This window comes from Pseudomonas sp. FSL R10-2189, from assembly GCF_009600325.1.
Classification (GTDB): Bacteria; Pseudomonadota; Gammaproteobacteria; order Pseudomonadales; family Pseudomonadaceae; genus Aquipseudomonas; species Aquipseudomonas helleri.
Genome location: NZ_WIVZ01000022.1, coordinates 56,995 through 103,519, shown reverse-complemented (window position 1 = coordinate 103,519; position 46,525 = coordinate 56,995). Strand labels below are relative to the sequence as shown.

The following is a 46,525-nucleotide window of genomic DNA, read 5'->3' as shown; positions in this document are numbered from 1 at the left end:
TAACCAATTACATAGCCAGGTGCTTGCTGAAGTCAGGAGGGTTTAGAAATCAGCTACACCCTTAAATGCGAAGAGCCGCTTTAAATCCGTAGGCCAGACACGGTTGAATATGATCTAACGGCTGCGAGGTCGAGTTGATCACTGTATTGGAACTATTACTAACCAGCAACGCGGCACTGTTACAATCCGCTGGATGATCTCGCTGCGCCAAGAGATACCCCCCTCCATTGAATACCGACCGACTGACATCGCCCTCAACAGAAGTACAGCGAACATTATTTTTATAGAATATATCAACCCCTGATAATTCCTTAGACCGACATCGAACAAGGCGACTTAGAGCATCATAGACATAATGAACACTATTAACATCATCACCACTCATACTTTTCGCTCCTGACAATCAACATTAGAGCCAACAGCGTAGGAAACCTTTTATATCTTGAATACCCCCAAAAGTAACTGGATTTGCCTGCTCATGTAAAACCCAGAATAAATATCACCCGCTGTTAATTATTCAAATGAATAACAATGCCAAATATTACATACAGAAGTCGGCAGTCTTGCGCAGAATGCCAAGCAACTTATTGAAGACGGGGCACAGCGCGATCTGGTGTTGTCGGTGCTGCATTTGGTGGATATGGCCAGAACACAGGTTGAAAAATCCTTGAGTAGCCTCAACCCACGCTGATCTGGACATGCGCCTGTTTCGCGGCAGGCGCATTAACCTTCAGAAATAGCACGGTAAACAACCGAATCAATAGACTGCACAGCCCCCTGTAGGAGCGAGCTTGCCTCGCGATCTTTTCAACGATCAAAAGATCGCGAGGCAAGCTCGCTCCTACACGGGGTCGGGCGTTTCTGGCTCGCTACCCGACAGCACCAGCCTCTCCAATCCCAGTAGATCCGGGATTTTTGCCACGCTCTCGCCCACTTGCACCGCCGCGCGTTCGAACGGGCTGAGGGGCACGTCGACGAAGCTCAGTTGGCTGTCGAGCCGGTAAGAGCGCGGGATGCCTTGCACCACCAGGCCGATGAATTTGAGGCGCGGGTCGCCGCTCAGGGTGTTGAGGATGACGATGCGCGCGCGCTCGCCGATGACCAAGGGGCCGCCGCAAGCCGCTTCGAAGCTGATCAGCGGCAGTTCGCGGTCGCGCCAGTTGATTTGCCGGACGTGCCAGGACGGTGAGTCGATACTCGGCTCGCCACGCTGCCAGTCGATCAGTTCGGCAATCGCCACGTTGGGCAGGAGCAAGTAGCGGTCGGCCAACGGCAAGAGCAAGCAGGTCAGGCTGCCAACGCGGTGATCAAGCATGGAAGTTGCTCCAGTAGGCAATGCGTTCCAGCAACACCGACTCTTGATACGGCTTGCCCAGGTAGTCGTTGACGCCAATCGCCATCGCGCGGTTCTGGTGCTTTTGCCCGGTACGCGAGGTGATCATGATGATCGGCAGGTCTTTGAGACGCGGGCTGTTGCGCACGTGGGTGGCCACTTCAAAGCCGTCCATGCGCGGCATTTCGATGTCCAGCAGCATCAGGTCCGGGATGTGGTCTTCGAGCACGCTCATGGCGTCGACGCCGTCTTTGGCGGTAATCACGTTCATGCCATTGCGCTCCAGCAAACGGCTGGTCACCTTGCGTACGGTCACTGAGTCGTCGACTACCAAAACCAGCGGCGGGCGCACCGCCGGGGTGAAGTCCAGCACGCCGTTGGCTTCATTGATCGCCTGCTGCAAAGGCTGGCGCGCCTGGTGCGCACGCAGGTAGGCCAACAGGTCGAGGATCAGCACCACGCGGCCATCACCCAAAATGGTCGCCCCCGACACGCCTTGTACCCCGGTAAATTGCGGGCCAAGGCTTTTGACCACGATTTCACGCGAGCCCGCCAGCGCATCCACGTGCAAGGCCACCCGTTGGTCATTGCAATGCACCAGCAACACCGGCAGCGAATGGTTTTGCCCGATCAGTTGGGGTTTGCCCACGGTTTGCAGCAGCTCGCCCAAGTAACGCAGGTCGTAATCCTGGCCCGCGTAGTGGTACATGGGCGGGTCGAGCTGGTAATAGTCTTCAAGCTCGTTGGGCATCACACGCACCAGCCCTTCAACGGTGTTGAGCGCAATGGCGTATTGCTCGTCGCCGCACTGCACCATCAAGGCGCGGTTGAGTGACACGCTGAACGGCAGGCGGATTTGAAAGTGCACCCCTTGGCCCGGCACTGAGTCGATGGTCATGTTGCCGCCCAGTTGGCGCACTTCTTCATGAACCACGTCCATGCCGACGCCGCGCCCGGAAATCTGGGTGATTTTTTCAGCGGTAGAGAAGCCCGGCTGCAAGATGAACTGCAACACGTCACGGTCGCTGACCATCATTTGCGGGTCTAACAGACCGCGCAGGATGGCCTTGCGCCGCACCGCTTCGAGCGGCACCCCGGCGCCATCATCACGAATGTCGAAGACCACGTCGCCGCCTTCGTTGGACAGCTCCAGGGTAATCAACCCCTGCGCCGGCTTGCCGCTGGCCTCGCGGACGTCGGTAGGCTCAAGCCCGTGGTCCACGGCGTTGCGCAGCATGTGTTCAAGCGGCGCGACCATGCGTTCCAGTACATTGCGGTCGATTTCAGCTTCGGCGTTGATCACGCTGAACTCGACCTGCTTGCCCAATTCAGAGGCCACTTGGCGCACCACGCGTTTGAGGCGCGGCAACACCCGTTCGAACGGCACCATGCGGGTGCCCATCAGGCCTTCCTGCAGTTGGGTGTTCACCCGCCCCTGTTTCTGCAACAGGCTGTAGGCGTCCTGATTGCGCGCCGCCAGGGTGGCCTTGAGATCGAGCAAGTCCGAAGCTGACTCAAACAGTGCCCGCGACAATTGTTGCAGCTGGGAATGGCGGTCCATTTCCAGCGGGTCAAATTCGTCGTAAGCCAGGCCATCGACTTCGGCGTGCTGACGGCTGTGAATGCGGCTTTGGGTTTCGGTGTCGAGCCGACGCAACTGATCGTGCATGCGCTCAAGGGTGGTCTGCATTTCGTTGAGGGCGATCTTGCCGTCGTTGACCTGCTGCTCCAGACGCCCGCGAATCATCGAGGTTTCGCCCGCCAGGTTGACCAGGTCTTCGAGCAGCTCAGCTGGCACCTTGAGCATGTCCAGCCCCGTGCGCTCGGCTTCGGGCAGCAACCCGGCGGCGGGCTCGGGCTTGCTCACCGCCGGGCTCTGGACGGCTTGCCGGACACTGCGTTCAACCCGCTGAATATGCTCGATCAACACCTGCGGCGAAGGCACCGGCTGGCCGCTGCGCAGGGCGTCGAGCATCTGCGCCAATTGGTCATGGCTGCGTTGTAGCAAGGTAAACAATTCAGCACTGGGAGACAGAAAACCTAATGAAATGTCTTCAACCAGGGTTTCCAACTCGTGGGCAAAATCCCCGATGGCGCTGATTTCGACCATCCGCGCCCCGCCTTTAAGGGTGTGCAGGTCGCGCAGCAGGTTTTCGTCTTCAACGGTGTTTTGCGGCTCGGCCTGCCAACGCACCAAGGCCGCACCGGAGCTTTCCAGCAGGTCAAACGCCTCTTCCAGAAAGATATCCAGCAGCTCCGGGTCGATGCCGTTTTGCGGCCCGGCAGGCGTTGGCGCTGGCGTGGCGTTACCCGGTTCTACAGAGGCAGCGCTGCTGTGCCGAAGGGTACGAATGGCCTCAATCAGTTCAGTGGGTTCGTCCAGAGGCGTGTGGTGACGCAGTTGTTCGAGCATCACCAGCAGTTGCGCATGGCAGAGCTCCAGCAGGCGCGCCAACGTCGGGCTCTCGCTCAAGCGGCGATCCAGCAGCCCTTCGTATAAGTGCTCCAGCTCGTGGGCCAGGTCGCCAATCGGCACGATACCGGCCATGCGCGCGCCGCCCTTGAGCGTGTGCAAGTCTCGTTGCAGCGAGGACAACGGCGCCAGGTTGTCGGGCTCATTGATCCAGCGCCGCAACGCATGGCTGGTGCTGTCGAGGATATCCACCGCCTCTTCGATAAAGATGGCGACGATCTCATCGTCCTGCGTGTCGTCCTGCTCGGCATCCAGCTGCGCCGTGGCGGCGCCCAGTTCTGTGATGTCCAGGGTCTGGTTGCCTTCACGGCGGATCAGGCCGGTAGCGTCCGGCGCCAAGCCTTCATGCAGCAGCGCCTGTAACGCGTCGATGCGTTGCGGTTGTGGTGTGATCTCTTGCCCGGCGGCCAATTGGTCGAGCATGTTGATCAGCGCTTCCTGAGCCTCATCGGCCTCTTGAAAGAACCGCTCGCTGACCACCAGGCTGCTTTCTTCTACCGCGCCGTACAGGTCGAGCAAGGCTTCGCACAGCGCATCGACGGGCTGTAGGTCGAGCAAAAAGGCCGACTCGCCCAGGTCGGTCAGTTGGTCTAGCAGACGCTGGAGGCCGTCGCGCTCATGGGGGTGTTGCCGCCAGTGGCGCAACAGCGTTTCGGCCTCGAACAGAATGTCCATGCTCTGGCCCAAAAACTCGCTGATACGCTGCGGGTCCCGCGGGGGCGTCAACGTGCCCGAAGACGCATTCAGGGCCATGTCCAACCGTTTGCTGACCCATTGCCCGATGCGTTCTATCAAGGCCCGGGCGCCACGGATCTCGGCCAGCGGGTCGAGGTCCAGCTGCTTGAGGCCGCGATGCAGCAAGCTGTCGGCCTCAAGCAGCAAGTCAATTTCTTCGACGTCCAGCTCAAGGTGATGGGCCTTGTACTCACGCACCAGGTAATCCAGCGGCGCCGCCAGCTCGGCCATTCTGAGCACGCCCGCCATATGCGCGCTGCCTTTGAGGGTGTGCATGGCCAACTGCAAATCGTCAGTGGCGTACAGCGGCACGTGCTCGCTGGCCAGGTCCAGAAAGTGGTTGAGGCTGTTGAGGTGGGTTTGTGCTTCCTGGCGGAAGATATCCAGCAATTGCGGATCAAAACTGGCGCTCTGCTGCTCGATCTGCAGCGGCTGCGGGCGCCCCTTGGACAGGCTGTGGGCGCGGGCCGCGAGCTGGTCGACATCGTGATGCTGACGCTGGCTACGATCGGCGAATTCCTGGATCAATTGCGGCAGGAGCACCAGCGCCTCTTCCAGCAATTGATCAATCGCTGGGGACGGCGCGACTTTGCGTTCGATCACCCGGTTCAGCAAGTTCTCAACGGCCCAGGCCAGTTCCGCCAGCACCAGCGCACGCACCATGCGACCGCTGCCCTTGAGCGTATGAAAGGCTCGCCGCAGTTCGGCCAACGCGGCGCTGTCGGCCGGGTTGGCAACCCATTGCGGCAAGGCGTCGTGCAGGGCAATCAAGACTTCTTCGGTCTCTTCCAGAAAGACTTCCAGCAGTTCTTCGTCCACCGGTTCTTCGTCTACCGGCGGCGGCAACAAGCTCTGCGGGATGTGCTGCGCAGGCGGGTTCAGCGACAGCGGGCCGGCCAATACCTGCGCCAGGCTCTGCATCACCTGAGGGTCATCCGGGGTCTGCACCGCTGACCTGGCCTTGACGGGAGGCGCGTTGAGCGACTCATCGAGCACCAGCACATTGCGCTTGGCGGGCGCGTAACCCAGCGCTGTGAGGCTCTTTTCAGCGCGCTCCAGCACCTTCTCGCTGGCGGCGCCGGGGTCCAGCGCCAAACGCTCCAGGTAGTACTCGATGCTGATCAACGCATCCGCCAACTGATCAAGCTGCGCGTTGGCGGGCAGCGGGCCCGCCAACAAATGCTCTTCGACAAAATCGTGACAGCTGTTGAGCAGGCCAGCGACCCGCCGCAGCGGGATCATCGCCAGCGCGCCACGGATCTGCGTCAGCACGCCAAGCAACCGTTGCAGGTGCTGGCGGTCGTGACCGTCGGCGAGAAAATCAGTGATCAGGTCTTTGATCTCTTCAAGGCCAATACGCGCTTCTTTGATCACCAGTTGGTGAATCTGAATCAGATCAGTGGTGGGCAGGCGGCTCTCTTCCCGCGAAGACGGCTCGACATTGCCGACCATCCCGGCCAGCGTGGCTTCGACGTACAGCAAGGCGGCAGCCACATCCATCAACACGGCGTCTGTCGGCTCGCGCTGCCCTTGGGCGATGCCCTGGACCACCGCCAACTGGTCGATGATGACTTTTCGCGGCTGGCCAAAACCGAGCACTGCCAAGGTGTCGGCGATCTGGCGCAACGGCGCCATCAGGCTGCTCAACTCGGACACGTGTAAACGGTCACTGCGCACAAACAGATCGAGGCGTTCCTTGACCCGCACCAGCTCTTCGCACAACGCCGAGACCACCGAGCGCATCGCGTCACGGTCAGGCCCCGCCAGCCGCGCCCGTTCTTCGTCGACCATGGCCGCATCGGGCATGGCTTCGTCCAGCTCGTAACGGTTTTTCAGCGCAAGCATCTTGGTGGTCGGCTGTTCGGCCTTGGCGATGTAAAACAGCAAGCTGGTGAGCAGCTCATCCGGCGCAGGCTGGTTGACGCCCTCAATACCTTGCGCCAGCAAGCGATTGAGTTCTTTGTCGGACTCATTGAGCAGGCTGCGCAACGCCGGGCTATTGGCCACACGGCCGCGCAACATGCCGTCCAGCAAGGCCGAGGCGACTTTCCACAAGGCGTTGATGGGCGCGCCCTGGCACAGGCTTTCAAGTTGGCTGAAGACATTGGCCAGGCGCTCCAGATTGCCGCGCACATCTTCCTCACCCTGCAAACCGTTCAACGCGGCTTGCAGGGCGTGGCGCAGGGTCATGATCTGGCGCGGCCATTCGGCGGGGATCAAGTGCGCGAGGGCGGCTTGGTCCAGTGTCGGCAATGTCTGTAAATCGGGGCTGAACAGGCTGGTTTCTGACAGCAGGCTTTCGCCACGGGCGGTGCGTAAATCGTTGATTAACGGCAGCACCACCAGCGGCCAGTCACGCCGGGCCGTGTGAACGCGGTCCAGGTACAGCGGCAACTGGTTGAAGGCTTGCATCAACAGGCGCAGGGCTTCTTCGCTCTGGCTGACCCGGCCTTTCTGCAGGGCGACCACTAAGTGTTCGGTTTCTTCGGCCAGCAGGGCGGCGCCATAAAACTCCACCATCAGCAGGCTGCCGTGCACCTGATGAATACACGCCAGGCACTGCTCCAACGCCTCGGCAGCGGGCTGCAAGACATAGTCCTCCAGCGCCGTGCGCGCCTGTTTCAAGGTGTCGGCAATCTCGTCTTTAACCCATTCGAGGGCTACGTAGTCGCGCCGGTCAACCATAACAACTCCAGTCTGAATGTCGCACTACTGCGGCTCTCGGGGTTTTGGCGAGGCGGGCAAGGTGAAACCGGACACCGAGCGGCGCAGTTGGCTGGCCATCTTGGCCAGGTTGCCAATGCTGTCGGCGGTGGCAGTCGAGCCGGACGAGGTTTGGTTGGTGATTTGCTGAATCACGTTCATGGTCAGGGAGATCTGCGCAGCCGAGCTGGTTTGCTCTTGCGCCGCGTTGGAGATGCGCTGAATGAGGTCAGCGAGGTTTTGCGACACCCCTTCGATCTCTTCCAGCGCCACCCCCGCGTCGTGGGCCAAGCGCGCACCGCGCACCACTTCGGTGGTGGTTTGCTCCATGGAAATCACCGCTTCATTGGTGTCGGCCTGAATGGCCCGCACCAGCGTCTCGATTTGCCGGGTCGCCGCCGACGAGCGCTCAGCCAGACGCTGTACTTCGTCCGCCACCACGGCAAACCCGCGTCCGGCGTCACCGGCCATGGACGCCTGAATAGCGGCGTTCAACGCCAGAATGTTGGTCTGGTCAGCAATATCATCAATCAGGCTGACAATGTCGCCGATTTCCTGAGAAGACTCGCCCAAGCGTTTGATGCGCTTGGCCGTGTCCTGGATCTGGTCGCGAATGTTGTCCATGCCGCGAATGGTGTTGTGCACCACTTCGTTGCCTTTGTTGGCAATCGCCACCGAACGCTCCGCCACCGCCGAGGATTCAGACGCGTTGGCCGACACTTGATCAATCGATTGCGCCATATGCTGCACCGACCCGGACGCCTCGGCGATCTGCTGCGCCTGATGCTCCGAAGACTCCGCCAGTTGCATGGCCGAGGCTTGGGTTTCCTGCACGGCGGCCGCCACCTGGCCCGCCGTCAGGTTGATGGTGGCCACCAGTTCGCGCAGTTGGTCGATGGAATAGTTGATGGAGTCGGCAATCGCCCCGGTGAAGTCTTCGGTGACCGAAGCGGTCACGGTCAGGTCGCCGTCGGCCAGGTCTTCGATTTCGTCGAGCAGCCGCATGATTGCGTTCTGATTGCGCTCGTTCTTTTCAGCGGTTTCACGCAGTTGGCGATTGGTTTCGCGCACCATCACCAGCCCGATCAGGATGATTGACGCCAGCGCCAGCAAGCCCAGAACGTAGCCACCGATGATGTCCAGCGAGCGACCGTTGGCCAGGTTTTCAAAGCCGTTGGCCAGGGTTGAGGCTTCATCGAGCAGGGTCTGCGACAGGCTGAAAATGGTGTTGGCGGCTTCGCGCACGTGGAACAGTTGAGGCGAGGTTTCGAGGATTTCATCCACCGAGCCCGAGACAAACTGGAACAGCTCGGAAATCTCCAGCAGGCGGGCGCGGGCGTCCTTGTCTTCGACTTTAGGAATGCGCAGCCCGTCATTGCCTTCGAGCATGCCATTAAGCACCTGGCCGAAGCGGTTGGCATCACGACCAAACGCATCGGCCGCCTGCGCCGCCGTTTCATCGCCCGCCAGCACTGTGTTAACCGCGCCTAATATGCGCTCGGCCAGCAACGACTGGCGCTGGGCCAAGGCCACCTGGCTTGCCGGGGCGCCGCGCTGTAACAAAATTTCGACGACTTTCTCGTACTCAACCTGTAGCTGCGGCACGGTCTCGGCCAAGGTGGCTGCCACTTGATGCAGCGACAGCACAGTTTGCTCGCTGGCCAAAATCGCGTTGGTGCTGTCCAGCAACTGCTCCCAGTCGCGCTGAACCGACTGCATTTCTTTGTGTACCGCTACCGGTGCAGGCGGCAGGCCGGTGCTGGGATCACCTTTTTGCAGGTACTCCCAACGCTGGCTGAAGTCATTGCGCGCATCCCCCAGCAATTTGAACGCGGCGGCCTTGCCAGCGGCAGCTTCAGTGGCGTTTTTGGCGATGCGCTGAGACAACACGCGCAGCTCGCCCGCGTGGCTGATGTATTGCTTGTCGTAGTTGGACTGGGTGTTGAGGTAAGCAAAGTTGGCGAACAACAGCATGATGAACACGATCAGGGCGATAAAAAGCACGATGATCTGCGAACGACTGCGCGACCCTTCCAGTGGTTTAGCGGTATTGGCTGTGCTCATCAGTCAGGCCTTGGCATCCCGTAGTAAAGCAAAAGGTAAAACACGCGCCCCACTCACACCGCGACAGCCCAGAACTGGGCCGCGTGGGCCAGCACGAACGGGCTGAAAATCCACCACTCTGGCTGGCTGGCAAAGCGTCCCTGGATAAAAGGCACCAACAATAGGTTGGGCAACGTCTGCACCTGGGTGTCCAGCTCAGTTTGATCAAAGTGCTGCATGCCCAGCACCTCATCCACCTGCAAGCCGACAAACACGTCTTTGAATTCCAGCACCATGACCCGCCGTTGCTTGCGCAGGGGCGACGGCTCAAGCCCGAAAAAGCTGCACAGATCAATGATCGGCAACAATTGCCCACGCAGGTTGGCCACCCCTTTGACCCACGGTTTTACCCCTGGCAGCAAGGTAAACCGTGGCTCGTGGAGGATCTCGGCGATTTCGCCCATGGGCGCCACAAAACGATGCTCGCCCATCCGAAAGCCGATGCCGCTCCAACTGCCGGCCTGTACTTGCACCGGCGCCAGACCTGCTGCCAAAGCGCGGCAGCGTTGGTCAATCTCAAACAGCAGTTCGAAGGCGGTCAGTGAGTCAGGCATTGGCAGGCCGTCATTGAGGGCGGCTGTCAGCCAGCACGTTCTTGAGCGTCAGCCTCAGGTTATCTTCGTCCACCGGCTTGGTGATGTAAGCCTTGGCGCCCTGACGCTTTGCCCAGACCATGTCGGTTTCCTGGTCTTTGGTGGTCACCATGATGACCGGAATGTGGCTGGTTTCGGGGTCTTTGCTGAGCTGACGCGTGGCCTGAAACCCATTAAGGCCAGGCATCACGATGTCCATCAGCACCGCATCGGGTTTTTCCTGGCGGGCCAATGCCACGCCGTCTGCGCCGTTTTCAGCCTTCAGCACGACATGACCATGTTTTTCCAACATGCCGGTCAGTTTGAACATTTCGGTCGGCGAGTCATCGACGATCAGAATGCGAGCCATGGTGTTCCCCATCTAAAAGGTAATCGGCCCTCGGGGCCGAGCGTCATTGAACGTTCGGGACAATATTAAAACCCGGTACATGGGCCTTGATGGCACTCAGCAGTTCATCTCTGCTGAAGGGCTTGGTCAAAAATTGATCAGAGCCGACAATGCGTCCCTTGGCCTTGTCAAACAAACCGTCCTTGGAGGACAACATGATCACCGGGGTCATTTTGAACGCCCGGTTGTTCTTGATCAGGGCGCACGTCTGATAGCCATCCAGGCGCGGCATCATGATGTCGACAAAAATAATGTGTGGATGATGGTCAACAATCTTGGCCAGCGCATCAAAACCGTCGATGGCCGTAATGACCTCGCAGCCCACGTTTTTCAGCAAGGTTTCAGCGGTCCGGCGAATGGTTTTCGAGTCATCGATCACCATCACCTTCAAGGCGCTGGAATGCGTGTCCATATGTGCTCTACCCTCGCCACGGCGACCCGTTTTGTTACAACTGTGTCGCCTAAAACCGCAAATCCTTGAAGGACAAGGGCTGTAAGCACTGTGCGAGCCTTTTTAGCACAGTCGCGACCTGCAATCTATCGGACGGTTTTTCCTTGACCATCCACCGCAGTCAGCGCCACTCTTGCGCCAATTTTATGAGTCAGCAGATGACCTGTAGGAGCGAGCTTGCCTCGCGATCTTTTGATCTTTTTAAAGATCGCGAAGCAAGCTCACTCCTACGGTTAATCACATTTCGCCTTTTGCCCACTATTTAATCGAGGAATTTGCCATGAGCGTTCGAGTCGGGATTGTCATGGACCCCATTGCGGACATCTCCTATAAAAAGGACAGCTCGCTGGCCATGCTGCTGGCCGCACAGGCACGCGGCTGGACCCTGTTTTATATGGAGCAGCAAGACCTATACCTGACCGAAGGCAAGGCACGCGCGCGCATGAAGCCGCTGAAAGTGTTCGCCAACCCTGAAAAGTGGTTTGAGCTTGAGGCCGAGGCCGACACGGCCCTGAGCGATCTGGACGTAATCCTGATGCGCAAGGACCCGCCCTTCGACATGGAGTTTGTGTACACCACCTATCTGCTCGAACAAGCCGAGCGCGACGGTGTGCTGATCGTCAACAAGCCGCAGAGCCTGCGTGACTGCAACGAAAAGCTGTTCGCCACCCAATTCACCCAGTGCACGCCACCAACCGTGGTCAGCCGTCGCGCTGACGTGCTGCGTGAATTCGCGGCCCAGTACGGCGATGTGATCCTCAAGCCGCTGGACGGCATGGGCGGCACGTCGATCTTCCGCCACCGGGTCGGTGATCCCAACCTGTCGGTGATCCTCGAAACCCTGACTGCCAACGGCACCCAGCAAATCATGGCGCAAGGCTACTTGCCGGGCATCAAGGACGGCGACAAACGCATCCTGATGATCGACGGCGAGCCGGTACCTTATTGCCTGGCGCGGATCCCGGCACAGGGCGAAACCCGTGGCAACCTGGCCGCTGGTGGCCGTGGCGAAGCCCGCCCGCTGAGCGAAAAGGACCGTTGGATTGCAGCCCAAGTCGGCCCAACCCTGCGTGAAAAGGGCCTGTTGTTTGTAGGATTGGACGTTATCGGTGAGCACCTGACCGAAATCAACGTCACCAGCCCGACCTGCATCCGGGAAATCGACAACGCCTTTGGTACCAACATCGGCGCACTGCTGATGGACGCGATTGAGCGCAAACTCGCCGCACGCTGATCTGCGACCTCCTGAAAAAGACCAACATTGCGCTATCATGCGCAGCCTGTGAAACCCGCGATGTTGGTCTTTTTGCCATGACACTCCCCAGCGACCTGCCCCCTGAACTGCGCCACACCGGCGTGCGCGCAGCTGATCGCCTGGGTTTTGCCCTGTTTATCGCAGCCCTGCTGCATATCGCGGTGATTGTGGGCGTGGGTTTCAGCGCCAGCGAGCCCAAGCCAATCAGCAAAACACTGGAAATTACCCTCTCGACGTTCAAGAGCGAAAAAGCTCCGGAGAAAGCTGACTTTCTGGCGCAGGACAATCAGCAAGGCAGCGGCACGCTGGATAAAAAAGCCGTGCCCAAGACCACTGAAGTGGCGCCGTTCCAGGACAACACCGTCAAAAAGGTCACCCCGCCCCCGGCCGCCAAGCCGGAGCAACCCAAGGCCGCGCCCAAAGCAGCCGTGACCACCGTGGCGCCCAAACCTAAAAAAGCCCCGAGCGAGCCGCAAAAGACCAAGACTGAGGCGGCGCCCAAGGCCAATATTCCGACGTTCGACAGCTCGCAGCTGTCCAGCGAGATTTCCAGCCTCGAAGCCGAACTGGCCAACGAGCAGCAGTTGTATGCCAAGCGCCCTAAGATCTACCGCATGAGCGCGGCCTCGACCATGCGCGACAAAGGCGCCTGGTACAAAGAAGACTGGCGCAAGAAAATCGAGCGCGTGGGGAACCTCAATTACCCCGAGCAAGCCCGTCGCGAAAAAATCTACGGCAAGCTGCGCCTGCTGGTGTCGATCAACCGCGACGGCTCGTTGCACGAGGTGCTGGTGCTTGAGTCCTCCGGGCAACCGCTGCTGGATCAGGCCGCGCAACGCATCGTGCGGCTGGCAGCGCCTTTTGCACCGTTTACCGGCGACCTGGCCGATATCGACCGTTTGGAGATCATTCGGACCTGGCGCTTCGGACCGGGGGATCAATTGTCGAGTAATTAAGCGGCAATCTTCATCCCCTCAACTTGTCAGTTGCCCTTGTCAGCGCCACACTTACGCCCATGAAAAAGCACACGCCAACGTACCTCAAGCACCAATTGCTGATGGCCATGCCACATATGGCCGACCCTAACTTTGCCCACACGTTGACGTATATCGTCGAACACACGGCCAATGGGGCCATGGGGCTGGTGATCAACCGCCCGATGGATCTGAATCTGGCGGACATTCTTGAGCAGTTGCGCCCCGATGTGCTTTCGTCGCCTCTGTGCCAGCACGTTCCGATCTACGGCGGCGGCCCGGTGATGGTGGATCGCGGTTTTGTCTTGCACCCCGCCACGATGAATTTTGACGCCACCGTCGAGCTGCAGGACGGGCTGGCCCTGACCACTTCGGTGGACATCCTGTTCAGCATTGCTGACGGTCGCGGCCCGCAGCGCAGCCTGATCTGCCTGGGCTACGCCGGATGGGACGCCGGCCAGCTGGAGGCCGAACTGGCCGACAACGCCTGGCTGACCTGCCCGTATTCAAGCGACATTCTGTTTGCAACCTCCAGCGAGCTGCGCCTCGATGCGGCCGCCAAACACCTGGGAGTGGATCTCAATTTGTTAACCAGTCAAGCAGGCCATTCCTGATGGCCAGCCTTCGTTTATTGCTGGGTTTCGACTACGGCACCCGCTCCATCGGTGTCGCCGTGGGCCAGATGGTCACCGGCCAGGCCCGCGAGTTGTGCAACCTGAAAGCCGAAAACGGTATTCCCAAGTGGGAAGAAATCGAAAAGCTGATCAAAGAGTGGCAGCCCGACGCCATGGTGGTCGGCATGCCGCTGAACATGGACGGCACCCCGAGCGAGTTCTGCGCCCGCGCGCAAAAATTTGCCAACCGCCTCAATGGCCGCTTCAATCTGCCCGTGTTTACCCACGATGAACGCCTGACGACCTTCGAAGCCAAGGGCGAACGCCGCTCTCAGGGCGGCCAGCGTGGCAGTTACCGCGACAACCCCGTCGATGCCATCGCCGCCAAGCTGGTGCTGCAAGGCTGGCTCGACGAACACCCGGCACCACCTCAAGCCTGACGCTGCGTTTGCCTCACTGACGCGCCCCATTGTTTGCGCCCGCCGCCGCACGCTTTGCCACGCGGGCCTGTTAAGGAGCCACCATGATATTGCCTGTCCCCGCTGAACTGATCTCCCAGATGGCCGTCGACCTCAAGTCTCATCTGGAACGTCGCGGCATCACCGAGCCACGTTTCATCGGCATTCGCACGGGCGGTATCTGGGTTGCTCAGGCGCTGCTGCGCGCACTGGGCAGCGACTCGCCGCTGGGCACGCTGGACGTGTCGTTCTACCGCGACGACTTCAGCCAGAACGGCCTGCACCCGCAAGTGCGCCCCTCGGACCTGCCATTCGAAATCGAAGGCCAGCACCTGGTGCTGATCGATGACGTGCTGATGAGTGGCCGCACCATCCGCGCCGCGCTCAACGAGCTGTTCGACTATGGCCGCCCGGCCAGCGTGACCCTGGTCAGCCTGCTGGACCTGGACGCCGCCGAGCTGCCGATCCGCCCGAACGTGGTCGGCGCGACCTTGTCACTCAAGCCCACCGAGCGGGTGAAATTGTCCGGCCCGGCGCCGCTGACCCTCGAACTTCAAGATTCATCTCTAGAACCCGCCCTTTAAGAGACCATTGCGATGACGCCTCCAGACGCCAAGCGCCCGCTACAGCTCAATGATCAGGGCCAACTGCGCCACTTCCTGTCGCTCGACGGGTTGAGCCGCGAGTTGCTGACTGAAATCCTCGACACCGCAGACTCGTTCCTTGAAGTCGGCGCCCGAGCGGTTAAAAAAGTCCCGCTGCTGCGCGGCAAGACCGTGTGCAACGTGTTCTTTGAAAACTCGACCCGCACCCGTACCACGTTCGAAATGGCCGCCCAGCGCCTCTCGGCTGACGTGATCACGCTGAACGTGTCGACCTCGTCGGCGAGCAAGGGCGAAACCCTGCTCGACACCCTGCGCAACCTGGAAGCCATGGCCGCTGACATGTTCGTGGTGCGCCACGGTGACTCGGGCGCCGCGCACTTTATTGCCGAGCACGTGTGCCCGCAGGTCGCGATCATCAACGGCGGCGACGGCCGCCATGCGCACCCGACCCAGGGCATGCTCGACATGCTCACCATTCGTCGGCACAAAGGCGGCTTTGAAAACCTCTCGGTGGCCATTGTTGGCGACATTCTGCACTCACGGGTGGCGCGTTCGAACATGATCGCCCTGAAAACCCTGGGCTGTAAGGACATCCGCGTGATCGCGCCGAAAACCCTGTTGCCGATCGGGATCGAGCAATACGGCGTGAAGGTGTACACCGACATGAACGAAGGCCTGAAAGACGTCGACGTGGTGATCATGTTGCGTCTGCAGCGCGAGCGCATGGCCGGTGGCCTGCTCCCGAGCGAAGGCGAGTTCTACCGCCTGTTCGGCCTGACCACGGCACGCCTGGCAGGCGCCAAGCCGGACGCCATTGTCATGCACCCTGGCCCGATCAACCGTGGCGTGGAGATTGAGTCGGCGGTGGCCGACGGCCCGCACTCGGTGATCCTCAACCAGGTGACTTACGGCATCGCGGTGCGCATGGCGGTATTGTCCATGACCATGAGCGGGCAAACCGCCCAGCGCCAAATCGAACAGGAGAAGGCCCAGTGAAACTCAGCATTCTCGGCGCCCGCGTCATCGATCCTGCCAGCCAGCTGGATCAAATCACCGACCTGCACCTGGAAGCAGGCAAAATCGTCGCCATTGGCGCCGCACCTGCCGGCTTCACCCCAAGCCAGACCCTCGACGCCAAAGGCCTGGTGGCCGCACCGGGGCTGGTTGACCTGAACGTCGCCCTGCGCGAGCCGGGTTACAGCCGCAAAGGCACCATCGCCAGCGAAACCCGCGCTGCTGCGGCCGGTGGCGTGACCAGCCTGTGCTGCCCGCCGCAGACCAAGCCGGTGCTCGACACCTCGGCAGTGGCCGAGCTGATCCTCGACCGCGCCCGCGAGGCCGGCAACTGCAAAGTGTTCCCGATTGGCGCCCTGAGCAAAGGCCTCGACGGCGAGCAACTGGCCGAGCTGATTGCCCTGCGTGACGCCGGTTGCGTGGCCTTCGGCAACGGCCTCAACAGCTTCAGCAACACCCGCACCCTGTGCCGGGCGCTGGAATACGCGGCGACCTTCGACCTGACGGTGATCTTCCACTCCCAGGACCACGACCTGGCAGAAGGCGGCATCGCCCACGACGGCCCGATGGCGGCCTTCCGTGGTTTGCCGGGCATCCCTGAAACCGCCGAGACCGTGGCCCTGGCCCGTGATCTGTTGCTGGTTGAGCAAAGCGGCGTACGGGCGCACTTCAGCCAACTGACCAGCGCACGTGGTGTGGCGCTGATTGCTCAGGCGCAGGCACGCGGCTTGAAAGTGACCGCCGATGTGGCGCTGTACCAGCTGATTTTGACCGATGAAGCGCTGGTGGATTTCTCCAGCGTGTACCACGTGCAACCGCCGTTGCGCACCCGCGCAGACCGCGACGGTTTGCGTGCAGCAGTGAAGTCGGGCGTGGTGCAGGCGATTTCCAGCCATCACCAGCCACACGAGCGTGACGCCAAACTGGCACCGTTCGGTGCGACTGAACCGGGCATGAGCAGCGTTGAACTGCTGCTGCCATTGGCAATGACGTTGGTAGAGGACGGTTTGCTGGACTTGCCGACCTTGCTCGCACGCCTCAGCGCGGGCCCGGCCCAGGCTTTGCGCCTGCCCGCTGGCAGCCTGACCGTGGGTGCACCGGCTGACCTGGTGCTGTTCGACCCGGCCGCGTCGACCGTGGCCGGTGAGAAGTGGTATTCCAAGGGCGACAACTGCGCGTTCCTCGGCCACTGCCTGCCGGGCGCTGTGCGTTACACGCTGGTGGATGGGCGGATCAGTTACGAGGGCTAAGCCACCCTCTGACCGTTGTAGGAGCGAGCTCGTCTCGCGATCTTTTGATTGTTTAAAAGATCGCGAGGCAAGCTCGCTCCTACAGATTTTGGCGTTGGCTTAACGACGATCAGCGTTCTCAATCGAGATCTGGTCGTTCAAGGTCCAGAAGTCATACAGCACGCCAATCAGGAAGAAACCGCCCGTCAGCAGGTAGAGGATCCCGGTGATCCACTTGCCCATGTACATGCGGTGCACGCCAAACACACCCAGGAACGTCAGCAGGATCCACGCCACGTTGTAATCCGTGCTCCCCGCAGTGAACCGCAGGTCGGCTTCACGGTCCATGCTCGGGATCAGGAACAAGTCGATCAGCCAGCCGATCCCCAACAAACCAAACGTGAAAAACCAGATCGTCCCGGTCACCGGCTTACCGTAATAGAAGCGATGTGCCCCCAGGAAACCAAAAATCCAGAGCAAATAACCCAGCACCTTGCTGTGGGTATCATGCTGTGTTGCGTCTCGATAGCCGCTCATAAATGCCCTCTTTGCCAGTGATAGAAAAAATTTCTGATTTTTTTTGTGACTTTTTTACTGTCTCGTAACAGGTAAAAGTGTCTTACAAAAAAACGCTCAAAGCCTTGTCCTACCTGACCTGTACCGTTTTCCTGTGACAATTTGTCACCGTCCTACGCCCTTTTGACCCTCAAGTCGAGTCGACAAACGGCCTGAGAAAGGACAAAAAAGCTGTTATAAAGTTTCGCGCTAATAACCATTGAGCCCTGCCGAATGCGTCCTTTATTCAAGACATGGCTAACCATTTGCCTTTTAATGCCACTGGCCGCCCACGCCACCAACCGTGAGCAACATCTTCCGTCCGGCTTCACTGGCTACACCGCAAAGTCATCTGCGAGTGCGCCTTATGTTGCCACTAACAGCAAAACCAAGGCTGTATCACGCCCAACAGCGAGTAAAGCCCACCGCAAGGCCCCCGGCAAAATTGCCACTGCTTCTTTGGCAGCCGCCAACAAGCAAAGCAGTGCCGTACTGAGCCGCGCCGTGAATGTGTTGGGTACTCCTTATCGTTGGGGCGGTAGCAGCCCAAGTAAAGGGTTTGATTGCAGCGGTTTGGTGAAATATGCGTTTAACGACGTAAAAGCCGTTAATTTGCCGCGCAGTTCCAGCGAAATGGCCAGCGGCCATGGGCAAAAAGTGGAACGCAAGGATTTGAAGCCGGGCGACTTGCTGTTTTTTAACATCAAGAGCCGCACGGTCAACCACGTCGCCATTTATCTGGGCAACGACCGGTTTATCCACGCGCCGCGCCGCGGCAAGTCGGTGACCATCGACACCCTGAAAAAGCCTTACTGGCAGAGCCACTACGTGGTTGCCAAGCGCGTGTTGCCTAAAGAGACCCTGCGGGTCGCTCAGCGCTAAACCCTGTGGGAGCGGGCTTGCTCGCGATGCGGACAACGCGGTTTATCTGTTAACCGCATTGATCCAATCGCGAGCAAGCCCGCTCCCACAAGGGTTGGCGCTAATCTATCAAGCCGTTTTCCTTCAGCCGCTTCAGGCTCATCTCCAGTGTCTGCATCCCTGCCGCCGCGCCGGTCTGGATCGCCGAGACCATCTGCGCCACTTTGTTTTCCCGGATCAGGTTACGAATCGCAGGCGTGACCAGCATGATTTCGTGCGCCGCGACCCGTCCTCCCCCCGCACGTTTGACCAATGTTTGCGCAATCACCCCTTGCAGTGATTCAGACAGCATCGTGCGCACCATGGCCTTTTCATCGGCCGCGAACACGTCAATGATGCGGTCGACGGCTTTGGCCGCTGATGCGGTGTGCAACGTCGCCAGCACCAGGTGCCCGGTTTCTGCCGCCGTCAGCGCCAGGCGGATGGTCTCCAGGTCGCGCAGTTCTCCGAGCATGATCACATCCGGGTCTTCACGCAGCGCCGCCCGTAACGCCGCCGCCACGCTGTGGGTGTCGCGGTGCACTTCGCGCTGGTTGATCAGGCACTGGCGGGGCGCGTGCAGGTACTCAATCGGGTCTTCGATGGTAAGAATGTGCTGTTGGCGGGTTGCGTTGATGTGATCAATCATTGCGGCCAATGTGGTGCTCTTGCCCGAGCCCGTCGCGCCGGTGACCAGTACCAGCCCCTGTGACAGGCCACAGAGCCCTTTAAACACCTCACCCAGCCCCAACCCTTCCAGGCTGGGGACTTGCGCCGTAATGCTGCGAAACACCGCCCCGGCTCCGCGCTGCTGCTCAAAGGCATTGACCCGAAAGCGTCCCAGTCCGGGCACTGCGTATGAAAAATCTGCTTCGTGGGCGGATTCAAAGGCTGAACGCTGTGCGCTATTCATCACGCTGTGGATAAGTTCACGCGCTGCGTCCGCGGTCAGCACCGGCAGGTCGCAACGCTGTATGTCCCCGTCCACCCGCAGCATGGGCGCCACGCCCGCTGACAGGTGCAGGTCTGATGCCCCGTGTTTGACGCTGAACGCCAACAGGTCGGCGATATCCATACCCCCTCCCAATTCCAGTAGAATGCCGCAGACTTTTCCAACGGCGGGCTTAATTGAATGTCCACGATAGCAGGCAACATTGCTCAGGTTGAGGCGCGTATCCGTGCAGCGGCAGAGGCTGTGCAACGTGATGTAACGAGCATTCACTTACTCGCGGTCAGCAAGACCAAACCCGCAGCCGCCTTGCGCGAGGCGTACGCCGCCGGCATTCGCGATTTTGGCGAGAATTATCTGCAAGAGGCCCGTGCCAAACAGGTCGAATTAACCGACCTGCCCTTGAGTTGGCACTTCATCGGCCCCATTCAATCGAACAAGACGCGTGAGATCGCTGAGCATTTTGCGTGGGTGCATTCCGTAGACCGCTTGAAGATTGCCCAGCGCCTCTCGGAGCAACGCCCGGCCGACTTGCCGCCGCTCAATATCTGCATTCAGGTCAATGTCAGCGGTGAGGCCAGCAAGTCAGGCTGCACGCCCGAGGACTTGCCAGCCCTGGCGGCGGCAATCCAGGCGTTGCCACGTTTGACGTTGCGCGGTTTGATGGCGATTCCGGAACCCACCGAGGTGCGCGCCGAGCAAGACGCCGCGTTTGCCAAGGTACGATCATTGCAACAAAGCCTGAACATGGGGCTCGATACACTCTCCATGGGCATGAGCCACGACCTGGAGTCGGCCATTGCCCAAGGCGCGACGTGGGTGCGCATCGGCACCGCGTTATTTGGCGCCCGCGATTACGGCCAGGCTTGAGACACTCGCCCAACTTTTATAAGGATCGGTTATGAGCACAACGCGTATTGCCTTTATCGGGGCCGGCAACATGGCTTCCAGCCTGATCGGCGGCCTGCGGGCCAAAGGTCTGGATGCTGCACAGATCCGCGCCTGCGATCCCGGCGCCGAGACCCGGGCCAAGGTCGCGGCCGAGCACGGCATTGAGGTATTCGCTGACAACGCGCAGGCCGTGCAAGACGCTGACGTGATTGTGATTGCGGTTAAACCGCAAGCCATGAAGGCCGTGTGCCTGGACCTGCGCCCGCACCTTAAGCCGCATCAACTGTTGGTGTCGGTAGCTGCCGGTATCACCAGCGCCAGCCTGCTGAACTGGGTCGGCGCGCAGCCGCTGGTTCGCTGCATGCCGAACACTCCGGCCTTGCTGGGCAAGGGCGTGAGCGGCCTGTTCGCCACGGAGTCGGTGACCGCCGAACAGCGTCAGCAAGCCGACGAGCTGCTGTCTGCTGTGGGCATCGTGGTATGGGTCGACACTGAAGCACAGATCGACGCCGTGACCGCCGTGTCGGGCAGCGGCCCGGCGTATTTCTTCCTGCTGATCGAAGCCATGACCGCCGCTGGCGTCAAGCTCGGCCTGCCCCGTGAAGTGGCCGAACAACTGGCGCAACACACCTCGCTGGGAGCTGCCCACATGGCCGTGTCCAGCGGCATCGACGCGGCTGAGCTGCGCCGCCGGGTGACCTCACCCGCAGGCACCACCGAAGCGGCGATCAAGTCCTTCCAGGCTGACGGCTTTGAAGCCATCGTCGAAAAAGCATTGAGTGCCGCCGCGCACCGCTCGGCCGAAATGGCCGAACAATTGGGTCAATAAAGGAGCACATGATGTCTGGACTTAATGGCGCTGCCATTTTTGTGATTCAAACCCTGGGTAGCCTCTACCTGCTGATCGTGCTGCTGCGTTTTATTCTGCAACTGGTCCGCGCCAACTTCTACAACCCGCTGTGCCAGTTCACCGTGCGCGCCACGCAACCGTTGCTCAAGCCGATGCGCCGGGTGATCCCGAGCCTGTTCGGGCTGGACATGTCGTCGCTGGTGCTGGCCATTCTGGTGCAGATGGTGATTTTCGCCGTGGTCCTGACACTGAGCTACATGTCCTTCAACATTCTCGGGCTGCTGGCCTGGGCGCTGATTGGCGTGTTTACGCTGTTTTTGAAGGTATTCTTCTTCGCCATCATCATCAGCGTGATCCTCTCGTGGGTTGCACCGGGCGGCGCCAGCCCGGCCGCTGAGCTGGTCAACCAGATCACCGAGCCCGCCCTGGCACCGTTCCGCCGTATTCTGCCGAGCATGGGCGGCCTGGATATCTCGCCGATTCTGGCGTTCATGGTCATCCAGTTGCTGCAAAGCTACGTCATCCCGCCTTTGGCGATGTACGTCGGCATGCCGGTCGTGCTGTTCGGTCTGATCTAACGAAAAAACCTGTAGGAGCGAGCTTGTCTCGCGATCTTTTAAAACATCAAAAGATCGCGAGACAAGCTCGCTCCTACAGAGGTTTGAGCATTGCTTGCCGCTCTGCCCCCCGCTCATTAGACTTACGCCTCATTTGAATGAGAGCAGGGTCAATGCCAGCTGCCTTTCCCCCCGATTCCGTTGGTCTGGTCGTGCCGCAAATCGCGCACTTCAGCGAACCGCTGGCGTTAGCCTGTGGCCGTTCACTGCCTGCCTATGATCTGATTTACGAAACCTATGGCCAGCTCAATGCCACGGCCAGCAATGCCGTGCTGATCTGCCACGCGCTTTCCGGGCATCACCACGCGGCCGGTTACCACAGTGCCGACGAGCGCAAGCCCGGCTGGTGGGACAGCTGCATCGGCCCCGGCAAGCCGATCGACACCAACAAGTTCTTCGTGGTCAGCCTCAACAATCTTGGCGGCTGCAATGGCTCAACCGGCCCAAGCAGCCTCAACCCTGAAACCGGCCGCCCGTTTGGCGCCGATTTCCCGGTGCTGACCGTGGAAGACTGGGTGCACAGCCAGGCTCGCCTGGCCGACCGTCTGGGCATCAACCAGTGGGCCGCCGTGATCGGCGGCAGCCTGGGCGGCATGCAGGCGTTGCAGTGGAGCATCAGCTACCCGGATCGCCTGCGCCATTGCCTGGCCATTGCCTCGGCGCCCAAATTGTCCGCGCAGAACATCGCGTTCAACGAAGTGGCGCGTCAGGCCATCCTTACCGACCCTGAGTTCCACGGCGGCTCGTTCCAGGAACAAGGCGTGATCCCCAAGCGCGGCCTGATGCTGGCGCGCATGGTCGGGCACATCACTTACCTGTCCGATGACTCCATGGGCGAGAAATTCGGCCGTGGCCTGAAGAACGAAAACCTCAACTACGACTTCCACAGCGTCGAGTTCCAGGTAGAAAGCTACCTGCGCTATCAGGGCGAAGAGTTTTCCGGGCGTTTCGACGCCAATACCTACCTGTTGATGACCAAGGCGCTGGACTACTTCGACCCGGCCGCCAACTACAACGATGACCTGGCCAAAACCTTTGCCGGGGCCAAGGCACGCTTTTGCGTGATGTCGTTCACCACCGACTGGCGCTTCTCGCCCGCACGCTCGCGTGAGCTGGTGGATGCGCTGATGGCGGCGAAAAAAGACGTTTGCTACCTCGAGATCGATGCACCGCAAGGCCATGACGCCTTCCTGATTCCGATCCCGCGCTACCTGCAAGCCTTCAGCAATTACATGAACCGAATAGACCTGTGAGAACGCCATGAGAGCCGACCTGGAAATCATCCAAGACTGGATCCCCGCTGGCAGCCGCGTACTCGACCTCGGTTGTGGTGATGGCGAACTGCTGAGCTGGCTGCGCGACAACAAGCAAGTCACCGGCTACGGCCTGGAAAATGACCCGGACAACATTGCCGAGTGCGTGGCCAAAGGCATCAACGTGATCGAGCAAGACCTGGACAAAGGGCTGGGCAACTTTGCCAGCAACAGCTTTGACATCGTGGTCATGACCCAGGCGCTGCAAGCGGTGCACTACCCTGACCGGATCCTCGACGAGATGCTGCGCGTCGGGCGCCAGTGCATCATCACCTTCCCGAACTTCGGTCACTGGCGTTGCCGCTGGTATCTGGCCAGCAAAGGCCGCATGCCTGTTTCCGAGTTTCTGCCTTACACCTGGTACAACACGCCGAACATTCACTTCTGCACCTTCGAAGACTTTGAAGAGCTGTGCCGTGAACGAGAAGCCCGCGTGATCAACCGCCTTGCTGTAGATCAACAACACCGGCACGGATGGGCGAGTAAGTTATGGCCTAACCTGTTGGGTGAGATTGGCATTTACCGTGTCAGCAGTCCTGGCCTGCAGGATCACCAAATCGCGGTTTAAATCAGGGTTCACAAGGAGAAGGGCTATGGGACGGATTGGATTACTGCTGCTGTCGATGTGCTTCGCCGTTCAGGCGATGGCTGCGGGTGCCACCCAGGTGGGCGGCACCGTGGTGAACTACAACGCCTTCATGACCAACTTCCTGAGCCCCGAGATCACCGCCAGGTACGGCCTGCAACGCAGTGACCAATTGGGTGCGCTGAACTTCAACCTGTCCAAAGATGATCAAAAAATAGCCAGCACGATCAAGGGCACTTACCGCGAAACCGGCGATAAAAAAGCTAAACCGCTCACCTTCAAACAGGTGATCAATGACCAGGGGGCGATTGATTACTTTGCCCAGTTCCCGGTCCAGCCCGCTAAAGTCTATGTGTTCGCCATTGAGCTCAAGGTCAACGGCGAAACCAAAGACATCGAATTTTCCCAAGAGGTCGCTCCGCTCCAATGATTAACCTTACGCAACTGGTTTTGGCTAGCCACAACGCCGGCAAACTCAAAGAACTTCAGGCCATGCTCGGCGAGTCGGTGCAGTTGCGCTCGATTGGAGAATTCAGCAGCGTCGAGCCGGATGAAACCGGCTTGTCGTTCGTTGAAAACGCGATTCTTAAAGCGCGCAACGCGGCACGTATCTCGGGCTTGCCTGCACTGGCAGACGACTCGGGGCTGGCGGTGGATTTTCTCGGTGGTGCACCGGGCATCTACTCGGCCCGTTATGCCGACGGCAAAGGCGATGCGGCAAACAACGCCAAGCTGCTCGACGCCTTGAAAGACGTGCCAGAAGCCGAGCGGGGCGCGCAATTTGTGTGCGTGCTGGCATTAGTGCGTCACGCCGACGATCCGCTGCCGATTATCTGCGAAGGCTTGTGGCACGGCCGCATCCTGCACGCGGCCAGCGGCGAGCACGGCTTTGGTTACGATCCGTTGTTTTGGGTGCCGGAGCGCAACTGCTCCAGCGCTGAACTCAGCCCGGCCGAGAAAAACCAGTTGAGCCACCGCGCCCGCGCTATGGACTTGCTGCGTCAGCGTTTGGGCCTGAAATGACCCATGACACCCCTTCACAGCCGCTCTATCTGGGTGCGGCTGGCTTTACTCAGCAGGCGCCGCGCGCGCCGCTGACACAACTGCCACCCCTGTCGCTGTACATCCATATTCCGTGGTGCGTGCGCAAATGCCCGTACTGCGACTTCAACTCGCACACTGCAAGCCCGGTGCTGCCCGAAGAAGAATACGTCGACGCGCTGCTGGCCGACCTCGATCAAGACCTGCATGCGGTCTATGGCCGCGAGCTGAGCTCGATCTTTTTTGGCGGCGGCACGCCGAGCCTGTTCAGCGCCCAGGCGCTGGGCCGCTTGCTCAAGGGGGTCGAAGCGCGCATCCCGTTTGCCAGCGACATCGAAATAACCCTCGAAGCCAACCCCGGCACGTTTGAGCAAGAAAAGTTTGTGGCCTACCGCCAACTGGGGATCAATCGCCTGTCGATTGGCATCCAGAGTTTTCAGCAAGAAAAACTCCAGGCGCTGGGCCGTATCCACAACGGTGACGAAGCCGTGCGCGCCGCCGGGATGGCGCGTCAGGCGGGCTTTGATAACTTCAACCTCGACTTGATGCACGGTTTGCCCGATCAGAGCCTGGAAGACGCCCTGAGCGACTTGCGCCAGGCCATTGCCCTGAAACCGACACACTTGTCGTGGTATCAACTGACGCTGGAACCCAACACGGTGTTCTGGAACAAGCCGCCTGATTTGCCCGAAGACGACACCTTGTGGGACATCCAGGAAGCGGGCCAGGCGTTGCTCGCCGAACACGGCTACGCCCAGTACGAAGTGTCGGCCTACGCCCAGCCGGGTCGCCCGGCGCGGCACAACCTGAACTACTGGAGCTTTGGCGACTTTATCGGTATTGGCGCTGGCGCTCATGGGAAATTGAGCCATCCTGATGGCCGAATTGTCCGCACCTGGAAGACCCGTCTTCCAAAGGACTACCTCAATCCAGCCAAAAACTTTCAAGCCGGTGAGAAAACCCTGACAGCGGAAGAGCTACCTTTTGAGTTTCTAATGAACGCCTTGCGTCTTACCGACGGCGTCGACTCATCGCTCTACCCGCAGCGCACCGGTTTGCCTCTTGAGAGTTTGAATGAGGGACGGCAGGCGGCAGAACAAAGCGGCTTATTGCAGGTCGAACCGACACGCTTGGCGGCGACCGCCCGAGGGCAGTTGTTTCTCAACGACTTGTTACAGCACTTTCTGATCTAAGGAACGCGAATGGACTTGGTACTTGACCTGCTTGCCACCGTGTCACGCTGGAGCCGCAGCCACCTCTCCGAGATATCCCTGGCCCTGATTGGCTGCCTGCTGGTGCTGTTTGGTGCGGACTTTAAAGGGTGGGTCGAACAGCGTCTGGGCAGCATCGCCGGAGCCTTGCGCGTTCCCTTGATGGCCCTGCTGTGCCTGATCGGCAGCGGCGCCGCCCTGATCTACGCCACCCCATGGGTTGAGCGCGGCCTGAGCCAATTCAACAACTACAGCCTGGCGCCGGTGTTGTTGGTGGTACTGGTCTTGATCGGCGTAGTCGCAGATCGCCGCGGATAAACCCGCCCCCCCCTGTAGGAGCGAGCTTGCCTCGCGATCTTTTGATCTTTTAAAAGATCGCGAGACAAGCTCGCTCCTACAAGGAATTGTGGTTTTTTACGCCAACTTCTCGAACTTCAAATCCCACACGCCATGGCCAAAGTTAAAGAGCACTACTGAACAGACAAACTTCCGTAATTTACGCAGTCACGGGCTTTAGTTATGTCACTAACGGTATTTGAAATAGTCCTCGTAGCCGCCGTTCTACACGCGTCATGGAACGCCATTGTTAAAGCTGGCAAAAACACGGTATTAACCATGGTGCTGGTGACCGCTTCAGCGGCGCTATGGGCTGTTGTTTTACTGCCTGTTCTTCCTTCCCCAAGCCCAGAAAGCTGGCCCTATATTGCGCTGTCTGCAGCACTGCAAATCGTCTATTTTGCACTGGTCGCAAGGATCTATCGCATTGCAGACATGAGCCAAACTTATCCAATAATGCGCGGTGCGGCACCGCTTATTGTTGCTCTCGCCGGTACCCTTCTCCTCGACGAAGCCTTGTCCAGCTCTGCCTGGCTGGGTGTTTGTATTATCTGTTCGGGTATTTTAATAATGCTCTGGAGCGGGGGGCAAAAGAGCCGGGAAGGTTTAATACTCGCGCTATTAAACGCTTTGGTTATTAGCGGCTACACATTAGTCGATGGTATTGGCGTACGGTTATCCGCAGCATCAGCGTCTTATACGCTCTGGATATTTCTGATCACTGGCGTAGCCATTACCTGCTGGGCAACACTCACTCAATGGTCGCAGACGCGTCACTATCTGCGGCTCAATTGGCACTTGGGTGCTGTCGGAGGTCTTGGCACTCTGGTTTCTTATGGGCTGGCCTTATATGCAATGACTCAGGCCCCCGTAGCCGTCGTGGCCGCGCTGCGTGAAACATCAATTTTGTTCTCAGCCGTCATCTCATGGCTGATTCTGAAAGAACACATCACGATCGTGCGTTGTGTGTCCGTTTGCGTGATTGCAATCGGGGCAATCACGTTACGTCTGGCTTAGAAACCGGCCTCCAAGCAGGGGGAGACCGGCACTTTAATAAATCCTTACGCCAACTTCTCGAACTTCAAATCCCACACGCCATGACCAAGACGTTCGCCACGGCGTTCGAATTTGGTCACCGGGCGCTCGGCCGGGCGTGGGACGCACTGGCCGTCTTCGGCCAGGTTGCGGTAACCCGGCGCGACGTTCATCACTTCCAGCATGTATTCGGCATACGGTTCCCAGTCGGTCGCCATGTGCAGTACGCCACCCACTTTCAGCTTGGAACGCACCAGTTCGGCAAACGATGCCTGGACGATGCGGCGCTTGTGGTGACGGCTCTTGTGCCATGGATCCGGGAAGAACAGCAGCAGGCGGTCGAGGCTGTTGTCAGCCACGCAGCGGGTCAGGACTTCGATCGCGTCGCAGTCGTATACCCGCAGGTTGGTCAGGCCTTGGGTCAGCACGCCGTTGAGCAGCGCGCCCACACCCGGACGGTGAACCTCGACGCCGATGAAGTCTTGCTCAGGCGAGGCCGCCGCCATTTCCAGCAGGGAGTGACCCATGCCGAAGCCGATTTCCAGGGTGCGCGGTGCCGAGCGACCAAACACCTGGTCGTAATCGACCGGCGCATCGGCCAGCGGCAGGACGTACAGCGGCGCGCCTTGATCCAGGCCGCGTTGCTGGCCTTCGGTCATGCGCCCGGCACGCATCACAAAGCTCTTGATGCGGCGGTGCTGGCGGTCGTCGCCTTCTTCCAGGGTTGGGGTGTCGAGTGATTCAGTCATCAGTGGCTCTTACTTGATCAGACCATCCAGCGGCGAGGAGGCGCTGGCATAGAGTTTTTTCGGCATGCGCCCGGCCAGATATGCCAGACGGCCCGCCACAATGGCGTGCTTCATGGCTTCGGCCATGATGATTGGATGCTGGGCGTTGGCGATGGCTGAGTTCATCAGCACGGCTTCGCAGCCCATTTCCATGGCGATGGTGGCGTCGGAGGCAGTGCCTACGCCCGCGTCCACCAGCACCGGGATTTTCGCTTCTTCCAGAATGATCCGCAGGTTGTACGGGTTGCAGATGCCCAACCCCGTGCCGATCAGGCCCGCCAGCGGCATGACCGCGATGCAGCCCATGGCTTCGAGCTCGCGGGCGATGATCGGGTCATCACTGGTGTACACCATCACGTCGAAGCCGTCTTTGACCAGCACTTCGGCGGCCTTGAGGGTTTCGATCACGTTCGGGAACAGGGTTTTCTGGTCTGCCAGCACTTCGAGTTTGACCAGGTTGTGGCCGTCGAGCAGCTCACGGGCCAGTCGGCAGGTACGCACAGCTTCAACCGCGTCGTAGCAACCGGCGGTGTTCGGCAGGATGGTGTAGCGATCTGGCGGCAACACGTCGAGCAGGTTCGGCTCGCCGGGGTTTTGCCCGATGTTGGTGCGACGCACAGCGACGGTGACGATTTCTGCGCCCGAGGCTTCGATGGCCAGACGGGTTTCTTCCAGGTCACGGTATTTGCCGGTGCCTACCAGCAAACGCGACTGGTACGTACGGCCGGCCAACACGAAAGGCTTGTCGCTGCGAACATTGCTCATCGGGAATCCTCTTCTGATTGTGTGCACTGTGGACAGGGGTGAAGCGGGGCCAGCTGACTAGCCGCCACCGATGGCATGAACCACTTCGACCTGATCGCCTTCTTTGAGCACCGTTTCGCCGTGCTGGCTGCGCGGCACGATGTCCAGGTTAAGCTCGACGGCGACACGACGGCCTGTCAGTTCCTGGAGGGCCAACAAGCCAGCGACGGTCTCGCCGTCCGGCAGTTCAAAGGATTCACCGTTCAACTGAATGTGCATGCGCGACGCTGCCATCATTTTTAGGGGTCAGCATTCTAGCCCGATCAGTCAGGACGACCCAAGCCATTCGTCCTACAGACTTAACTAACGCGCCAGGCGGCCAGGCCCAGACATAACCAGCCCGCCAAAAAGCCGAGGCCGCCAATGGGGGTGATCATCCCCAGCTTGCTGATGCCGGTCATTGTCAGCACGTACAAACTGCCGGAGAACAGCACAATGCCCAGCGCAAAACAGATACCGGCCCAGGTCACCAGGCGGCTTTGCAGTTGCGTTGCCAGCAGCGCGACGCCGATCAAGGCCAGGGCGTGGACCAGTTGATAGGTCACACCGGTATGAAAAATAGCCAGGTATTGCTCACTCAGGCGGTCTTTCAGGCCATGGGCCGCGAATGCGCCGAGGGCAACGCCGGTAAAGCCAAAAAAGGCGGCCAACATCAGGAAAACACGCAACATGGTTCACTCCCTTCAGAGTCATCGAATAGCGCAGGGTCTGTATAATGGCCCGCTCAACGGGTTCGGCCAAGCCATCTATGCTGCGTAATCTTCTACATCGCGTCCTTAAAGCCCTGCTGTGGTTTGCAGCGGGCAGTGCGTTGCTGGTGCTGATTTTCCGCTGGGTACCGCCGCCGGGCACCGCGCTGATGGCCGAACGCAAGGTTGAGTCGTGGTTCGACGGTCAGCCCATTGACCTGCAACGCAGCTGGCGGCCCTGGGATGACATCTCCAACGAGCTGAAAGTCGCAGTGATTGCCGGCGAAGATCAGAAATTCGCCGAGCACTGGGGCTTTGACTTCAGCGCGATCAGGGCAGCGTTCGTGCATAACGAAAAGGGCGGCACCGTGCGCGGCGCCAGCACGCTGAGCCAGCAGGTGTCGAAAAACCTGTTTTTGTGGTCGGGCCGCAGTTGGCTGCGCAAAGGGCTCGAAGCCTGGTTTACCGGGCTGATTGAGCTGTTGTGGCCCAAGCAGCGGATCCTTGAGGTGTACCTCAACAGCGCTGAATGGGATGAAGGCGTGTTTGGCGCACAGGCCGCGGCGCAGCATTACTTTGGCGTCGACGCCAAAAACCTCTCGCGTCAGCAGGCCAGCCAACTGGCCGCCGTATTGCCTAACCCGCGCAACTGGAGTGCCAGCCACCCGACGCCCTACGTGGCCAGCCGCGCTGCCTGGATTCGCCAGCAAATGCGCCAATTGGGCGGCGACAATTACCTCACCACCTTGAACACCTCCCGCAGCGATAGGCCTTGGGCGGAGTAAACCAACTGGAACTGCCGCACCGTCTTCGACGCCGCGCTGTCGCGCAGCAAACAGGCTACCGACTATCTCTAGCATCCCCCAATCGGTTCCCTCTCCTTCGGGAGAGGTGTTGTGAGAGGCGTCTTAGATCAAGATCAAAAGATCGCGAGGCAAGCTCGCTCCTACAGGGTATTTGCCCCACAAACAAAAACGCCCCGATCAGATCGGGGCGTTTTTTTGACAGTCGCGTTAAGCGGCGATCGAGAGTTTGAGCTTGTTCATCGCGCTTTTTTCCAGCTGACGAATACGCTCTGCAGACACGTTGTACTTTTGCGCCAGGTCGTGCAGCGTGGCTTTCTCTTCAGCCAACCAGCGCTGATACAGAATGTCACGGCTACGGTCGTCCAACACTTCCAGCGCTTCGTGCAGGTTGGTGTTGGAGTTGTCGGTCCAGTCAGCATCTTCCAGTTGACGCGCCGGGTCGTACCGGTGGTCTTCCAGGTAGTTGGCTGGCGACTGGAATGCACTGTCGTCGTCAGCTTCTGCTGCCGGATCAAAAGCCATGTCCTGACCGGTCAGGCGGCTTTCCATTTCGCGCACTTCGCGAGGCTCTACGCCCAGGCTTTCAGCCACGCGATGGACTTCTTCGTTGTTCAGCCAGGCCAGACGTTTTTTCTGGCTGCGCAGGTTGAAGAACAGTTTGCGCTGGGCCTTGGTGGTCGCGACTTTCACGATCCGCCAGTTACGCAGAATAAACTCGTGGATCTCTGCCTTGATCCAGTGCACGGCGAACGACACCAGACGCACACCCATTTCGGGGTTGAAGCGTTTGACCGCCTTCATCAGGCCGACGTTACCTTCCTGGATCAGGTCTGCCTGAGCCAGGCCATAACCCGAGTAACTACGGGCAATGTGTACAACAAAACGCAGGTGGGCGAGCACCATCTGCCGAGCCGCCCCCAAATCCTGCTCATAGTAGAGACTCTCGGCCAGTTCACGCTCCTGCTCAGGTGTCAGCAGTGGAATGCTGTTCACCGTGTTGACATAGGCCTCCAGGTTCGCACCAGGGACCAACGCATACGCAGGTTGCAAAGAAGTGGTCATACGAATAAACCTCCGTCTCACATAACTCGTGCAGTTCAGCACTGCGAAAGTTGACCGGAAACTGTTAAAAAAGTTCCGAAAAAAGCTGAAAAGGTCAACATGTAAAAAGCATTTACTTAGGCGAAAGCTCACGTAAGTGACGTGCGACTGCAATCCATGCACCGATATACCCTAACAGCACCGCGCCAAGCAATAGCGACAGACCATCGGCTACCGGCACTCCGGCCAGCGCAAAATCGCTGCCATACAATCCCGCCAGCCCGACAACCGCGTCGTTGAGCCAGTTCAAACCGAATGCCAACACCCCCCAGGAAAGAATCCCGGCGCCAAACCCGTAAAGCGCGCCCATGTACAGAAACGGCCTACGCACGTAGCTGTCTGTACCACCGACCAGCTTGATCACTTCAATTTCGATCCGACGGTTCTCGATGTGCAGACGAATGGTGTTACCGATCACCAGCAGCAACGCCGAGACCAGCAAAACGGTCAAACCGAACACAAAACGGTCACCCAGCTTGAGGATCGCCGCCAAGCGTTCGACCCAGACTAGATCAAGTTGCGCCTGTTGCACTTTCGGCAACTCGGAAAGTCGTTCGCGCAAGGCCTCAAGGGTGGCTTTATCGACCTCATTGGGGGTCACCAGCACCACGCCCGGCAACGGGTTGTCCGGCAGCTCTTTGAGCGCTTCGCCCAAGCCAGACTGCTGCTGGAACTCGTCCAGGGCCTTTTCGCGGCTGATGAATTCAGCGTCCGCGACCCCCGGCATACCTTTTATCTGATTGCTTAATTGCTCGCCCTGCGAGTTGCTGGCGTCCATCTGCAGGTACAACGAAATTTGCGCAGCGCGCTGCCATGAACCGCCCAGGCGCTCGACGTTGTTCAGCAACAGCGACAAGCCCATCGGCAAGCTCAGGGCAACGGCCATCACCAAGCAGGTAAAAAAGCTGCCAATCGGCTGCTTGCCCAAGCGGCGCAAGCTGTCCAGCAGACTGGCGCGGTGCGACTCTACCCAGGCGTGGAACAACATCCCAAAACTGGGGCCATCGTCTTCGTCGTGTTTTTTCTTTTTCGGCGGCTGTGGATCGGCCGCCTTGGGTGCCACGCGTTCGGACACCTTGGAACTGCGAGTGGCACTCATTGCCCGGCCTCCCCGTCGCCAATCAATCGGCCACGCTGCAAGGTCAGCATGCGGTGGCGCATACGCGCGATCAGTGCCAGGTCGTGGCTGGCAATCAGTACGCTGGTGCCCAAACGGTTGATGTCTTCAAATACGCCCATAATTTCCGCCGCCAAACGCGGGTCGAGGTTGCCGGTAGGTTCATCTGCCAGCAGCAAGGCTGGACGATGGACGATGGCTCGGGCAATGCCGACGCGTTGTTGCTGGCCGGTGGACAAGTCGCCAGGGTACAGCTCGGCCTTGTCCGACAGCGACACGCGGTCCAGTGCGGAGTCGACGCGCTTGGCGATTTCCGGCTTGGACAAGCCCAGAATCTGCAACGGCAGCGCGACGTTGTTGAACACCGTGCGATCAAACAACAGTTGGTGGTTCTGGAAGACCACGCCGATCTGGCGACGCAAAAAAGGAATCTGCGCGTTGCTGATCTGGCTCAGGTCCTGGCCCGCCAGCAGCAATTTGCCGCTGGTAGGGCGCTCCATCGCCAGCAACAGCCGCAACAGCGTGCTTTTGCCCGCGCCGGAGTGGCCGGTGACAAACAGAAACTCGCCGCGCCGGACCCGGAAGCTCAGCTCGTGCAGGCCCACGTGTCCATTTGGATAGCGTTTACCGACCTGCTCGAAACGAATCATGGACGCTCCCGCTCCGCAAACAGAGCCTGAACAAAAGGTTCGGACTCAAAGGTACGCAAATCATCGATGCCTTCACCGACGCCGATAAAGCGGATCGGGATATTGAACTGCTTGGCCAGGGCGAAGATCACCCCGCCTTTGGCCGTGCCGTCGAGCTTGGTCAGCGCCAGGCCGGTCAAGGCCACGGTCTGGTTAAACTGCTTGGCCTGGTTGATAGCGTTTTGCCCGGTACCGGCGTCGAGCACCAGCAGCACTTCGTGCGGCGCTTCTTCGTCGAGCTTGCCGATCACCCGGCGGACTTTTTTCAGCTCTTCCATCAGGTTGTCTTTGGTGTGCAGACGACCGGCGGTGTCGGCGATCAACACATCGATGCCACGCGCCTTGGCGGCTTGCACCGCGTCAAAGATCACCGAGGCCGAGTCGGCGCCCGTGTGCTGGGCTATGACCGGGATGTGGTTACGCTCGCCCCAGACCTGCAACTGCTCGACCGCTGCGGCACGGAAGGTATCACCGGCCGCCAGCATGACTTTTTTGCCTTCCAGTTGCAGTTTTTTCGCCAGCTTGCCGATGGTGGTGGTTTTACCCGCACCGTTGACGCCGACCACCAAAATTACAAACGGCTTGTTGCGGGCTTCGATTTTCAGCGGCTGCTCAACCGGTTTGAGCATGGCGGCCAGCTCGTCCTGCAACGACTTGTACAGCGCGTCGGCGTCGGTCAGTTGCTTGCGCGCGACCTTCTGCGTCAGGTTTTTGATGATCACCGAGGTCGCTTCAACGCCCACGTCGGCCGTCAGCAAGCGGGTTTCGATTTCGTCCAGCAGGTCGTCATCAATGACTTTTTTGCCGAGGAACAGGCTGGCCATGCCTTCGCCAATGCTGGCGCTGGTTTTGGACAAACCTTGTTTGAGGCGGGCAAAGAAACCGACTTTGGCTTCTGCCACAGGAGCAGGTGCAGGCGACTCGACCACAGGCGCAGGGGCAGCCACCACGACAACCGGAGCGGCAACAGGAGCTGGAGCTGGAGCTGGAGCAACCGGCTCAGGCTCAGGCTCAGGCTCAGGCAGGGTTTCAACCACCTCAAGCACCGGCTCAACGACTTCAACCACCGCAACCACAGGCTCTGGCTCTGGAATCGGCGGCACGATGTGCGGCGCTTCCACGTCTTCGACCAGGGCAACCGGCTCCTCAGGCACCGGCAACGGCGGCCATGGCTCAGGGTTGGCCGCTTCAACCACAGGGGCAGCGACCACTTCTGGCACGGGCTCGACCACCACCGGCGTGGCTTCGATCAACGGCTCGGGGGTGACTTCAGGCGCAGGCGCTGGCTGTTCAACGACGGTTTCCTGCGGTTTTCTGCGCAGCCATCCGAACAGGCCTTTCTTCTCGCCAGCCGCAGCTGGGTTCTTCTTGTCGTCGTTGGAACCAAACATGGAGGACGGCTATCTCATCGTAGCGAAGCGCCACTGTGGCGCCCCGGCAAATAATATTCGGTGTGAAAAAGACTGTTATTTTGTCAGCTCGTTCGCACACAGCTTATTCAAGGTGTAAAGAAACACCTCTATAACTTCGTCTTATCTCGGAAATGGAACGGGAAATACGGCAAAAAAAGGAAATTTACCGGGATACATCCACACTTCCAAGTCGGCTCCTATACTGCCCGATCACAGGTTGTCTGATCGTGGTGGGCTTGATAGGCGTGGCCGCCAGTAAAACGGATCAGTATCCTAGCACCTCCTCCCCCGCAGACGCTAAGGCCAAGCGGGCAGCCCAACAGGTTTAAAAACGAATGAATCATCTCGCCCGCTGCGCTGCTGGCCTGTTGCTCAGCACCGTTTTGCTCCCGCTATCGGCCTTTGCTGCCGATGCGCAACCCACCCATGAGTTCCGTCTGGACAATGGCCTGAAGGTCATCGTGCGCGAAGATCACCGCGCACCCGTGGTGGTATCGCAGGTCTGGTACAAAGTCGGTTCCAGTTACGAGACGCCCGGCAAAACCGGCCTGTCCCACGCCCTTGAGCACATGATGTTCAAAGGCAGCAATAAAGTTGGCCCCGGTGAAGCCTCGTTGATCCTGCGCGACCTCGGCGCCCAGGAAAACGCCTTCACCAGCGATGACTACACCGCGTATTACCAGGTGTTGGCCCGCGACCGCCTGGGCGTTGCCTTTGAGCTCGAAGCCGACCGCATGGCCAGCCTTCGTTTGCCGCCTGAAGAGTTCAAGCGCGAAATCGAGGTGATCAAAGAAGAACGTCGCCTGCGCACCGACGACCAGCCGATGAGCAAGGCGTACGAAATTTTCAGCGCCATGGCTTATCCGTCCAGCGGCTACCACACGCCTACCATCGGCTGGATGGTTGACCTGGAGCGCATGAACGTTGCAGAACTGCGCGCCTGGTACGAAGAGTGGTACGCCCCCAACAACGCCACCCTGGTGGTGGTCGGCGACGTGACCCCGGATGAAGTCAAAGCCCTGGCCCAGCGCTACTTTGGCCCGGTGCCAAAGCGTGACATCCCGATTGCCAAAGTGCCGCTTGAACTGGCCACGCCCGGCGAGCGCCTGCTCAAGATCAACGTGCAGACTCAGTTGCCAAGCTTGATGATGGCTTTCAACGTGCCAAGTATCGCAACCGCCAAAGACCCGCTCAGCGCCAACGCGCTGCGCCTGATCGCGGCGCTGCTGGACGGCGGCTACAGCGCGCGCATGTCCTCGCAACTTGAGCGCAAAGAGGAGTTGGTGTCGGGCGCCTCGTCCAACTACAACGCCTTCACCCGTGGCGACAGCCTGTTCCTGATTACAGCCATGCCCAACAGCCAGAAAAAAGTCACCCTGGCCCAGACCGAAGCCGGTGTGTGGCGCCTGCTGGACGACCTGAAAAAGACCCCGCCGTCAGCCGAAGAACTGGAGCGTGTGCGCGCTCAAGTGATTGCCAACCTGGTGTACGAGCGCGACTCCATTACCTATCAGGCCACCTCGATTGGCCAACTGGAAACCGTTGGCCTGTCGTGGAAGCTGATGGACAGCGAGCTGGCTGACCTGCAAAAAGTCACCCCGGCCGATATTCAGCAGGCCGCACGCACCTACTTCACTCGCGACCGTCTGAGCGTTGCGCACGTACTGCCCGAGGAGAAAACCCATGAGTGAGCGTAAAGGTCCTCGCTTCGCCTTGCTGGCCCTGACCACGGCGGTTCTGGTGGGTGCACTCGGCTACTCCTTCATCAGCCCGAGCGAGTCGATTGCCAGCCCGACCCTGGATTCGGCCAAAACCGAGCGCAAGCTTGAGTCTCTGGCAGAACTCGACGGCAAGGCGCCGACCAACCGCAAGCTGGACATCCAGACCTGGCAAACCGCCGAAGGCTCCAAAGTGCTGTTCGTCGAAGCCCGGGAACTGCCGATGTTCGACCTGAGCCTGACCTTCGCGGCGGGCAGCAGCCAGGATGGCAACACGCCAGGCATCGCCGTGCTGACCAACGCCATGCTTAACGAAGGTGTGGCCGGCAAAGACGTCAGCGCCATTGCTCAAGGCTTTGAAGGCCTCGGCGCAGCGTTTGGCAATGGCGCCTACCGCGACATGGCCATCACCTCGTTGCGCAGCTTGAGCGATAAAGACAAACGCACCCCGGCGCTCAATCTGTTTGCTGAAGTGGTGGGTAAACCCACGTTCCCGGCCGACTCGCTGGCGCGAATCAAAAACCAGCTGCTGGCCGGTTTTGAAGTCCAGAAGCAAAACCCCGGCAAACTGGCCAGCAATGAGCTGTTCAGCCGCCTGTACGGCAACCACCCGTACGCCCACCCGACAGATGGCTCTGCGCAAAGCATCTCGGCCATTACCCTCGATCAGATCAAGGCCTTCCACAACAAGACCTACACCGCAGGTAACGCGGTGATTGCGATTGTGGGCGACCTGTCCCGTGCCGAGGCCGAGGCCATGGCGTCGCAAGTGTCAGCAGCCCTGCCAAAAGGCCCGGCCGTGGCCAAGATCGCAGAGCCTGTTGAGCCTAAAGCAGGCGTCAACCACATCGAGTTCCCGTCCAAGCAGACTCACTTGCTGCTGGCCCAACTGGGCGTTGGCCGCGATGACCCTGACTACCCTGCGCTGCTGCTGGGCAACAAGGTGCTGGGTGGTGGTGGCTTCGGGACGCGCCTGATGACCGAAGTGCGTGAAAAACGCGGCCTGACCTACGGCGTGTACTCCAACTTCAGCCCGATGGAGGCCCGCGGCCCGTTCCAGATCAATCTGCAAACCCGTGCCGAATTGAGCGAGGGCACGCTCAAACTGGTTGAAGACATCTTGGCTGATTACCTGAAAAACGGCCCGACACAAAAAGAACTCGACGATGCCAAGCGTGAGTTTGCCGGCAGCTTCCCGCTGTCGACCGCCAGCAACGCCGCCATCGTCGGCCAACTGGGCGCGATAGGCTTCTATGACCTGCCGTTGGACTACCTGGAAAAACTCCGCGAGCAGTCCCAGAATCTGACCACCGAGCAAGTCAAGAACGCCATGAGCAAGCACTTGAGCGCCGACAAAATGGTCGTAGTGACCGCCGGCCCAACCGTGCCGCAAAAACCACTGCCACCTCCTACCGACAAACCTTCAGAGCAACCTCTTGGGGTTCCGGAGCATTAATGGCAAAGCCAAAAAACACATCGCACTCAGGTGCAGGTCAATTACGCATCATTGCCGGGGAATGGCGCAGTCGCAAACTCGACTTCCCCCATGTTGAAGGTCTGCGCCCAACGCCAGACCGTGTTCGTGAAACGCTGTTTAACTGGCTCGCGCCTGATATCCAGGGCGCCAGGGTACTGGACGTGTTCGCCGGCAGCGGCGCACTGTTTCTGGAAGCCCTGTCACGCGGTGCGGCCAAGGGCCTTGCCCTTGACAGCAACCGCGAGGCCATCTCCAACATCCGCGAAAACATGGGCATCTTGCGTTGCACCAACGGCGAGGTGCAGCAAACCGACGCACTGCGTTACCTGGACGCCACCCCGAGTGACACCTTTGACGTGGTGTTCCTCGACCCGCCGTTCAACAAAGAACTGCTCAAGCCTGCCTGCGACCTGCTGGAGCAGCGCGGCTGGCTGACAGATGACGCCTGGATCTACACCGAAAGCGAGCTGCGCCCGTCCGAGTTGGGCTTGCCCGGGAACTGGCGCCTGCACCGCGAGCAAAAAGCCGGCGGCGTGAACTACGCCCTGTGGCAGCGCGATGCGGGTCAGGCACCGGCAGCGCAGTAACAACCGCTGATCTGTGCAATCGTTGCCGCGTATTACGGCAACGATTGCACACACCCTTGCTCTATCTATGTACCGCACCCCGCGCTCTGCGCCATCGCATTCTGTCCGTTCTCACTGATCATTCGCCCCGTGTGCCTCCGCACATCGGCTGGCGTGTTCAAAAACAACGGAATGTGAAACATGACCATTACTGCTGAAAAACCCACTCACGCCTACACACTGGATAACGGCCTGCAGGTGATCTTGCGCCAGGACCACCGTACGCCAGGCATCTGCGCCTCGCTGTTCCACAAGGCGGGCACCGACCATGAACACGCAAACCAGCGCGGGCTGGCGTACCTGGCCGGTGGCGCGACCTTCAAGGACAAAAACCTTGAGCGAACAATCGGTGCCGTGGCCAACGGCTGGATCGATTACCACCTCAGTGCCTACAGCCTCGAAGCACCCAGTGCCGAGCTTGCCACCGTGCTGCAATTGCTCGCCGCCCGAATGGAGCCTCAAACACTCTCCCAAGAGCGCCTAGATAAAGGCATCAAGCACACCCAGAAGCTCGAAGAAGGCGAACCGTACTTCAGTTCAGATTACTGGATTACCCCGTCATTCGAGGAGCTGATTTTCCCCCAGGCACGCACCGTGTACAAATTCGGTAATGTCGACGACCTTGCACGCATCACGGTGGCCGACGTGCTGAGTTGGCATGAAGAAGGCTACGCGCCGAACAACTCGATTCTGGTCATTGCAGGCGATATACCGCTCGATGACGTCCAGCCGCTGATCCAGCACCTGTTTGCCGATCTCACACCTTTCGAAGGTTTTGCCACGGCAGAGCAGCCCGCACATTCGTTTACAGGCGAGGAACGCAGGCTGGTTCAGCGTCTTGATACGCCACTGCCACGGCTGCAAATGGCCTTTAACACGCCAAGCCTCGCAACCCCGGGCGCCATCGGCGATATCCGCGCCCTGCAAGTCATCAGCGCCCTGCTGACCAAAGGCCCGCAGGCATGGCTGCCACTGCGTTTGTCTGAAGACAAGCACACGCTGTCCAGCGTGATCAGCCGTCTTCCGGCCTATCGCCGCAACGATGACCTCTTCCTGCTGGCGGCTACCCTGGGCGTGGACACCTCGCTGTCGGTGCAACAGGTAGAGCTGGAAATCAAACAACTGCTGGAATCACTCAAAACCCATGCTCTGGATGCCGAGACCTTGAAGTACGGTCAACAGCAGGCCCTTGAAAGCCTGGAAGAACAAGACACCCTCGAAATACAAGCCTCGATCCTGGGCAACCTGGCCGCCATCGACCTGCCATGGACGCTGATCGACAGCGAAGCCGGGCAGATCCACAACGTCACAGCAGATGACATCCAGCGCGTGGCCAACACGTACTTCAGCCCCGAGCGCCTGAGCGTCGCACACAGCCTGCCGCGAGACGTCTGATACCCGATTAACCCAGGCGCGCTACGTATATACCGCCTTGCAGTACCCGCCTTGATCCAACCTGTTCTGACTTTATTCACAGAACACTCAAGGATCCTTGCGGATGAAATCCCCTCTTTTGTTTCGCTGGCTAATCACCTTGTGGTTGCCAGCGACCGCCTGCGCCCACGCGGCACCGGCTACCCATACGTTTACCCTCGACAACGGCCTTAAGGTCATTGTTCGCGAGGACCACCGCGCTCCCGTGGTGGCCTCGCAGCTTTGGTACAGAGTCGGCGCCAGTTATGAGCAGGAAGGACAAACCGGCTTGTCCCACGCCTTGGAACATATGGTGTTCAAAGGCAGCAGCAAGCTGCCCCAAGGCGAAGCCTTAGCCGTACTTGAATCGTTGGGCGTCAGCGCCAACGCCACCACGCGGTCCGATGCAACGGTCTACACACAGTTGCAGGCCACCAGCCGGCTTGCGGTGTCACTCGAAATTCTTGCAGACCAAATGGCCAGTGCACGCTGGAGCAACGCCCAGTTGAGCACTGAACGGCTGGTCATCCAGAAAGAGCGTCGCACCACGATCGACAGCAACCTGTGGAGTTTGCTCAATGAGCGGATCAAAACCATTGGTCATGTGGCAAGTACCTACAAAAACCCTGTGCTGGGCTGGATGCATGACATCAACCGGCTGAACAACCAACCACTCACGCAGTGGTATCAAGACTGGTATGTGCCCAACAATGCCGTGCTGGTCATCGCGGGGGATATGACGCTGGATCAGGCCAAAACGCTGGTCACGCAACAGTTCGGCGCAGTCGCTGCGCGCCCCTTGCCCACGGTCAAGCACCCGACTGAACTGACCCATCTGGGCCGGCGCGGGCTGCACCTTCGCTTGCCCAGCCCCAATGCAAAGCTGGTAATGGCCTTCAATGTGCCCAGTTTGAACACCGCACAAGACCCGCAAACTGCCTTTGGCCTGCTGTTGCTCAACGAGCTGCTGGCCAGTAGCGACAGCTCACTCATCAAAGCCAGCCTGATGCATCAACAAGGCCTGCTGGCCGGGACGTACTCCCATTACGACCTGCTGAACCGGGGCGATGGCCTGCTCAGGATCTGGGCCGAAATCAGTCCGTCACGCACCGAGTCACCGGAGGCCGTTGAAGCCTTGATCTGGGCGCAGCTCAAAGCGCTCAAAGCCGCCCCGCTCAGCGCGCAAACGCTGGAGCGCGCCAAACGCAGGATCATCACCAAACGCCTGTACGCCCACGATCAGATCGAGAAGCAAGCCAGCGAAATAGGTGAGTTGGAAAGCATCGGGCTGCCTTGGTCGACCCTCGATGCACAAGAACAGGCCCTGCAAACACTGACGCCTGCCGACATCCAGCAACTGGCCACGACCTACCTCACCGAAAACCGCTTCAGTGCCGCTTACATGCCAAGGCCAGAGAAAAAAAATGACTAATGCCTTCACCTCGACACGCCACCCTTGGATGCCATTGGCGTTCATCACCATCCTGTTGCTGAGCCTTTGCCTGAGCGTTCCAGCACGGGCAACAGAAGGCCCAGCAACAGCCTTGCAGACCTTAAAAAACCTGGATGACAGCCAAATTGCCGCTCGCCCGCTGAGCATTCGCGCCTTTGCGACCCATGAAGGCACCCGCGTGCTTTTTATTGAGACCCACGCACTGCCCATCGTTGATATCAGCGTGCGTTTTTCAGCGGGCAGCAGCCGCGACGACGCTTCGCCTGGGCTGGCAAACCTGACCTTGAAGCTCTTGAACCAGGGCGTTGAAGGCATGGACGCCAAGGCCATCGCCGAAACATTTGATCAACTGGGCGCACAACTGACGGCTTCGGTAGACAAGGACGAAGCACGGTTAACCTTGCGCACACTGAGTGACGGCGAGACGCGCAAGGCGGCGATTGACCTGTTCACGCGGCTGATCACACAGCCCGCTTTTGCCCCGGACGCCGTCGAGCGGGCCAAAGCGTCGGCGCTCAATGCCATCGGGCTGGTGCAGCAAAACCCGACAGCGCGCCTGCAACAGACGCTGCATGCGCAGGTGTATGGCAATCACCCTTATGCCCGCCCCGTCGAAGGTAACGCCCAGAGCCTGGCCTTGATAGACGCCGGGAAAGTCCGGGGCTTTCATCAAAAAGCCTATACCGCTGCCAACGCATTGCTGGTCATCGTGGGGGACATTTCAAATGATGATGTAACAGAACTCAGCATCGCACTTGGCCAAGCGCTGCCTCAAGGCCCGGCGCTGGCGCCTCTTGCGTTGTCCATGGACCTGACATTGCCTCCCGACCATATACACCTCGAAGCCCCGTCTCCCCAGGCATTCATCATGCTGGCGCAACCGGGTGTACCGGCGAATCACCCGGATTACGTGGCGCTGCAAGTGGCCAGCCTGATATTCGGCGGCTCAAGCAGCAATCGACTGATCAATGAGCTGCGTCACACGCGCGGGCTGACCTACGCTACCTCGGCTTTTATGCCGCTCTGGCAAGCGGGCGGGCCCTGGACCATCAGCCTGCAAACCGCCCCCGATCAGCAGGAGGCCACCCTGGCGCTGGTCAAGGAGTTGTTTGCCCAATGGCTGCGCGACGGCCCCACCGAACAGGAACTGGTCGCCGTCAAACGACGTCTGGCAGGCAACCTGCCGCTGACCAGCGCCAGCAATGCGCAAATGGTTCAACAGTTGTTGATTATGGGGGCCCACGACCTACCGCGTAATTTCGACGCGCTGGTCATCCAAGCCCAAAAGCTGTCGCGACAAGACATCAAAGACGCCATCAATCGTTATTCCAGAGCCGATAAATGGAAGGTCGCAAGCCTGGGCCCAACGGTCGAACAACGCCCCTTGCCTCCCGTACAGCCCTGAGCGTGTTGCGTACTTATGTAACGCACCTGCCATCCGGGTTTACCGCAATCTGTCCTGACGAACCCTCGTCAGGACACCCACCATGAAAAGACTTATCGCCGGGCTGCTGCTCGGCGTCATGCTCCAGCCCCTGCTGGCATCGGCCAGCAGCCCACCGCCCATTCATGAGTTCACACTCGATAACGGGCTCAAAGTCATTGTTTACGAAGACCACAACGCCAGCCTGGTGCTGACCCACTTGTGGTATCGCATCGGCTCGAATCAGGAAGAGCCGGGCCAAACCGGCGTGTCCCATGCCGTGGAGCACATGCTGTTCAATGGCAGCAGCAAGCTCTGCACAGGCGAGTCAGGCCATATTTTGCAAAACCTAGGCGGCAGCCAAAATGCCATGACCCTGAATGACGCCACGCTGTTTTTCCACACCGTGCCCCCGCACGCGCTGGGTGTCAGCTTTGAAATGCTGGCGGACCAAATGAACACGGCTCACCTGTCTGCGACGGTTTGGAGCGGCGAACGTGAAATCATCAAAAATGAGCGCAGCGAAGCCTCTGATCTTCATCCCATCAAGCGCGCCATCGAAGTCCCCCGGCGGCTGGCCCTGCCGGCCAGCGCCGCAGGCAACCCGGTCATTGGCTGGCGGCATGACCTGGACCGACTGCAAACCGAAGAGGTAAAGCGCTGGTATCAACGTTGGTTTGCCCCCAACAACGCGGTGCTGGTGATCGTCGGCGACATCCCCCCTCAGCAGGTCAAACAACTGGCCGAGCGGTATTTCGGCCCTATTGCCCGCCGGGCGCTGCCCTACAGCTCAACCCCCATCGACCTGGCGATACCCGGCGAGCGCAGCATCACGCACTACATCCCCCAGCAGATACCCGTGCTGTACATGGCCTTCAATGTGCCGAGCCTCGCCACTCAAACAGACCCGCGAACAGCACCGGCACTGGAGCTGATTTCCGAAATGCTGGGCGGCGCAAACAGCTCGCTGTTCGAGTCGTTATTGGTGCGTAAGGAGGGCCTGGCAGACACCGCCACCGTTCATTACCAGGCGGTCAGCCTCGGCGATGAATTGTTCAACATCAGCGCGCTGCCCGACCTCGGAACAGCCGCTTCGTTTGAAACGCTCAAGGCACTCCAGACGCGAATTCTGGCCATTATCGACTCGTTGAAAACCGCCCCGCCAAGCCTTGAAGACCTCGAACGCGCACGCACTCAAATCACGGCACGGCGCGTGTTCGAGCAGGATGAGCCGGAAAACCGCGCCCTGCAGATTGGCATGCTGGAAATGGCCGGGCTGTCCTGGCGCACCGAACAGACGCGGCTCGATGCCTTGAACGCCATTACCCCGCAAGACATTCAACGCACAGCGCAGACCTATCTGGTCGCTGACCGGTTAACCACCGGCTACGCGCTGCCGGAGGAGTTACCTCATGAATAATGCCCACCGCATCGCACGCGGCACCCTCGTCTGCCTGTTCGCACTGTCGGGCATTTTTTTGGCGGCGGGCTGTTACGTGCGTGCATCAGAAACCCCCGGCCCCACCTTGGCGTTGCAATCGCTGCGCGAACTCACAGAACCCGCAGGCGTGCCCCACGCGCCCAGCATCCAGTCATGGACACTCAAGCAAGGCAGCCGCGTGCTGTTTGTGGAAAATCATCATTTGCCCATGGTCGACCTGAAAATCAGCTTTGCCGCGGGCAGTTATTACGATGGCGAAACACCGGGCCTGGCGGCCATGACCCAGGTCCTGTTCAGCGTCGATTCGGCGCGCAAAACCGCCGACGAGATCGCCCGCGGGTTTAACCGTTACGGCGCGCAGATAACCCACGGCATCAATGCCGAGCAAAGCTACCTGACCCTCAGAAGCCTGAGCGCACCCGAGGTGCTTGCCCCAGTGCTGAGCCTGTTTACCGAAACCCTGACCCAACGCTCTTTCAGCGAGCAGAACTTGTCTCGAATAAGGCGATCCTTGCAGGCAGACCTCACGCTTGAGGACATCCTCGGGCAGGCACGAGCGCTGTCCAGCATTCGCGCAGAGCTGTACCCCGGTCAGCCGTTATCGCGCTCAGTCAACGGCACCCACGACAGCCTTCAACGCATACAAGCTGCGCAGGTTCGCAGTTTTTTTCAGCGGGCCTATACCGCAGCCAACGCGCAAATGGTGATCGTCGGCGACCTCACGCCCGAGCAGGCCAAATTACTCAGCCAAACCTTGGCCGACGCGCTGCCGCAAGGGCCGGCGCTGCCCGCGCCGCAAAGGTTTGTCACTCAGGCCAACGCTGGCAGAACCCTGCACATTGAAGACAGCACGAGCCAGACCTTGCTGGTCATGGCACACAATGTTGTGCCCAATCAGCACCCGGACGCACTGGCCCTGCAGGTAGCCAATGTGATGTTCAATGGCATTTTAAATAGTCAATTACGTGAGAAACACAGCGTCACTTACTGGGTGGACTCCGATATCGAACATGCCAAAGGCACAGCAACTTGGGTCACCCAGTTCAACACGCCGCCCTACTACAGCCAGCAAGCCATGGCTCACGCAAAAACGCTGTTTGCGCAATTTCTCACGGATGGCCCCACAGAAGATCAGTTGAACAGCATCAAGAAATACCTGCGTCAGGCGCTGCCGCAACTGATCGCGACCAACAGGAACCTGCTGAATGAACTGGAGGACATCAACCGTTTCGATCACACCCTGGACTTCACTCACAAAATAACCGAGATCCAAAAAATGACCGCCGGCCAGATAAAAGCCGCCATGAACCGGCACATGAACGCCGATGCCTGGGTCACCCTCACCCTCGGCCCCAGCGTTGCCCAGCAAGCCCTGCCCGAGGTCAGCATGAGTGAGAACAACGGACAGCCGCTGTGCAATTCGACCAATTGGATGAGCACCGCACAACACACACTGCTTGGGCCGCGGGCCGCGTTGTGGCAACTTAAGCACTTTCCGATACCTGTCACCGACTGAGAACTTAAGTGCGCGCCCTCGCTTCCCCTGCGTTACCCGTGGAACTGTTCACACCAGCTTCTGGCCTCGGCAACCCTCATTTGCAAACGCTGTGGGGGCCGCTGTGGCGCACCAAACCTGTTGTTGAACATCAACGCGAGCGCCTGTGGCTCGAAGATGGCGACTTTCTCGACCTGGACTGGCACGGCACGCCGTCAGCCCATGAACCGCTGGTGCTGGTGCTGCATGGCCTGACCGGCTCCTCGGCTTCGCACTACATTGCAGGCCAGCAGAGCGCCTTGGCAAAACAGGGCTGGGCCAGCGTGGCCCTGAATTGGCGCGGGTGCTCGGGGGAGCCCAACCTGCTGCCACGCAGCTACCACTCCGGCGCCAGTGAAGACCTGGCCGCAACCGTTGCGCATTTGCGGGCGCGCTACCCGCTGGCGCCGATCTATGCCGTGGGTTACTCACTGGGCGGCAACGTGCTGCTTAAATACCTGGGCGAATCGGGCAGCGCCAGCGGCCTGCAAGGTGGCGTCGCGGTTTCGGTACCGTTTCGCCTCGACCAGTGCGCCGACCGCATCGGCATGGGCTTCTCCAAGGTGTACCAGGCGCACTTCATGCGTGAAATGGTGGCCTACGTCAAAATCAAACAGCGCCAGTTTCAACAGGACGCCAAGCACGAAGCGCTGGCCGCACTGGCCAAGCTGGGCACCCTCAAATCGCTGAGCAAACTGCGCACCTTTTGGGAGTTCGACGACCGGGTCACCGCGCCGCTCAACGGTTATCAGAGCGTCGACGACTATTACCGCCGCGCCTCCAGCCGCTACTTCCTGGGCGCGATTGAAACGCCCACGCTGA

44 protein-coding genes (1 of these 44 cut by a window edge) are annotated in these 46,525 nt (G+C 59.6%); 28 read left to right on the top strand and 16 right to left on the bottom strand.

Going from position 1 to position 46,525, the window contains the following annotated elements; all coding sequences use genetic code 11:
• Nucleotides 1-841: 841 nt before the first annotated feature.
• From GHO32_RS16810 to pilG, 6 genes are read right to left on the bottom strand one after another with little or no spacing between them, the layout of a single operon-like run.
• Nucleotides 842-1,315: a chemotaxis protein CheW gene (locus GHO32_RS16810; RefSeq protein WP_153336376.1), complete on the bottom strand. Its 474-nt coding sequence runs from the start codon at nt 1,313-1,315 to the stop codon at nt 842-844.
• Nucleotides 1,308-7,226, bottom strand: a complete 5,919-nt coding sequence (locus GHO32_RS16805) for an Hpt domain-containing protein (RefSeq protein ID WP_153337878.1) — start codon at nt 7,224-7,226, stop codon at nt 1,308-1,310. Before GHO32_RS16805 ends, GHO32_RS16810 begins: the two co-directional genes overlap by 8 nt.
• A 24-nt stretch (nt 7,227-7,250) precedes the next feature.
• Nucleotides 7,251-9,308: a methyl-accepting chemotaxis protein gene (locus GHO32_RS16800; RefSeq protein ID WP_153336374.1), complete on the bottom strand. Its 2,058-nt coding sequence runs from the start codon at nt 9,306-9,308 to the stop codon at nt 7,251-7,253.
• 53 nt (nt 9,309-9,361) lie between these two features.
• Nucleotides 9,362-9,901 (bottom strand): chemotaxis protein CheW, encoded by a 540-nt coding sequence (locus GHO32_RS16795; protein ID WP_153336373.1) that lies wholly within the window; start codon nt 9,899-9,901, stop codon nt 9,362-9,364.
• Nucleotides 9,902-9,911: 10 nt separating this feature from the next.
• A complete protein-coding gene (gene pilH / locus GHO32_RS16790) occupies nt 9,912-10,289 on the bottom strand; it encodes a twitching motility response regulator PilH (protein ID WP_153336372.1) in 378 nt (125 codons plus the stop codon).
• 43 nt (nt 10,290-10,332) lie between these two features.
• Nucleotides 10,333-10,740, bottom strand: a complete 408-nt coding sequence (pilG, locus tag GHO32_RS16785; protein ID WP_123750811.1) for a twitching motility response regulator PilG — start codon at nt 10,738-10,740, stop codon at nt 10,333-10,335.
• A 319-nt stretch (nt 10,741-11,059) separates the two neighbouring features.
• Between pilG and gshB the strand changes: the two genes are divergently transcribed.
• The 7 genes from gshB (at nt 11,060) to GHO32_RS16750 (ending at nt 16,949) form a co-directional block, all read left to right on the top strand.
• Entirely contained in the window at nt 11,060-12,013 is a 954-nt protein-coding gene (gene gshB, locus GHO32_RS16780) for a glutathione synthase (RefSeq protein WP_048370940.1), read from the top strand.
• Between the two features lie 77 nt (nt 12,014-12,090).
• Nucleotides 12,091-12,990 carry an energy transducer TonB gene (locus GHO32_RS16775; protein WP_048370942.1) on the top strand — a complete coding sequence of 300 codons (900 nt, stop codon included), beginning with the start codon at nt 12,091-12,093 and terminating at the stop codon, nt 12,988-12,990.
• Nucleotides 12,991-13,049: 59 nt separating this feature from the next.
• Complete coding sequence (locus GHO32_RS16770; RefSeq protein ID WP_153336371.1) at nt 13,050-13,622, top strand: YqgE/AlgH family protein; 573 nt, start codon at nt 13,050-13,052, stop codon at nt 13,620-13,622.
• On the top strand, nt 13,622-14,062 hold the full coding sequence (gene ruvX, locus GHO32_RS16765; protein WP_048370946.1) for a Holliday junction resolvase RuvX: 441 nt from the start codon (nt 13,622-13,624) through the stop codon (nt 14,060-14,062). Before GHO32_RS16770 ends, ruvX begins: the two co-directional genes overlap by 1 nt.
• Before the next feature lie 83 nt (nt 14,063-14,145).
• Nucleotides 14,146-14,664 carry a bifunctional pyr operon transcriptional regulator/uracil phosphoribosyltransferase PyrR gene (gene pyrR / locus GHO32_RS16760; protein WP_153336370.1) on the top strand — a complete coding sequence of 173 codons (519 nt, stop codon included), beginning with the start codon at nt 14,146-14,148 and terminating at the stop codon, nt 14,662-14,664.
• Nucleotides 14,665-14,676: 12 nt separating this feature from the next.
• Nucleotides 14,677-15,681 (top strand): aspartate carbamoyltransferase catalytic subunit, encoded by a 1,005-nt coding sequence (locus GHO32_RS16755; protein WP_048370951.1) that lies wholly within the window; start codon nt 14,677-14,679, stop codon nt 15,679-15,681.
• Nucleotides 15,678-16,949, top strand: a complete 1,272-nt coding sequence (locus GHO32_RS16750; protein ID WP_368668325.1) for a dihydroorotase — start codon at nt 15,678-15,680, stop codon at nt 16,947-16,949. Before GHO32_RS16755 ends, GHO32_RS16750 begins: the two co-directional genes overlap by 4 nt.
• 99 nt (nt 16,950-17,048) lie before the next feature.
• Here GHO32_RS16750 and GHO32_RS16745 read toward each other — a convergent pair whose 3' ends face one another.
• Nucleotides 17,049-17,465 carry an NINE protein gene (locus GHO32_RS16745; protein ID WP_048370954.1) on the bottom strand — a complete coding sequence of 139 codons (417 nt, stop codon included), beginning with the start codon at nt 17,463-17,465 and terminating at the stop codon, nt 17,049-17,051.
• Between the two features lie 252 nt (nt 17,466-17,717).
• Between GHO32_RS16745 and GHO32_RS16740 the strand changes: the two genes are divergently transcribed.
• Nucleotides 17,718-18,365 (top strand): C40 family peptidase, encoded by a 648-nt coding sequence (locus GHO32_RS16740; protein WP_048370955.1) that lies wholly within the window; start codon nt 17,718-17,720, stop codon nt 18,363-18,365.
• A gap of 100 nt (nt 18,366-18,465) precedes the next feature.
• Here the strand turns inward: GHO32_RS16740 and GHO32_RS16735 are convergent, their stop codons facing one another.
• Nucleotides 18,466-19,458 (bottom strand): type IV pilus twitching motility protein PilT, encoded by a 993-nt coding sequence (locus tag GHO32_RS16735; RefSeq protein WP_153335308.1) that lies wholly within the window; start codon nt 19,456-19,458, stop codon nt 18,466-18,468.
• 57 nt (nt 19,459-19,515) lie between these two features.
• Here GHO32_RS16735 and GHO32_RS16730 point away from each other — a divergent pair, with 57 nt between their 5' ends.
• From GHO32_RS16730 to GHO32_RS16685, 10 genes are all read left to right on the top strand, one after another.
• Complete coding sequence (locus GHO32_RS16730) at nt 19,516-20,202, top strand: YggS family pyridoxal phosphate-dependent enzyme (protein ID WP_048385085.1); 687 nt, start codon at nt 19,516-19,518, stop codon at nt 20,200-20,202.
• A 31-nt stretch (nt 20,203-20,233) separates the two neighbouring features.
• Nucleotides 20,234-21,052, top strand: a complete 819-nt coding sequence (gene proC, locus GHO32_RS16725; RefSeq protein WP_153335309.1) for a pyrroline-5-carboxylate reductase — start codon at nt 20,234-20,236, stop codon at nt 21,050-21,052.
• A gap of 11 nt (nt 21,053-21,063) precedes the next feature.
• Nucleotides 21,064-21,651 carry a YggT family protein gene (locus GHO32_RS16720; RefSeq protein WP_048385088.1) on the top strand — a complete coding sequence of 196 codons (588 nt, stop codon included), beginning with the start codon at nt 21,064-21,066 and terminating at the stop codon, nt 21,649-21,651.
• A gap of 152 nt (nt 21,652-21,803) precedes the next feature.
• Nucleotides 21,804-22,943, top strand: coding sequence for a homoserine O-acetyltransferase (locus GHO32_RS16715; RefSeq protein ID WP_048385090.1), 1,140 nt, complete (start codon nt 21,804-21,806; stop codon nt 22,941-22,943).
• Between the two features lie 7 nt (nt 22,944-22,950).
• Nucleotides 22,951-23,571 carry a methionine biosynthesis protein MetW gene (gene metW / locus GHO32_RS16710; RefSeq protein ID WP_048370967.1) on the top strand — a complete coding sequence of 207 codons (621 nt, stop codon included), beginning with the start codon at nt 22,951-22,953 and terminating at the stop codon, nt 23,569-23,571.
• Nucleotides 23,572-23,596: 25 nt separating this feature from the next.
• The gene (locus tag GHO32_RS16705) at nt 23,597-24,019 is read left to right on the top strand and encodes a DUF4426 domain-containing protein (protein WP_048370974.1); all 423 of its coding nucleotides are present in this window, start codon (nt 23,597-23,599) and stop codon (nt 24,017-24,019) included.
• A complete protein-coding gene (rdgB, locus tag GHO32_RS16700; RefSeq protein WP_048370975.1) occupies nt 24,016-24,612 on the top strand; it encodes an RdgB/HAM1 family non-canonical purine NTP pyrophosphatase in 597 nt (198 codons plus the stop codon). Before GHO32_RS16705 ends, rdgB begins: the two co-directional genes overlap by 4 nt.
• Entirely contained in the window at nt 24,609-25,823 is a 1,215-nt protein-coding gene (gene hemW, locus GHO32_RS16695) for a radical SAM family heme chaperone HemW (protein ID WP_048370976.1), read from the top strand. The genes rdgB and hemW overlap by 4 nt, the downstream gene beginning before the upstream one ends.
• Nucleotides 25,824-25,832: 9 nt before the next feature.
• Nucleotides 25,833-26,159: a DUF3392 domain-containing protein gene (locus GHO32_RS16690; RefSeq protein WP_019409176.1), complete on the top strand. Its 327-nt coding sequence runs from the start codon at nt 25,833-25,835 to the stop codon at nt 26,157-26,159.
• A gap of 201 nt (nt 26,160-26,360) precedes the next feature.
• Nucleotides 26,361-27,194, top strand: a complete 834-nt coding sequence (locus tag GHO32_RS16685; protein ID WP_153335310.1) for a DMT family transporter — start codon at nt 26,361-26,363, stop codon at nt 27,192-27,194.
• A 44-nt stretch (nt 27,195-27,238) separates the two neighbouring features.
• On the opposite strand, the gene trmB is transcribed toward GHO32_RS16685, so the two are convergent.
• The 4 genes from trmB to GHO32_RS16665 form a co-directional block, all read right to left on the bottom strand.
• Nucleotides 27,239-27,961: a tRNA (guanosine(46)-N7)-methyltransferase TrmB gene (gene trmB / locus GHO32_RS16680; RefSeq protein WP_048370979.1), complete on the bottom strand. Its 723-nt coding sequence runs from the start codon at nt 27,959-27,961 to the stop codon at nt 27,239-27,241.
• Nucleotides 27,962-27,970: 9 nt separating this feature from the next.
• Nucleotides 27,971-28,765: a thiazole synthase gene (locus GHO32_RS16675; RefSeq protein ID WP_048370981.1), complete on the bottom strand. Its 795-nt coding sequence runs from the start codon at nt 28,763-28,765 to the stop codon at nt 27,971-27,973.
• 57 nt (nt 28,766-28,822) lie between these two features.
• Entirely contained in the window at nt 28,823-29,023 is a 201-nt protein-coding gene (gene thiS, locus GHO32_RS16670) for a sulfur carrier protein ThiS (RefSeq protein ID WP_048371198.1), read from the bottom strand.
• 80 nt (nt 29,024-29,103) lie between these two features.
• Complete coding sequence (locus GHO32_RS16665; RefSeq protein ID WP_153335311.1) at nt 29,104-29,475, bottom strand: DUF423 domain-containing protein; 372 nt, start codon at nt 29,473-29,475, stop codon at nt 29,104-29,106.
• Between the two features lie 44 nt (nt 29,476-29,519).
• On the opposite strand from GHO32_RS16665, the gene mtgA reads away from it, so the two are divergent.
• On the top strand, nt 29,520-30,278 hold the full coding sequence (gene mtgA / locus GHO32_RS16660; RefSeq protein WP_153335312.1) for a monofunctional biosynthetic peptidoglycan transglycosylase: 759 nt from the start codon (nt 29,520-29,522) through the stop codon (nt 30,276-30,278).
• A 228-nt stretch (nt 30,279-30,506) separates the two neighbouring features.
• Here mtgA and rpoH read toward each other — a convergent pair whose 3' ends face one another.
• The 4 genes from rpoH to ftsY form a co-directional block, all read right to left on the bottom strand.
• Nucleotides 30,507-31,361: an RNA polymerase sigma factor RpoH gene (gene rpoH / locus GHO32_RS16655; protein WP_048370987.1), complete on the bottom strand. Its 855-nt coding sequence runs from the start codon at nt 31,359-31,361 to the stop codon at nt 30,507-30,509.
• 112 nt (nt 31,362-31,473) lie between these two features.
• Nucleotides 31,474-32,499, bottom strand: a complete 1,026-nt coding sequence (gene ftsX, locus GHO32_RS16650; protein ID WP_048370988.1) for a permease-like cell division protein FtsX — start codon at nt 32,497-32,499, stop codon at nt 31,474-31,476.
• The gene (ftsE, locus tag GHO32_RS16645) at nt 32,496-33,167 is read right to left on the bottom strand and encodes a cell division ATP-binding protein FtsE (RefSeq protein ID WP_048370989.1); all 672 of its coding nucleotides are present in this window, start codon (nt 33,165-33,167) and stop codon (nt 32,496-32,498) included. The genes ftsX and ftsE overlap by 4 nt, the downstream gene beginning before the upstream one ends.
• Entirely contained in the window at nt 33,164-34,597 is a 1,434-nt protein-coding gene (ftsY, locus tag GHO32_RS16640; RefSeq protein ID WP_153335313.1) for a signal recognition particle-docking protein FtsY, read from the bottom strand. The genes ftsE and ftsY overlap by 4 nt, the downstream gene beginning before the upstream one ends.
• 356 nt (nt 34,598-34,953) lie before the next feature.
• On the opposite strand from ftsY, the gene GHO32_RS16635 reads away from it, so the two are divergent.
• From GHO32_RS16635 to GHO32_RS16595, 9 genes are all read left to right on the top strand, one after another.
• Nucleotides 34,954-36,309 carry a pitrilysin family protein gene (locus tag GHO32_RS16635; RefSeq protein WP_048370991.1) on the top strand — a complete coding sequence of 452 codons (1,356 nt, stop codon included), beginning with the start codon at nt 34,954-34,956 and terminating at the stop codon, nt 36,307-36,309.
• Complete coding sequence (locus tag GHO32_RS16630; protein WP_153335314.1) at nt 36,302-37,792, top strand: pitrilysin family protein; 1,491 nt, start codon at nt 36,302-36,304, stop codon at nt 37,790-37,792. The genes GHO32_RS16635 and GHO32_RS16630 overlap by 8 nt, the downstream gene beginning before the upstream one ends.
• Nucleotides 37,792-38,400, top strand: coding sequence for a 16S rRNA (guanine(966)-N(2))-methyltransferase RsmD (gene rsmD / locus GHO32_RS16625; protein WP_153335315.1), 609 nt, complete (start codon nt 37,792-37,794; stop codon nt 38,398-38,400). Before GHO32_RS16630 ends, rsmD begins: the two co-directional genes overlap by 1 nt.
• Before the next feature lie 180 nt (nt 38,401-38,580).
• Nucleotides 38,581-39,834 (top strand): pitrilysin family protein, encoded by a 1,254-nt coding sequence (locus GHO32_RS16620; protein ID WP_153335316.1) that lies wholly within the window; start codon nt 38,581-38,583, stop codon nt 39,832-39,834.
• A 103-nt stretch (nt 39,835-39,937) separates the two neighbouring features.
• Entirely contained in the window at nt 39,938-41,284 is a 1,347-nt protein-coding gene (locus tag GHO32_RS16615; RefSeq protein WP_153335317.1) for a pitrilysin family protein, read from the top strand.
• Entirely contained in the window at nt 41,277-42,710 is a 1,434-nt protein-coding gene (locus GHO32_RS16610; protein WP_153335318.1) for a pitrilysin family protein, read from the top strand. The genes GHO32_RS16615 and GHO32_RS16610 overlap by 8 nt, the downstream gene beginning before the upstream one ends.
• A gap of 82 nt (nt 42,711-42,792) precedes the next feature.
• The gene (locus tag GHO32_RS16605; protein ID WP_153335319.1) at nt 42,793-44,148 is read left to right on the top strand and encodes a pitrilysin family protein; all 1,356 of its coding nucleotides are present in this window, start codon (nt 42,793-42,795) and stop codon (nt 44,146-44,148) included.
• The gene (locus GHO32_RS16600; protein ID WP_153335320.1) at nt 44,141-45,685 is read left to right on the top strand and encodes a pitrilysin family protein; all 1,545 of its coding nucleotides are present in this window, start codon (nt 44,141-44,143) and stop codon (nt 45,683-45,685) included. Before GHO32_RS16605 ends, GHO32_RS16600 begins: the two co-directional genes overlap by 8 nt.
• A 44-nt stretch (nt 45,686-45,729) precedes the next feature.
• Nucleotides 45,730-46,525 carry the 5' portion of a hydrolase gene (locus tag GHO32_RS16595; protein WP_153335332.1) on the top strand. Its footprint extends 200 nt past the window's final position, so only the first 796 of its 996 coding nucleotides appear in the window; the start codon lies at nt 45,730-45,732; the stop codon falls past the right edge of the window.

Excerpts from the sequence above, each read along its gene's own strand:
- GHO32_RS16810 (WP_153336376.1), bottom strand. The coding sequence starts at position 1,315 with ATGCTTGATCACCGCGTTGGCAGCCTGACCTGCTTGCTCTTGCCGTTG.
- GHO32_RS16805 (WP_153337878.1), bottom strand. The coding sequence starts at position 7,226 with ATGGTTGACCGGCGCGACTACGTAGCCCTCGAATGGGTTAAAGACGAG.
- GHO32_RS16800 (WP_153336374.1), bottom strand. The coding sequence starts at position 9,308 with ATGAGCACAGCCAATACCGCTAAACCACTGGAAGGGTCGCGCAGTCGT.
- GHO32_RS16795 (WP_153336373.1), bottom strand. The coding sequence starts at position 9,901 with ATGCCTGACTCACTGACCGCCTTCGAACTGCTGTTTGAGATTGACCAA.
- pilH (WP_153336372.1), bottom strand. The coding sequence starts at position 10,289 with ATGGCTCGCATTCTGATCGTCGATGACTCGCCGACCGAAATGTTCAAA.
- pilG (WP_123750811.1), bottom strand. The coding sequence starts at position 10,740 with ATGGACACGCATTCCAGCGCCTTGAAGGTGATGGTGATCGATGACTCG.
- gshB (WP_048370940.1), top strand. The coding sequence starts at position 11,060 with ATGAGCGTTCGAGTCGGGATTGTCATGGACCCCATTGCGGACATCTCC.
- GHO32_RS16775 (WP_048370942.1), top strand. The coding sequence starts at position 12,091 with ATGACACTCCCCAGCGACCTGCCCCCTGAACTGCGCCACACCGGCGTG.
- GHO32_RS16770 (WP_153336371.1), top strand. The coding sequence starts at position 13,050 with ATGAAAAAGCACACGCCAACGTACCTCAAGCACCAATTGCTGATGGCC.
- ruvX (WP_048370946.1), top strand. The coding sequence starts at position 13,622 with ATGGCCAGCCTTCGTTTATTGCTGGGTTTCGACTACGGCACCCGCTCC.
- pyrR (WP_153336370.1), top strand. The coding sequence starts at position 14,146 with ATGATATTGCCTGTCCCCGCTGAACTGATCTCCCAGATGGCCGTCGAC.
- GHO32_RS16755 (WP_048370951.1), top strand. The coding sequence starts at position 14,677 with ATGACGCCTCCAGACGCCAAGCGCCCGCTACAGCTCAATGATCAGGGC.
- GHO32_RS16745 (WP_048370954.1), bottom strand. The coding sequence starts at position 17,465 with ATGAGCGGCTATCGAGACGCAACACAGCATGATACCCACAGCAAGGTG.
- GHO32_RS16740 (WP_048370955.1), top strand. The coding sequence starts at position 17,718 with ATGCGTCCTTTATTCAAGACATGGCTAACCATTTGCCTTTTAATGCCA.
- GHO32_RS16735 (WP_153335308.1), bottom strand. The coding sequence starts at position 19,458 with ATGGATATCGCCGACCTGTTGGCGTTCAGCGTCAAACACGGGGCATCA.
- GHO32_RS16730 (WP_048385085.1), top strand. The coding sequence starts at position 19,516 with ATGTCCACGATAGCAGGCAACATTGCTCAGGTTGAGGCGCGTATCCGT.
- proC (WP_153335309.1), top strand. The coding sequence starts at position 20,234 with ATGAGCACAACGCGTATTGCCTTTATCGGGGCCGGCAACATGGCTTCC.
- GHO32_RS16720 (WP_048385088.1), top strand. The coding sequence starts at position 21,064 with ATGTCTGGACTTAATGGCGCTGCCATTTTTGTGATTCAAACCCTGGGT.
- GHO32_RS16715 (WP_048385090.1), top strand. The coding sequence starts at position 21,804 with ATGCCAGCTGCCTTTCCCCCCGATTCCGTTGGTCTGGTCGTGCCGCAA.
- metW (WP_048370967.1), top strand. The coding sequence starts at position 22,951 with ATGAGAGCCGACCTGGAAATCATCCAAGACTGGATCCCCGCTGGCAGC.
- GHO32_RS16705 (WP_048370974.1), top strand. The coding sequence starts at position 23,597 with ATGGGACGGATTGGATTACTGCTGCTGTCGATGTGCTTCGCCGTTCAG.
- rdgB (WP_048370975.1), top strand. The coding sequence starts at position 24,016 with ATGATTAACCTTACGCAACTGGTTTTGGCTAGCCACAACGCCGGCAAA.
- hemW (WP_048370976.1), top strand. The coding sequence starts at position 24,609 with ATGACCCATGACACCCCTTCACAGCCGCTCTATCTGGGTGCGGCTGGC.
- GHO32_RS16690 (WP_019409176.1), top strand. The coding sequence starts at position 25,833 with ATGGACTTGGTACTTGACCTGCTTGCCACCGTGTCACGCTGGAGCCGC.
- GHO32_RS16685 (WP_153335310.1), top strand. The coding sequence starts at position 26,361 with ATGTCACTAACGGTATTTGAAATAGTCCTCGTAGCCGCCGTTCTACAC.
- trmB (WP_048370979.1), bottom strand. The coding sequence starts at position 27,961 with ATGACTGAATCACTCGACACCCCAACCCTGGAAGAAGGCGACGACCGC.
- GHO32_RS16675 (WP_048370981.1), bottom strand. The coding sequence starts at position 28,765 with ATGAGCAATGTTCGCAGCGACAAGCCTTTCGTGTTGGCCGGCCGTACG.
- thiS (WP_048371198.1), bottom strand. The coding sequence starts at position 29,023 with ATGCACATTCAGTTGAACGGTGAATCCTTTGAACTGCCGGACGGCGAG.
- GHO32_RS16665 (WP_153335311.1), bottom strand. The coding sequence starts at position 29,475 with ATGTTGCGTGTTTTCCTGATGTTGGCCGCCTTTTTTGGCTTTACCGGC.
- mtgA (WP_153335312.1), top strand. The coding sequence starts at position 29,520 with ATGGCCCGCTCAACGGGTTCGGCCAAGCCATCTATGCTGCGTAATCTT.
- rpoH (WP_048370987.1), bottom strand. The coding sequence starts at position 31,361 with ATGACCACTTCTTTGCAACCTGCGTATGCGTTGGTCCCTGGTGCGAAC.
- ftsX (WP_048370988.1), bottom strand. The coding sequence starts at position 32,499 with ATGAGTGCCACTCGCAGTTCCAAGGTGTCCGAACGCGTGGCACCCAAG.
- ftsE (WP_048370989.1), bottom strand. The coding sequence starts at position 33,167 with ATGATTCGTTTCGAGCAGGTCGGTAAACGCTATCCAAATGGACACGTG.
- ftsY (WP_153335313.1), bottom strand. The coding sequence starts at position 34,597 with ATGTTTGGTTCCAACGACGACAAGAAGAACCCAGCTGCGGCTGGCGAG.
- GHO32_RS16635 (WP_048370991.1), top strand. The coding sequence starts at position 34,954 with ATGAATCATCTCGCCCGCTGCGCTGCTGGCCTGTTGCTCAGCACCGTT.
- GHO32_RS16630 (WP_153335314.1), top strand. The coding sequence starts at position 36,302 with ATGAGTGAGCGTAAAGGTCCTCGCTTCGCCTTGCTGGCCCTGACCACG.
- rsmD (WP_153335315.1), top strand. The coding sequence starts at position 37,792 with ATGGCAAAGCCAAAAAACACATCGCACTCAGGTGCAGGTCAATTACGC.
- GHO32_RS16620 (WP_153335316.1), top strand. The coding sequence starts at position 38,581 with ATGACCATTACTGCTGAAAAACCCACTCACGCCTACACACTGGATAAC.
- GHO32_RS16615 (WP_153335317.1), top strand. The coding sequence starts at position 39,938 with ATGAAATCCCCTCTTTTGTTTCGCTGGCTAATCACCTTGTGGTTGCCA.
- GHO32_RS16610 (WP_153335318.1), top strand. The coding sequence starts at position 41,277 with ATGACTAATGCCTTCACCTCGACACGCCACCCTTGGATGCCATTGGCG.
- GHO32_RS16605 (WP_153335319.1), top strand. The coding sequence starts at position 42,793 with ATGAAAAGACTTATCGCCGGGCTGCTGCTCGGCGTCATGCTCCAGCCC.
- GHO32_RS16600 (WP_153335320.1), top strand. The coding sequence starts at position 44,141 with ATGAATAATGCCCACCGCATCGCACGCGGCACCCTCGTCTGCCTGTTC.